Source organism: Streptomyces sp. NPDC086077 (genome assembly GCF_040686175.1).
Lineage (GTDB): Bacteria > Actinomycetota > Actinomycetes > Streptomycetales > Streptomycetaceae > Streptomyces.
The window spans coordinates 1-43,380 of sequence record NZ_JBFBJT010000059.1 but is presented as its reverse complement, the minus strand read 5'-3'; the positions used below and the strand labels follow the sequence as shown (position 1 = coordinate 43,380).

Annotated in this window: 43 protein-coding genes and 1 pseudogene; 14 read left to right on the top strand and 30 right to left on the bottom strand. The window is 72.2% G+C overall.

Annotated features, from left to right (window positions below; all coding sequences use genetic code 11):
- Nucleotides 1–249 precede the first annotated feature (249 nt).
- Nucleotides 250–456 carry a hypothetical protein gene (locus tag AB0O67_RS18930; protein ID WP_189699657.1) on the bottom strand — a complete coding sequence of 69 codons (207 nt, stop codon included), beginning with the start codon at nucleotides 454–456 and terminating at the stop codon, nucleotides 250–252.
- A 196-nt stretch (nucleotides 457–652) separates the two neighbouring features.
- Complete coding sequence (locus tag AB0O67_RS18925) at nucleotides 653–928, bottom strand: hypothetical protein (protein WP_365451419.1); 276 nt, start codon at nucleotides 926–928, stop codon at nucleotides 653–655.
- Nucleotides 929–1,124: 196 nt separating this feature from the next.
- Here AB0O67_RS18925 and AB0O67_RS18920 point away from each other — a divergent pair, with 196 nt between their 5' ends.
- Nucleotides 1,125–2,561 (top strand): protein kinase, encoded by a 1,437-nt coding sequence (locus tag AB0O67_RS18920; RefSeq protein ID WP_365451421.1) that lies wholly within the window; start codon nucleotides 1,125–1,127, stop codon nucleotides 2,559–2,561.
- A 22-nt stretch (nucleotides 2,562–2,583) separates the two neighbouring features.
- Here the strand turns inward: AB0O67_RS18920 and AB0O67_RS18915 are convergent, their stop codons facing one another.
- The 9 genes from AB0O67_RS18915 to AB0O67_RS18875 form a co-directional block, all read right to left on the bottom strand.
- On the bottom strand, nucleotides 2,584–3,402 hold the full coding sequence (locus tag AB0O67_RS18915) for an RNA methyltransferase (protein WP_365451417.1): 819 nt from the start codon (nucleotides 3,400–3,402) through the stop codon (nucleotides 2,584–2,586).
- Between the two features lie 64 nt (nucleotides 3,403–3,466).
- Complete coding sequence (gene cobA, locus AB0O67_RS18910; protein ID WP_365451415.1) at nucleotides 3,467–4,699, bottom strand: uroporphyrinogen-III C-methyltransferase; 1,233 nt, start codon at nucleotides 4,697–4,699, stop codon at nucleotides 3,467–3,469.
- Between the two features lie 146 nt (nucleotides 4,700–4,845).
- A complete protein-coding gene (gene cobT, locus AB0O67_RS18905; protein ID WP_365451413.1) occupies nucleotides 4,846–8,718 on the bottom strand; it encodes a nicotinate-nucleotide--dimethylbenzimidazole phosphoribosyltransferase in 3,873 nt (1,290 codons plus the stop codon).
- A 346-nt stretch (nucleotides 8,719–9,064) separates the two neighbouring features.
- A complete protein-coding gene (cbiE, locus tag AB0O67_RS18900) occupies nucleotides 9,065–10,276 on the bottom strand; it encodes a precorrin-6y C5,15-methyltransferase (decarboxylating) subunit CbiE (protein ID WP_365451411.1) in 1,212 nt (403 codons plus the stop codon).
- Nucleotides 10,277–10,391: 115 nt separating this feature from the next.
- Nucleotides 10,392–11,030: a GNAT family N-acetyltransferase gene (locus tag AB0O67_RS18895; protein ID WP_365451409.1), complete on the bottom strand. Its 639-nt coding sequence runs from the start codon at nucleotides 11,028–11,030 to the stop codon at nucleotides 10,392–10,394.
- 137 nt (nucleotides 11,031–11,167) lie between these two features.
- Nucleotides 11,168–11,995, bottom strand: a complete 828-nt coding sequence (locus AB0O67_RS18890; protein WP_365451407.1) for a MetQ/NlpA family ABC transporter substrate-binding protein — start codon at nucleotides 11,993–11,995, stop codon at nucleotides 11,168–11,170.
- A gap of 61 nt (nucleotides 11,996–12,056) precedes the next feature.
- A complete protein-coding gene (locus tag AB0O67_RS18885; RefSeq protein ID WP_365451405.1) occupies nucleotides 12,057–12,794 on the bottom strand; it encodes a methionine ABC transporter permease in 738 nt (245 codons plus the stop codon).
- The gene (locus AB0O67_RS18880; protein WP_365451403.1) at nucleotides 12,791–13,843 is read right to left on the bottom strand and encodes an ATP-binding cassette domain-containing protein; all 1,053 of its coding nucleotides are present in this window, start codon (nucleotides 13,841–13,843) and stop codon (nucleotides 12,791–12,793) included. The genes AB0O67_RS18885 and AB0O67_RS18880 overlap by 4 nt, the downstream gene beginning before the upstream one ends.
- A 319-nt stretch (nucleotides 13,844–14,162) precedes the next feature.
- Nucleotides 14,163–14,813: an HAD family hydrolase gene (locus tag AB0O67_RS18875; RefSeq protein WP_365451401.1), complete on the bottom strand. Its 651-nt coding sequence runs from the start codon at nucleotides 14,811–14,813 to the stop codon at nucleotides 14,163–14,165.
- Between the two features lie 69 nt (nucleotides 14,814–14,882).
- Between AB0O67_RS18875 and AB0O67_RS18870 the strand changes: the two genes are divergently transcribed.
- Nucleotides 14,883–15,242 carry a hypothetical protein gene (locus tag AB0O67_RS18870; protein WP_365451399.1) on the top strand — a complete coding sequence of 120 codons (360 nt, stop codon included), beginning with the start codon at nucleotides 14,883–14,885 and terminating at the stop codon, nucleotides 15,240–15,242.
- A complete protein-coding gene (locus tag AB0O67_RS18865) occupies nucleotides 15,223–15,651 on the top strand; it encodes a hypothetical protein (RefSeq protein ID WP_365451397.1) in 429 nt (142 codons plus the stop codon). The genes AB0O67_RS18870 and AB0O67_RS18865 overlap by 20 nt, the downstream gene beginning before the upstream one ends.
- Nucleotides 15,652–15,664: 13 nt before the next feature.
- On the opposite strand, the gene AB0O67_RS18860 is transcribed toward AB0O67_RS18865, so the two are convergent.
- From AB0O67_RS18860 to AB0O67_RS18850, 3 genes are all read right to left on the bottom strand, one after another.
- Nucleotides 15,665–16,162 carry a GNAT family N-acetyltransferase gene (locus tag AB0O67_RS18860; RefSeq protein ID WP_365451395.1) on the bottom strand — a complete coding sequence of 166 codons (498 nt, stop codon included), beginning with the start codon at nucleotides 16,160–16,162 and terminating at the stop codon, nucleotides 15,665–15,667.
- Nucleotides 16,163–16,206: 44 nt separating this feature from the next.
- Nucleotides 16,207–16,713: a sigma-70 family RNA polymerase sigma factor gene (locus AB0O67_RS18855; RefSeq protein ID WP_365451393.1), complete on the bottom strand. Its 507-nt coding sequence runs from the start codon at nucleotides 16,711–16,713 to the stop codon at nucleotides 16,207–16,209.
- A gap of 74 nt (nucleotides 16,714–16,787) precedes the next feature.
- Nucleotides 16,788–17,954: a glycerophosphodiester phosphodiesterase gene (locus AB0O67_RS18850; RefSeq protein WP_365451391.1), complete on the bottom strand. Its 1,167-nt coding sequence runs from the start codon at nucleotides 17,952–17,954 to the stop codon at nucleotides 16,788–16,790.
- Between the two features lie 379 nt (nucleotides 17,955–18,333).
- Here AB0O67_RS18850 and AB0O67_RS18845 point away from each other — a divergent pair, with 379 nt between their 5' ends.
- The gene (locus tag AB0O67_RS18845) at nucleotides 18,334–19,008 is read left to right on the top strand and encodes a lysophospholipid acyltransferase family protein (protein ID WP_365451389.1); all 675 of its coding nucleotides are present in this window, start codon (nucleotides 18,334–18,336) and stop codon (nucleotides 19,006–19,008) included.
- Between the two features lie 173 nt (nucleotides 19,009–19,181).
- Here the strand turns inward: AB0O67_RS18845 and AB0O67_RS18840 are convergent, their stop codons facing one another.
- The 5 genes from AB0O67_RS18840 to AB0O67_RS18820 form a co-directional block, all read right to left on the bottom strand.
- On the bottom strand, nucleotides 19,182–20,705 hold the full coding sequence (locus AB0O67_RS18840; RefSeq protein ID WP_365451387.1) for an MFS transporter: 1,524 nt from the start codon (nucleotides 20,703–20,705) through the stop codon (nucleotides 19,182–19,184).
- On the bottom strand, nucleotides 20,702–21,253 hold the full coding sequence (locus AB0O67_RS18835) for a helix-turn-helix domain-containing protein (protein WP_365451385.1): 552 nt from the start codon (nucleotides 21,251–21,253) through the stop codon (nucleotides 20,702–20,704). Before AB0O67_RS18835 ends, AB0O67_RS18840 begins: the two co-directional genes overlap by 4 nt.
- Nucleotides 21,254–21,351: 98 nt before the next feature.
- Nucleotides 21,352–22,323: an aldo/keto reductase gene (locus AB0O67_RS18830; protein WP_365451383.1), complete on the bottom strand. Its 972-nt coding sequence runs from the start codon at nucleotides 22,321–22,323 to the stop codon at nucleotides 21,352–21,354.
- Nucleotides 22,324–22,410: 87 nt separating this feature from the next.
- On the bottom strand, nucleotides 22,411–23,841 hold the full coding sequence (gene argH / locus AB0O67_RS18825; protein WP_365451381.1) for an argininosuccinate lyase: 1,431 nt from the start codon (nucleotides 23,839–23,841) through the stop codon (nucleotides 22,411–22,413).
- Between the two features lie 138 nt (nucleotides 23,842–23,979).
- Nucleotides 23,980–25,173: an argininosuccinate synthase gene (locus tag AB0O67_RS18820; RefSeq protein WP_365451379.1), complete on the bottom strand. Its 1,194-nt coding sequence runs from the start codon at nucleotides 25,171–25,173 to the stop codon at nucleotides 23,980–23,982.
- Between the two features lie 401 nt (nucleotides 25,174–25,574).
- Between AB0O67_RS18820 and AB0O67_RS18815 the strand changes: the two genes are divergently transcribed.
- The 5 genes from AB0O67_RS18815 (at nucleotide 25,575) to AB0O67_RS18795 (ending at nucleotide 30,025) form a co-directional block, all read left to right on the top strand.
- Nucleotides 25,575–26,177 (top strand): pyridoxamine 5'-phosphate oxidase family protein, encoded by a 603-nt coding sequence (locus AB0O67_RS18815; RefSeq protein WP_365451378.1) that lies wholly within the window; start codon nucleotides 25,575–25,577, stop codon nucleotides 26,175–26,177.
- A 98-nt stretch (nucleotides 26,178–26,275) separates the two neighbouring features.
- Nucleotides 26,276–26,977: a L,D-transpeptidase family protein gene (locus AB0O67_RS18810; protein ID WP_365451376.1), complete on the top strand. Its 702-nt coding sequence runs from the start codon at nucleotides 26,276–26,278 to the stop codon at nucleotides 26,975–26,977.
- A 79-nt stretch (nucleotides 26,978–27,056) separates the two neighbouring features.
- Entirely contained in the window at nucleotides 27,057–28,439 is a 1,383-nt protein-coding gene (locus AB0O67_RS18805; protein ID WP_365451374.1) for a ferredoxin reductase family protein, read from the top strand.
- Nucleotides 28,440–28,467: 28 nt separating this feature from the next.
- Nucleotides 28,468–29,232, top strand: a complete 765-nt coding sequence (locus AB0O67_RS18800) for an FMN-binding protein (protein ID WP_365451372.1) — start codon at nucleotides 28,468–28,470, stop codon at nucleotides 29,230–29,232.
- Entirely contained in the window at nucleotides 29,225–30,025 is an 801-nt protein-coding gene (locus tag AB0O67_RS18795) for an FAD:protein FMN transferase (protein ID WP_365451370.1), read from the top strand. Before AB0O67_RS18800 ends, AB0O67_RS18795 begins: the two co-directional genes overlap by 8 nt.
- Before the next feature lie 73 nt (nucleotides 30,026–30,098).
- On the opposite strand, the gene AB0O67_RS18790 is transcribed toward AB0O67_RS18795, so the two are convergent.
- Entirely contained in the window at nucleotides 30,099–30,935 is an 837-nt protein-coding gene (locus tag AB0O67_RS18790; RefSeq protein ID WP_365451368.1) for a class I SAM-dependent methyltransferase, read from the bottom strand.
- 74 nt (nucleotides 30,936–31,009) lie between these two features.
- Here AB0O67_RS18790 and AB0O67_RS18785 point away from each other — a divergent pair, with 74 nt between their 5' ends.
- A complete protein-coding gene (locus AB0O67_RS18785; protein WP_365451366.1) occupies nucleotides 31,010–31,495 on the top strand; it encodes a helix-turn-helix domain-containing protein in 486 nt (161 codons plus the stop codon).
- Here AB0O67_RS18785 and AB0O67_RS18780 read toward each other — a convergent pair.
- The 5 genes from AB0O67_RS18780 to argC all read right to left on the bottom strand — a co-directional run bounded on the left by AB0O67_RS18780 (nucleotide 31,425) and on the right by argC (nucleotide 36,347).
- On the bottom strand, nucleotides 31,425–31,970 hold the full coding sequence (locus AB0O67_RS18780) for an arginine repressor (protein WP_365451364.1): 546 nt from the start codon (nucleotides 31,968–31,970) through the stop codon (nucleotides 31,425–31,427). The two genes, AB0O67_RS18785 and AB0O67_RS18780, sit on opposite strands and share 71 nt — an antisense overlap.
- Nucleotides 31,971–31,977: 7 nt before the next feature.
- Complete coding sequence (locus tag AB0O67_RS18775) at nucleotides 31,978–33,177, bottom strand: acetylornithine transaminase (protein ID WP_365451362.1); 1,200 nt, start codon at nucleotides 33,175–33,177, stop codon at nucleotides 31,978–31,980.
- Nucleotides 33,174–34,082, bottom strand: a complete 909-nt coding sequence (gene argB, locus AB0O67_RS18770) for an acetylglutamate kinase (protein WP_365451361.1) — start codon at nucleotides 34,080–34,082, stop codon at nucleotides 33,174–33,176. The genes AB0O67_RS18775 and argB overlap by 4 nt, the downstream gene beginning before the upstream one ends.
- On the bottom strand, nucleotides 34,079–35,230 hold the full coding sequence (gene argJ, locus AB0O67_RS18765; RefSeq protein WP_365451359.1) for a bifunctional glutamate N-acetyltransferase/amino-acid acetyltransferase ArgJ: 1,152 nt from the start codon (nucleotides 35,228–35,230) through the stop codon (nucleotides 34,079–34,081). Before argJ ends, argB begins: the two co-directional genes overlap by 4 nt.
- Before the next feature lie 88 nt (nucleotides 35,231–35,318).
- Complete coding sequence (gene argC / locus AB0O67_RS18760) at nucleotides 35,319–36,347, bottom strand: N-acetyl-gamma-glutamyl-phosphate reductase (protein ID WP_365451357.1); 1,029 nt, start codon at nucleotides 36,345–36,347, stop codon at nucleotides 35,319–35,321.
- 279 nt (nucleotides 36,348–36,626) lie between these two features.
- Between argC and AB0O67_RS18755 the strand changes: the two genes are divergently transcribed.
- Entirely contained in the window at nucleotides 36,627–37,070 is a 444-nt protein-coding gene (locus tag AB0O67_RS18755; protein WP_365451355.1) for a DUF6314 family protein, read from the top strand.
- Here the strand turns inward: AB0O67_RS18755 and AB0O67_RS18750 are convergent.
- From AB0O67_RS18750 to AB0O67_RS18735, 4 genes and pseudogenes are all read right to left on the bottom strand, one after another.
- The gene (locus AB0O67_RS18750; RefSeq protein ID WP_365451353.1) at nucleotides 37,052–37,645 is read right to left on the bottom strand and encodes a histidine phosphatase family protein; all 594 of its coding nucleotides are present in this window, start codon (nucleotides 37,643–37,645) and stop codon (nucleotides 37,052–37,054) included. The genes AB0O67_RS18755 and AB0O67_RS18750 overlap by 19 nt on opposite strands.
- Before the next feature lie 115 nt (nucleotides 37,646–37,760).
- A pseudogene (locus tag AB0O67_RS18745) lies at nucleotides 37,761–37,874 on the bottom strand (GNAT family N-acetyltransferase); the annotation flags it as partial.
- Nucleotides 37,875–37,938: 64 nt separating this feature from the next.
- Nucleotides 37,939–38,328 carry a DoxX family protein gene (locus tag AB0O67_RS18740; protein ID WP_365451351.1) on the bottom strand — a complete coding sequence of 130 codons (390 nt, stop codon included), beginning with the start codon at nucleotides 38,326–38,328 and terminating at the stop codon, nucleotides 37,939–37,941.
- Nucleotides 38,329–38,359: 31 nt separating this feature from the next.
- On the bottom strand, nucleotides 38,360–39,880 hold the full coding sequence (locus AB0O67_RS18735; protein WP_365451349.1) for a PLP-dependent aminotransferase family protein: 1,521 nt from the start codon (nucleotides 39,878–39,880) through the stop codon (nucleotides 38,360–38,362).
- Here AB0O67_RS18735 and AB0O67_RS18730 point away from each other — a divergent pair.
- A complete protein-coding gene (locus tag AB0O67_RS18730; RefSeq protein WP_365451347.1) occupies nucleotides 39,879–40,793 on the top strand; it encodes a DMT family transporter in 915 nt (304 codons plus the stop codon). The two genes, AB0O67_RS18735 and AB0O67_RS18730, sit on opposite strands and share 2 nt — an antisense overlap.
- Nucleotides 40,794–40,882: 89 nt before the next feature.
- Entirely contained in the window at nucleotides 40,883–41,083 is a 201-nt protein-coding gene (locus AB0O67_RS18725; protein WP_365451345.1) for a DUF1918 domain-containing protein, read from the top strand.
- 1 nt (nucleotide 41,084) lies between these two features.
- Here the strand turns inward: AB0O67_RS18725 and AB0O67_RS18720 are convergent, their stop codons facing one another.
- On the bottom strand, nucleotides 41,085–42,308 hold the full coding sequence (locus AB0O67_RS18720; protein ID WP_365451343.1) for a family 10 glycosylhydrolase: 1,224 nt from the start codon (nucleotides 42,306–42,308) through the stop codon (nucleotides 41,085–41,087).
- Between the two features lie 162 nt (nucleotides 42,309–42,470).
- Between AB0O67_RS18720 and AB0O67_RS18715 the strand changes: the two genes are divergently transcribed.
- On the top strand, nucleotides 42,471–43,331 hold the full coding sequence (locus tag AB0O67_RS18715; RefSeq protein ID WP_365451341.1) for a 3-hydroxybutyryl-CoA dehydrogenase: 861 nt from the start codon (nucleotides 42,471–42,473) through the stop codon (nucleotides 43,329–43,331).
- The last annotated feature ends 49 nt before the right edge of the window (nucleotides 43,332–43,380 follow it).

Genomic DNA, 43,380 nt, shown 5'->3' with positions numbered 1-43,380 from the left:
GGCTGCCGGTGGGCACCGCAGGCTGCCGGTGGGCACCGCAGGCTGCCGGTGGGCACCGCAGGTTTCCGCGGGCTGCCGGTGAGGCGTCGGCGGTCACCGGTGGGGTTGGCATGCCGCCGGAGGAAAAAGCAATGCCGGCGCAGCTCCCCAGCTGCGCCGGCATTTTTGCCGTCCGCCGCACCCCCGTCCCCACGGGGTTATGGGTGGATGTCCCCGCCCGGACCGCTCTTCCGGGCCTGGGGTCGCCGCTCAGCGCCCCAGCATCACGCCCACGGACGACGCCTGTGTGGCCACTGTCTCCCAGCCGTCGAAGACGACGAGGAGCAGGACCGCCAGAGGAAGGGCCATGGCCGTTGCCACCAGGGGGTGGCGGCGGCCCGTGCGGCGCGGGCGGAACGCGGCGTGCGCCCTGCGTCCCTGCTCGCGGATCAGTGTCCGCGGTGCCGTGTAGGCCATGGTCCCTCTCCTGACCGTTCAGTTGTCGGTGACAGCGGCGAGTGCCTGACCTCGGGGGACGAGTGCTGCACCCGCCGCTTGACCTCAAATCTAGGTGCGCGGCGGATGCCGGGCGTCATGCCCTCGTACCGATTGGCGGGCCTCCCGGAGGATGAGCCATGGGACGGGGCGTACTCCCCTGGGTGGAGAAGAGGGCCTAGGTCTCGGGGTCTCCCCGGAGGGGGCGCCCGGTGTGTCCGGTGTTTTCCGAGCTGTCCTCACGGGGCACCGGCTGCTCGACCAGGGCCAGCACCCGGTTCGCCATGAACCGCGCCGTACGGACCACAACGCCGGTTCGCGTGACTTCGCTCACTTCCACGACACCTCGGCGTACGGCCGTCTCCACCCGGCGGCCCGCCCTGCTCGCCACCACCTCGTACGTACGTGTCGTGTCCCCGGCGTCCACGACTATCTCCACCCGGTCACCCTTCATGTACCCAATCCCCCTTCTGCGACAGGTGGTTGGAAGCGCGGACGGCTCAAAGGCGCGTCGACGGCGCGCTCCCTGACCACCCCTCAAGTCTCGCACCCGGCACTGACAATCCATCCGGACCGGAGGGCGCGGCCTCTGCGCGCGGGCGGCCACGGAAACGTAAGCTGTGCCACGTCACACGGACCGGGCAGCGGGGATGAACATGGCGATGATGCGCCTGAGGCGCGAGGACCCGCGCGTCGTCGGCTCGTTCAGGCTGCACCGACGCCTCGGCGCGGGCGGGATGGGCGTGGTCTACCTGGGCTCCGACAAGAAGGGCCAGCGGGTCGCCCTGAAGGTGATCAGGCCCGATCTGGCGGAGGATCAGGAGTTCCGCTCCCGCTTCGCCCGTGAGGTCTCCGCGGCGCGGCGGATCCGCGGCGGATGCACCGCGCGGCTCGTCGCCGCGGACCTGGAGGCGGACCGGCCGTGGTTCGCCACGCAGTACGTGCCGGGTCCCTCCCTGCACGACAAGGTCGCCGACGAAGGGGCGCTCGGCGCCGCCGACGTCGCCGCGGTCGGGGCCGCCCTGTCCGAGGGGCTGGTCGCGGTGCACGAGGCCGGGGTCGTCCACCGGGACCTGAAGCCGTCCAACATCCTGCTCTCCCCCAAGGGCCCTCGGATCATCGACTTCGGCATCGCCTGGGCGACCGGGGCCTCCACGCTCACCCATGTCGGCACGGCCGTCGGCTCGCCCGGCTTCCTCGCGCCCGAGCAGGTGCGCGGCGCCACGGTCACGCCCGCCACGGACGTGTTCTCGCTGGGCGCCACCCTGGCGTACGCCTCCACCGGCGACTCACCTTTCGGGCACGGCAGTTCCGAGGTGATGCTCTACCGCGTCGTCCACGAGGAGCCCCAGCTGCACGGCGTGCCGGACGCACTGGCTCCCCTCGTGCGGGCCTGTCTGGCGAAGGACCCCGAGGAGCGGCCGAGCACGCTCGAGCTGTCGCTGCGGCTGAAGGAGATCGCCGCACGTGAGGCGCAGGGCCTGATCGAGGGGCGGCCGCCCGCGCCGCGCGGTGGCGAGGCGGACCGGCCCACCGGGCGGCTCGCCGACACCTACCCCGACCGCGCGCCGCGCCGGCAGCAGCAGGGCGGGCCGGTGACTCCGGCACCCCGGAGCGCGGGCAGCTCGCGGGGTCCCGCTCCGGCGCGGGGCGCACAGCCGTCCCGGGGCGGCGGTGCTCCTTCCCGGAGCGGCGGTTCCGCCTCCCGGTCCGGGGCGCGGCCCACACCCGCCTCGCGGAACACGCCGGCGCGAGGCACCACCCGCTCCGGCAGCGGCAGCGGCAGCGGCAGTCGTACGGCACCGCGCGGGGGCGGTCGTCCGGCGTCGCGGCCCACCGGGACCGGGCGGCGGCCGGCCAATCCGCGGCTGCTGCGACAGCGGCTGTTCGTGTTCGTGGTCGTCACGCTGCTCGTGGCGCTCGGCATCGGTGTCGTGCAGGGCTGCCAGGCGTCGACGCGTGGTCTCGGCGACGAGCGGGGCGGCACGGGCGAGCGGCAGGAACAGGTACAGCCTGGCCACCGGCCGCCGGCCAAGGGGGCGTTGCTCGCCGAGCACCACGAGTCGACGTTCGAGCAGTCCCCGTAAGCCCGCTGCCCGGAGAGCCACGCTACGGCGAGGGGCGGCCCGTGGCGACCGCGTAGAACGCGACCGCGGCCGCCGCGCCCACGTTGAGGGAGTCGACGCCGTGGGACATGGGGATGCGGACCCACTCGTCGGCCGCGACCAGGGCCTGGGTGGACAGGCCGTCGCCCTCCGCGCCCAGCATGAGGGCGACGCGGTCCATCCGGTGCGGGGCGGCCTCATCGAGCGCCCTGGCCTTCTCGTCGGGAGTCAGCGCGAGCAGCGCGAAGCCGGCCTCGCGGACCGACTCCAGGCCTTTGGGCCAGCTGTCCAGCCGGGCGTACGGCACGGAGAAGACGGCGCCCATGGAGACCTTGACGCTGCGGCGGTAGAGGGGGTCGGCGCAGTCCGGTGACAGCAGGACCGCGTCCATGCCGAGCGCGGCGGCCGAGCGGAAGATGGCGCCGATGTTGGTGTGGTCGTTGACCGACTCCATGACGACGACCCGGCGGGCGGACCGGAGGAGTTCGGCGGCCGTGGGCAGGGGCTTGCGCTGCATGGAGGCGAGGGCGCCGCGGTGCACGTGGTAGCCGGTGACGCGTTCGGCGAGTTCCGGGCTGACCGCGTAGACGGGGGCGGGGAGTTCGTCGATGACGTCGCGCATGACGTCGACCCACTTGGCGGAGAGCAACATCGACCGCATCTCGTAGCCCGCGTCCTTCGCGCGGCGGATGACCTTCTCGCCCTCGGCGATGAAGAGGCCTTCCGCGGGTTCGCGCTTGCGGCGCAGTTCGACGTCGGTCAGGCCCGTGTAGTCGCGCAGGCGCGGGTCGCCGGGGTCCTCGACGGTGATGAGATCGGCCACAGGGTGATACTGCCTTGTCGTACGTACGGTGCCAACGGCTCGGGACGGGTTGTGTTACCCGGGGTTACGCGGGGGTCCGCGGACCGACGCCGACGACCTCGCCGACGACGATCACGGCCGGCGGCCTGACCTCCCGCTCGCGCACGGTCTCGGCGACGGTCGCCAGCGTCGCGTCGACGCGGCGCTGGGCGGCGGTCGTGCCTTCCTGGACGAGGGCGACGGGCGTGTCGGCCGGCTTGCCGTGCGCGACGAGGGTCTCCGCGATCCTGCCGATCTTGTCGACGCCCATGAGGATCACCAGCGTGCCGGTGAGCTTGGCGAGGGACGGCCAGTCGACGAGGGAGCGTGCGTCGTCGGGAGCGACATGACCGCTGACCACGGTGAACTCGTGCGCGACCCCCCGGTGGGTGACAGGGATGCCGGCCGCGCCCGGGACCGAGATGGAGCTGGAGATGCCGGGGACGACCGTGCACGGGATGCCGGCCTGGGCGAGGGCCTGGGCCTCCTCCATGCCACGGCCGAAGACGAAGGGGTCGCCGCCCTTGAGGCGTACGACGGACTTGCCCTGCTTTGCGTGCTCGATCAGGGCGTTGTTGATGGCCTCCTGGGCCATGTAACGGCCGTACGGGATCTTCGCCGCGTCGATCACCTCGACGTGCGGGGACAGTTCGGCGAGGAGGTCGCGGGGGCCGAGGCGGTCGGCGATGACGACGTCGGCCTCGGCGAGCAGGCGGCGGCCGCGCACGGTGATCAGGTCCGGGTCGCCGGGACCGCCGCCGACCAGGGCGACGCCGGCGGTGCGGGTGCGGTGGTGCGGGGCGACCAGGGTGCCGTCGCGCAGGCCCTCGACGACCGCGTCGCGGACGGCGGCGGTGTGGCGGGGGTCGCGGGACTTGGTGTCCGTGGTGAGGATCGCTACGGTGACGCCCTCGCTGTGGCCGGTGGCCGGGGTCCAGGCGGTGGCCGCTTCGGCGTCGTCGGAGCGGACGCACCAGACGCGGTGGTGCTCGGCCTCCGCCGAGGCGCGGGTGTTCGCCTCGTGGTCGCTGGTGGCGATCAGGGCGTACCAGGCGTCGGCGAGGTCCCCCTCGGCGTAGGGCCGCCGCTCCCAGGTGATCTCGCCCGCGTCCGCCATGGCCTCCACCGAGGGCGTGGCCTGAGGGGAGACGAGGAGGACGTCCGCGCCGGCCGCGATCAGGGCGGGCAGGCGGCGCTGTGCGACCTGGCCGCCGCCGAGGACGACCACACGGCGGCCGGTGAGGCGGAGGCCTACGGGGTAGGCGGGGTGTTCGGCCATGAGGGTGCGGCTCCTCGTGCGGGCGTGCGATGGGCGCTACGGCTCCGGAGCAGCCCTGACGTGCGGATTTTAGAGTGCGTTCAGCGTACGGCCGGGGCCGGGTGGGTGCTACGGAGCGCCCACCCGGCTCCCCCGGCCCGAGGTGCCTACTTCTCGGTCACTCCCGCCGAGTCGAACGTCGCCACCTCGTGCATCGCCCTGGCCGTGCTCTGGACCAGCGGCAGCGCCAGCAGCGCGCCCGTGCCCTCGCCGAGCCGGAGGTCGAGGTCGACCAATGGGCGCAGGCCCAGCTTGTTCAGGGCGGCCACGTGACCGGGCTCCGCGCTGCGGTGTCCCGCGATGCAGGCCGCGAGGACCTCGGGGGCGATGGCGCGGGCGACCAGGGCGGCCGCCCCGGCGCTCACGCCGTCCAGGATCACCGGCGTCCGCAGGGACGCCCCGCCGAGGAGGAGCCCGACGATGGCGGCGTGTTCTAGGCCACCGATCGCGGCGAGGACGCCGATGGGGTCGGCCGGGTCGGGCTGGTGGAGCTCGATGGCACGGCGCACGACCTCGGTCTTGCGGGCGAGGGTCTCGTCGTTGATGCCGGTGCCCCGGCCGGTGACCTCCGCCGGGTCCGCACCCGTGAAGACCGAGATCAAGGCGGCGGACGCGGTGGTGTTGGCGATGCCCATCTCACCGGTGAGCAACGCCTTGTTGCCCGCAGCCACCAGGTCGCGGGCCGTCTCGATGCCGACCTCGATGGCCTGCCTGGCCTCCTCGCGGGTCATCGCGGGGCCGGTGGTCAGGTCGCCGGTGCCGGGGCGGATCTTGCGGGGCAGCAGGCCCGGGGTGGACGGAAGCTCCGCGGCGACACCCACGTCGACGATGCAGACCTCGGCGCCGACCTGGCTCGCGAAGGCGTTGCAGACCGCTCCCCCGCCGAGGAAGTTGGCCACCATCTGGGCGGTGACCTCCTGCGGCCAGGGAGTGACGCCCTGGGCGTGCACACCGTGGTCGCCCGCGAAGATCGCGACGGCCGCGGGCTCCGGGATGGGCGGCGGGCACTGCCGGGACAGGCCGGACAGCTGGGCGGAGATGATCTCCAGCATGCCGAGCGCGCCGGCCGGCTTGGTCATCCGCTTCTGCCGCTCCCACGCCTCACCGAGCGCCTTCGCGTCCAGCGGCCGGATCTGGGCGACGGTCTCGGCCAGCAGGTCGTGCGGCTCCTCACCGGGCAGGGCGCGGCGGCCGTACGTCTCCTCGTGGACGACCCAGGACAGCGGGCGGCGCTTTGACCAGCCCGCCTGCATCAGCTCTGGCTCCTCCGGGAACTCGTCGACGTACCCGACGCACAGGTAGGCCACGACCTCCAGATGCTCGGGCAGGCCCAGCGTGCGGACCATCTCGCGCTCGTCGAAGAAGCTGACCCAGCCGACACCGAGGCCCTCCGCGCGGGCCGCGAGCCAGAGGTTCTCGACCGCGAGCGCCGAGGAGTACGGGGCCATCTGCGGCTGGGTGTGCCGGCCGAGGGTGTGCCGGCCGCCGCGGGTCGGGTCGGCGGTGACGACGATGTTCACCGGGGTGTCGAGGATGGCCTCGATCTTCAGTTCCTTGAACTGCTTCGCCCGGCCCTTCGGGAGGGACTTGGCGTAGGCCTCGCGCTGGCGCATGGCCAGTTCGTGCATCGTGCGCCGGGTGTCGGCGGACCGGATGACGACGAAGTCCCAGGGCTGCGAGTGCCCGACCGAGGGCGCGGTGTGGGCGGCCTCGAGGACGCGCAACAGCACCTCGTGCGGGATGGGGTCGCTGCGGAAGCCGTTGCGGATGTCACGCCGTTCGCGCATGACCTTCAGTACGGCCTCGCGCTCGGCGTCGTCGTATGCGGGCGCGGCGGGGCCGGTGGACTGCTGTGCTTCTGCCACGGGGGCCGTGCTCATTTCTTGCGGGTCTTGCGGGTCTTGCGGGGCTTGCTGGTCTTGCGGGGCTTGCTGGTCCTGCGGGGCTTGGGGGCCCTGCGGGTGCTGATGGTCGAGCCGGTTCTGCTGGTTCTGCTGGTTCAGCAGCTCTTGCTGGTTCAGCAGCTCTTGCTGGTTCAGCAGCTCTTGCTGGTTCAGCAGGTCCTGCTGGTCGAGCAGGTCCTGCTGGTCGAGCAGATCGCGCTGGTCCTCCTGGTCGGCGCCCCGGGTGTCCAGGTCATCAGCGTTCTGCACCAGTTGAACGGGTTCGGGGGCCGGCGCGGGGTCGGCCTCGCGGGGGCCGGGGACCATGGCCACGGCTTCCGGCTGCGCCGACAACTCGGGCGCCTGCTCCTGGGCGGGGAGGACGATGGGGTGCGGAGGGGTGGGCGCGAGATGCGGGGTGGTCGGCACGGTGCCCTCCACCGGCACGAACCGGCCGAGCGACTGGTCGGGCTGCGGCGCCGGGACGGCGTCGGGCGCGCTGTCCCGCGGCTGCTCGACGGGCGCGCCCGGGCCCGCCTCGGCCGTCGCGTCCTCGGCGTGCGGGACGGGCTGCAGCGGGAGTTCGTCCGTGACCGGGGCCACGACCGGAGCCGCGACCTGCGCCTCCGCCGCCCCGTCCGCGGCGACGGGCTGCTCGGGCTGCGGCGCGGATTCGGCGGCGGCCGGTGTGAGCGGCTCGGCGACGTCCTGGGGCTCCGGGGCCCGGGCGGGTTCGGGCGCGAGGGGGGCCGCCTCGGGGGCGAGCGCGGGCTCGGCCGCACCCGCGTCCTGGACCTGCGCCATGTCGTGGTCCGGCTGCAACACGGATTCGGGGCCGAGTGCCGGCGCGGCGGCCTGGGCTTCCTCGGCACCGTCGGCAGGCGCCCCCTCCGGGGCTCCGGGAAGCTGCTCCGGCTCTGGGGTGGACCCGGGCTCGGCGCTCGGCGTCGCCTCCTCCGCGACGACCGGGGCGCTCGGAGGCTCACCGGCGTCGGGGACGAACGGCTGCGCGTCCGCGGCGCCCTGCTGTGCGGGAACCGACGCTTCGGTGTCCGCCTCGGGGCCGAACGCCGGATCGGCGGCGGCCTCCGCCTCGGCGGCGTGGGCGTCGCCGTACCCGGGCGTCCCGGAGGCTCCGGCCTCCGCAGCGATCCGCGCCATCGCGGCCTGCGCCGCACCCACCGGCTCCGACACCGCCTGCGCCTCCGCCGGCCCGTGCGCCTCCGCCGGCCCGTGCGCCTCCGCCGGGGCAGGCGGGGGCACCTCGGCCTGCGCGTGGGCCTCACCCTGCGCAGGAACCTGCGCCATCGACTGCGCGTGCGCCTCACCCTGCGCGGGGCCCTGCGCCATCGACTGCGCGTGCGCCTCACCCTGCGCCACGGACTGCGCGTACACCTCGGGCTGGCCCTGAGCCTCGCCCTGAGCCTGCGCGGCCGCCTCGCCCTGGACCTGGGCGTGTGCGTGCTCGTACACCTGCCCCGCCGGGACAGCAACCGGAACAACCGTTTCCGCAGGCGTCACCTCCGCGCCCACCGGCGTCTGCGCCCCGGTCGGCTGCGGCGCGGCGGTCCGGGGGCCGCCCCACGGCGGGGAACCCTGCGGCACCGCACCCTGCTGCGGCATCTCCCGCACCTGCGGGACGTCGAGGTATTCGGGCCCGGTGGTGGGCGGCCCCACTTGCCGTACGGGCGCGCCCGCGGGACCGCGGTCGGCGAGGGAGCGGACCGGGCTCGCGGAGGCGTCGGGAATCGGCGGGCCCAGGTGCAGCGGGCGGCGCGGCGCGGCGGCGGGCGCGGGCGACGGCGAGGCCGGCGTCGGGCCCGGCAGGCGGACTCCGGTCAGGTCGACCGAGCCGCTGTCACGTCCGGACATCTCGTGCGCGCCGGGTTCGTGGAGGGCCTCGACGACCGGCTCGGGCGGCGGCGGGGCCACCTCGTTGCCCCAAGCCCCCTGCGCGCCGGGGAGCAGCAGGTCCTCCTCCTCGGCGGACGCCTCGGAGACGTAGGTGTACGCGCCGGGAACGGAGACGCCCGGCTGTTCCGCCAGGCCTGCGTTCTCCGGCAGCCCCTCGCCCGGGACCTGGCCGGTGTCGGTCATGCGTAACCCCTCGCCCATCGGTTGATGCTCCTACATCCAGCTCACCCGGAACGGCGCACCGACCGCCCCGCCGTGAAGAACGAGCGCGCGTGCCCAGCGGCACGAACGACCCGCCGGAAAAGGCGACAAAGCCATTCAGTGGCATTGTCGCGGCCGTTCCGCCGTCGCGTCAGCTTCATTCGCGACGGCCCGCTGTGGACTGCGCCACGTTGCGCGTCCTCGGGTCTTGCCGTACCCCACCCACCCCAAAACGAGCATGTTTTCCGGACATTGACCGACGAAGCGCCGGGCATCCGAGTGCGGTACAACGATCGGCCAGCCTACCGCGCGCGGTACGACAAGCGGATCACGGGGCGCGATCGGGCAGTACCCCGGTGAGCAGGAACGCGACGCTCCGCTCCTTCTCCGTCCAGGACCGCGTGTCGAGTTCCACGGACTGCAGGAGGGCGCACTCGGCCTCGTAGCCGTGCTCGGAGAGGGCACGGCCGACGAGTTCGGCCGCGTCTCGGGTGGCGGCGTGGGCGACGATGCGCTGCGGGCGCCGGTCGGCGACCGCGGACACCACGGCCGCTCCCCCGCCGCCCACCCGCACGACGTCGGGTTCGGGCAGGTTTTCCAGGACGTGCGGGGCGGTGCCGTGGACGATCTGGAGCTGGACCGCGAAGCGGCGCGCGGCGGCGTCGGTGCGGGCGCAGGCGCCGTGGTCCCGGTCGACGGCGATGACGGCGGCGCCGGCCCGGGCGGCCTCGGTGGCGAAGGCGCCGCTGCCGCAGCCGATGTCCCACACGAGGTCGCCGACGCGGGGTCCGAGCCGGGCGAGTTGGGCCGCGCGCAGCGGTTCGGTCTCGCCCTCGCCCAGGCCACCGCCGTACGCCTCGGGCGGCAGGGTCCAGCCGCGGACACCCGCACCGGTGTCGCGGCCGGCGATCCAGCCGCCGCCCTCCTGCGCCGCGGCGGGACCGCCGATGACGATGACGACGTTCGGGTCGCGCCAGGTGTGGTCGGCGGCCTTGTCGGAGGTGACGACGGTTACCTGCTCGCGGGCGGTGCCCAGTTCCTCACAGATGACGAACGTGCGGTGGATGCCGTCGAGGAGCAGACCGAGTTCCGCGGGGCCGGCGCCGGGTGAGGTGAGGACCGCGACCTTGGTGTGGGCGCGGCATACGTTCACCGCGCGCCGCAGGGTGCGGGGGTGTGCGACGACCACCTGGGCGTCGTCCCAGGGCATGCCCGCGCGCGCGAAGGCGGCGGCCACGGACGAGACGGCGGGGACGACCTCGACCTCCAGGCCGAACTCGGGGGCGCGCAGGGTGCGGACGACTCCGAAGAAGCCGGGGTCGCCGTCGGCGAACACCACGGCGGTGCCGCGATGGGCGGCGATCCGGCGGGCGGCGAGGGCGACGCTGCCGAGCCGGATGCGTTCGGCGCCGGGCGGCACCTCGGGCAGTACCAGGTGGTGTCCGGCACCGGCCACGAGGGTGGCGGCGCCCAGGGCGCCGTGTGCCGCGGCGGTCAGTGGAGAGCCGTCCCAGCCGATCACCGTGACCCGGTCGGCCATCGTCGTCAGTCTCCTGGGGGTTTGCGCAGGTCGTCGGGGGCAGCCCGCGGGCGGGCGGGCTCCGTGAGAGTACCTGGTGCCGTGCGGGCGCGCTCGGGCGCCTTCCCCGCTGCGCTCAGTTCCAGTCCGAGTACGACGTGAATCCGCCGGTGTCCGCCAGCTGCTCGCCCGCGCCCTCCAGGTCCTCGGGCAGCAGGCTCCACACGATGTAGTCGGTGCGCACCTCGGTCCAGGGGCCGTCGTCGGTGCGGGTGCGCGCTATGCAGGCGCCGCGCAGGACGCCCTCGCTGATGCAGCCGATCTTCTGGGCGACCTGCTGGGAGGCGGTGTTGTCGGCCGCGGTGCGCAATTCGATGCGTTCGAACTTCTGGTCGTTCAAGAGCCACTGGGCGGTGGCGAGCGCGGCCTCGGAGGCGTAGCCCTCGCCGCGGGCCCAGGGAGCGACGACGTACGACAGTTCGGTGGAGCGTACGTGCCAGTTGGTGCGCGTCAGCTGGACCACGCCGACCAGGCGCTGGGTGAGGAACTCGGTGACGGCGAGGGCGACGCCGCGTCCCCGGGCGCGCTCGGTGGGTGCCTGTTCGGTGATCCAGGCGTGCGCGCTGTCCTCCGTGAAGGGCAGCCGCACGTCGGTCCAGGCGACGACCTGCTCGTCGTTCATCATCTCGGCGAGGGCGGGCACGTCGTCCTCGTCGAGCGGACGCAGCACCAACCGCTCCGTGCTGATGGAGACGCTGGGGAAGGTGCTCGTCATGACGTCGCTCCGTAACCTTCGAACCGTCAGGGACTGCTGAACTGCCCAGCATGCAGCATGAAAGCACTCAACCACACACCCGGGGTCCACTCCGTGTGAGGGAGTGAACCCCGGGTGCGCACGAAGGGCGGCGTGGCTCAGAAGGAGGCGATGACCGAGCCGGCGTACTCCTTCTCGATGAACTTCTTGACCTCGGGGGAGGTGAGGAGCTTCGCGAGCTTCTTCACGCGCGGGTCGTCCTCGTTGCCCTCCTTGACGACGAGGAGGTTGACGTTCGGGTTGTTGTCGGGGGACTCCAGGACGAGCGCGTCCTGGGCCGGCTCGAGGTCCGCCTCCAGGGCGTAGTTGCCGTTGATCACGGCCGCGTCGACGTCCTTCAGGGCGCGGGGCGTCAGGGCCGCCTCCAGCTCCTTGAACTTGAGGTTCTTCGGGTTCTCGGTGATGTCGGCGGTGGTGGCCGAGGTACCGACGCCGTCCTTGAGGGTGAGCAGTCCGTTGGCGGCGAGCAGCTGGAGGGCGCGCGCCTCGGTGACGGTGTCGTTGGGGACGGCGATGGTCGCGCCGTTCTTCAGGCCGCCGACCTTGTCGGTCTTCTCGGAGTACAGGCCGAGCGGCTCGAGGTGCACGGAGGCGACGGACACCAGGTGGGTGCCGTTCTTCTTGTTGAAGTCCTCGAGATAGGGCTCGGTCTGGAAGTAGTTGGCGCCCACCGAGCCGTCCTCCGTCGCCGTGTTCGGCGTGACGTAGTCGGTGAACTCCTTGACTTCGAGGTCCAGGCCCGCCTTCTCGGCCAGGTTGTCCTTGACGTAGTCGAGGACCTGGGCGTGCGGGACGGGCGTCGCGGCGACGACCAGCGGTCCCGAGGTGTCGGATGCGGCGTCCTGGCCCGAGCCGCAGGCGGTGAGCCCGAAGGTGAGGGCTCCGGCGGCGAGGGCGGCGGCGGTGATCTTGGCGGTGTTACGCACGAAAAGTGCCTTTCCTTAAGGGTGGTGCGACCCCGCGGTGGTGTGCGGGGCGTTCTGGGGGTTACGCGACCTTGTCCACGTCGGCCACGGCCGGTTCCTTCGCCTTCAGCAGGCGGAGCTTGGGGCCGGGGCCGGAGCGGGCGCCGCGGTGGTGCAGGGAGCGGGCCGTGCAGTCGCCGGCGAACTGGATGAGGGAGATGACGACGGCGAGCACGGCCACCGTGATCCACATCAGTCCGGTTTCGAAGCGCTGGTAGCCGTAGCGGACGGCGAGGTCGCCGAGTCCGCCGCCGCCGACGGTGCCGGCCATCGCCGAGTAGCCGATGAGGGCGATGACCGTGGTCGTGGTGGACGCGATCAGGGACGGCAGGGCCTCGGGGACGAGGACCTTGCGGACGATGGTCCAGTTGTTGCCGCCCATCGACTGGACGGCCTCGACCAGTCCGTGGTCCACCTCGCGGACGGCCGTCTCGACGAGGCGGGCGAAGAACGGGATGCCGCCGATGGCGAGCGGCACGATGGCGGCCCCGCTGCCGATGGTGGTGCCGGTGACCCAGCGGGTGAAGCTCATCAGCGCCACCATCAGGATGATGAAGGGCAGCGAGCGGCCGACGTTCACGATCTGCCCGATGACCTTGTTCAGCGCGGTGCTCTGCAGCAGGCCGCCCTTGTCCGTGAGGACGAGCAGGACGCCGATCGGCAGGCCGACGACGACGGCGATCAGGGTGGACCAACCGACCATGACCAGCGTTTCGGTACAGGCCTGCTCCAGCAGGGGCCGCATCTCGGACCAGGTCACTTGGCACCTTCCTTGACCAGCAGGGGCGCGTCGACCGCGGCACCCGGTACATCGATCTGCAGGCCCTGTTCGCGCAGGAAGCCGATCGGCACGACGTTGTCCTCGTAGCGGCCGGGCAGTTCGATGCGCATCCGGCCGACCTGGAGGCCGCCGGCGGTGTCGATCGCGGCGCCCAGGATGGAGATGTCGATGTTGTACGTGCGGGCCAGCTGGGAGATGACCGGCTGCGTGGCGGACTCACCGTGGAAGGTGACGTCGAGGACGGTGCGGTCGTCGGCGGAGGCCTCGCCGCCCACCGGGAAGAGCGCGGCGGCCAGCTCCGAGCCCGGGGTGGCGAGCAGCTCGCTCACCGTGCCGGACTCGACGATGCGGCCGTTCTCCATCAGGGCCGCCGAGTCGCAGACGCTCTTGACGACGTCCATCTCGTGGGTGATGAGCAGGACGGTCAGGCCGAGCTGCTGGTTCAGGTCGCGCAGCAGCTTGAGGATCGAGCGGGTGGTCTCGGGGTCGAGGGCGCTGGTGGCCTCGTCGGAGAGCAGCACCTTGGGGTCGCCGGCCAGGGCGCGGGCGATGCCGACGCGCTGCTTCTGGCCGCCGGAGAGCTGGGCGGGGTAGGCCTTCGCCTTGTCGGCGAGGCCGACCAGGTCGAGCAGTTCGAGCGCCTTGCGGGAACGTTCCTTCCCGGCCTTGCCGAGGATCTCCAGCGGCAGCTCGACGTTGTCCTGGACGGTCCGGGAGGACAGCAGGTTGAAGTGCTGGAAGACCATCCCGATGTGGCTGCGCGCCCGGCGGAGTTCCCGTCCCGCGCGCGGACCGCGCCCGGCGAGGGCGGTGAGGTCCTGGCCGGCGACGGTGACCGTGCCGGAGGTGGGGCGCTCCAGGAGGTTGACGCAGCGGATCAGCGAGGACTTGCCGGCGCCGGACTGGCCGATGACGCCGTAGACCTCGCCTTCGCGGACGTGCAGATCGACGCCGTCCAACGCGGTGACCTCGCGGCCACCGGGGCGGTGCGGCCGGTAGATCTTCGTCAGGCCCGATGTGGTGATCACGTGGGTTTCCGTCACTGTCGAGTACGCGGGCGTGGGTGTGCCCTGGTACGGAAGGGAAGAGGTGCGCGGGGCAAGGGGGTCACGTACGGCGGAGGAGGTACGGACATGCCACGGCGGCTCGCTTCGGGGCGCGAGGCTCAGGGAGTGCGGGGGCCCTCTAGAAGGCGCACATTCGACGACACATACAGCCGGCGCCGGGCGTGAGGGTCGCCTCGGTCGCAGGGATGCGGCTGTTCGTCGTGGTCATGCGATCAGTAAAGCAGACGTACGGAGGCAATCAGGAACCGCTGTCCGCATTGCGGACAGCGGTGGACGGTCCTCAGTTCCGGACGGAGATCTCCACGCCGTCGGCGGTGACCAGCACGGAAAGGGCCGACAGGTCCTCGACCACCAGGTCGGCGCTCAGTTCGTGGGCGGGGTGGGTTGTGGCCAAGGCCACGGTGGTCATCCCGGCGGCGCGCCCGGCCCGCAGTCCGGCGGGGGCGTCCTCGAAGACGACGCAGGCGGCCGGGTCCACGCCCAGCGCGCGGGCGCCGAGCAGGTAGGGCTGCGGGTCGGGCTTGCCCCGGGTGACGTCGTCTGCGGCGACCAGCGTCTTCGGCAGGATGCCGACGGCGTCGAGGCGGGCCTCGGCCAGGCGGCGGGTGGCGGAGGTGACGACGGCCCAGCGGTCGGCGGGCAGGGCGGTGAGGAAGTCGTACGTGCCGGGGAGCAGGCGCACACCGCCGTTGGGCACGTCCTCCACCTCCAGCGCCTCGATCCGCGCGACCGCCTCCGGCACGCTCTCGGACGGCAGCAGATCGGCGGCTATCTCGGCCGCGGTCCGGCCGTGCAGTTCGACCCGCGCGAAGCGCTCGGCCGTGATGCCGTACTCCCCCGCCCAGCGGGTCCAGCAGCGGTGGACGGATTCGAGGGAGGAGACGAGGGTGCCGTCGTTGTCGAACAGGAGGGCCTGTGCGCGGATCTTCATGTCCTCGACCCTACGGGGGACCCCGGGGGCGGCCGCATCAGGCCTTTTGGCCCGTAATAGGGTCGCTCCATGCTTGATGCCCTGACGGTGGCGACCGCGGTCGCCGCGCTGTTGCTCGGCGCGTGGTGCGGCTGGGCCGCGTACCGCGATCAGCCGACGAAGGACTGGCACTTCATCGGGATGGCCGTGGTGTCGGTGCTGGCGTTGGCGCAGTTGGTGATCGGCATCGTGCAGCTGGCGCGCGGCGAGGAGCCGGCCCAGGGGACGACGATCTTCGTGGCGTATCTGCTGGGCGCGTTCGCCTGCGTCCCGGCCGCCGGGTTCATGTCGCTGGCCGAGCGGTCGAAGTGGGGTTCGGTGACGGTCGCCGCGGGTGGCGTGGTGCTCGCCGTGCTGGAGGTGCGGCTCTATGACATCTGGGGAGGCTGAGGTGGCCATGACGGCCAGGACGCGGCTGATCAGCGGGCCCGGGGTGCTGCTGGTGTGGCTGTACGGCGTGATGGTCGTGGGCGCCGTCTCCCGGTCCGCGTACCAGATCGCCACTGAGTTCGACCACGCGCCGCTCGCCTATTCCCTTTCGGCGCTGGCGGGGATCGTGTACGGGTTCATCACGTACACGCTGGTGCGCGGTGGGGAGACGGCCCGCAGGGCGGCGCAGGTCTGCTGCGCCGCCGAGCTGGTGGGTGTGCTGGTCGTCGGCACGTGGACGCTGGTCGAGCCGTCGGCGTTCCCGGACGCGACCGTGTGGTCCGACTTCGGCATGGGCTACTTGTTCATCCCGGTGCTGTTGCCGGTTTCGGCGCTGTGGTGGCTGCGCAAGGCGGCGCGGAGCGCCTGAGGGGCCTCGCGGCTCAGGCCGTCGTCACGTACGCGCCCGCCCGCTTCTCCAGGACGATCATGGGGACGCCGTCCGTGCCCTGCGAGGTGCCCACCGTCTCGTAACCGACCTTGCGGTAGAGGCGGAGGTTGCCCTCGCTGCGGTGGCCGGTGTGGAGGCGGAACTTCTTGGCGCCGCGGTGCTCCGCGAGGGCCGACTCGGCCGCGTTCAGGAGGCGGGCGCCGATGCCGTGGCCCTGGAGGCGGGGGTGGACGCAGAGGCGGCCGATGGCCGCCGCGCCGTCGTCGGTGATCGCACCGCGCACCGAGCCGATCACCTCGTCGCCGAGCCGGGCCACGAAGACGCAGTCCTCGGCGACCTCCTGACGGACCGAATCGAGCGTCTGGACGAGAGGGTCGATGCGGTAGTTGCCGTACAGCGCCGCTTCGCTCTGGAAGCACAGGTACTGCAGCTTGAAGATCTGCTCGACGTCCTGGTCGGTCGCCTCGGAGATGATCACGCTCATGCCCATGTGTGCACGCCTCCCGCTCACCTGTTGCCTGTTGTCCCTCACTCCTATCCCCGTGCTCCGCGAGCCGCAACCTCCGCGGCAAGCAATCGACGCAGACATCCCAGACATCTGGAACGTTCCGGCCCGAGACTCCCCTGTGAGATACCCAACTCCCCCGCGATCTCCCGGTATGTGAGGTCCTTGGGGGACATCAACGCTTCCAGAAGGGCGGGGCAACGGCCGGGCAGCCGGCGCACCGCGGCGCGCAGGGCACGGGTGCGGGAAGCGGTGAGGACGAGCTGTTCGGGGGTGCGGTCGGTCTCGTCGGCGGGCTCGGTGCCGTACGGGCGTTCATGCCGGGTCGTACGGCGGGAGCGGCGGGCCTCGGAGCGGACGGCGCGGCGCAGCCAGCGCTCGGGGTCGCGGGGCGGGCCGCCCGAGTCGAGGAGTTCCAGCAGGCGGAGCCAGACCGCCTGTTCCAGGTCACCGGGTTCGGCGCCGGCGGCGTGCGCCTCGGCCGAGGCCTCGGCGGCGAGCAGGGGGCGCAGTGCGGAGAGCAGATCGTGCGTCATATGCGGCACGACGCGGCCGCCCGGGCGGTGGGTTGCCCGGGCGGCCGGCTGTCACCCCAGCGGGGTGGGGCGGTTCAGTTGTTGACGAAGTCCTCGCGGGCCAGCAGGCCGGTGTCGGGCTGGTCTGTGAAGATGCCGTCGATGCCGGTGGCGAAGTACGCCTTGTAGGCGCCGAAGACGTCTCCGTAGGCGTCCGCGTCGGTGCCCTCGCGGAAGTTCGCGGGCAGAAACGGGTTCTCGTTGCGCATCGTGTAGGGGTGCAGCTTGAGGCCGACCTTGTGGGCGTCGGCGACGAGGGTGGTCGGCCTGGTGAGGTTGCCGGCGGCGTCCCTCGGGATGACCAGGTCGAGCGTGGGGCCGATGCCTTGGGCGTAGGAGGCGATCTCGCGCAGGCCGGCCGGCTTGATCAGGTCGGCGACGGTACGCGGGTCACCGGTCTCCACGAAGTCCCAGGGACGGGTGGTGGCACCGGACAGCAGCACGACGAGCGGGTTGTCGACCAGCTTGTGCAGGCGCTGGACGCTGGTCGGCTCGAAGGACTGGAGGATGACCGGCGAGTTCCAGCGGTCCTTGCGGTATTTGCGCAGCACCTTGGCGACCCGCTCCTCCAGGGAGAGGCCCAGCTTGCGGAAGTAGGTGGGGTGCTTGAGCTCGGGGTAGATCCAGACCTCCTTGCCGCGCTTGCGGGCCTGCTCGTCCTGCCACCGGAGCACCTCCTCGAAGGTGGGGATCTCCCAGCGGCCGTCGTAGAGGGTGTTGTGCGGGCGGTTGGCCGGGATGCGCTCGGTGGCGCGCAGGGTCTTCAGCTCGGCGAGGGTGAAGTCCTCGGTGAACCAGCCGGTGGTGGAGACGCCGTCCAGCATCTTCGTGGTCCTGCGGGCGGCGAACTCGGGGTGGTCGGCGACGTCCGTGGTGCCGCCGATCTCGGGCTCGTGCCGGCAGACGAGGTGACCGTCCTTGGTGGGCACCAGGTCGCCGGCCTCCACGATGTCGGCACCCATGTCGAGGGCCAGCTGGTACGAGCCGAGGGTGTGCTCGGGACGGTAACCGCTGGCACCGCGGTGGCCGACGATCGTCGGCACGGGCAGGCTGTTCATTCCTCGGCCTCCATGACGCGCATCGGCTCTCGCCGTGCCGGACAGACCGAGGACCGCTCCGCCCGCGCCGAGCATCGCAGCTCCGAGCAGCGCGCGCCGCCCGGTGCGCGCCTGCTCCTGCTCGTTGGACTCCTGCGTTGCCATCAGCGGCCTCCTTGCCGAGAAAGTCGGTGGTGCTGGCAGATCGTAGGGGTGTCGACGTGTCGGCCGGGAGGCTTCATTTCGAACGCGTGGATGACGACGGATGTCGTATGAGGACCGTATCTTCGGCCGAGGTGACGAGCCGTCGGCTTCGGCGGCGCGGCGCCGGGTAGCCGGTCGGTACCGGCTCCACGCGATGTCGGTCACATCTTCGCCGCCGGGTTACGCGTAGGCTGCGACACGCCACCGCAGGTGAACGTACGTCAACAGTGCGTAAGACCTCGGTGAACCCGATGTCCCCGATGTGCGCTTGCCCGGGGGCCGCGAGTATCGTCCTCACCTGCACAGACTCATACCGAATCCGTTGACCCCGGAGGGCCCGTTGTCCCGCTTCGCGCTCATCAAGGCAGTGCTCGGTCCGACCATGCGCCTGATGTTCCGCCCTCGGGTGGAGGGTGTGGAGCACATCCCGGGCGACGGTCCGGTGATCCTGGCCGGCAATCACCTCACGTTCATCGACTCGATGATCCTGCCGCTGGTCTGCGACCGTCAGGTCTTCTTCATCGGCAAGGACGAGTACGTCACCGGCAAGGGCCTCAAGGGCCGGCTGATGGCGTGGTTCTTCACCGGCGTCGGCATGATCCCGGTCGACCGCGACGGCGGCAAGGGTGGGGTCGCGGCACTGATGACCGGGCGCCGGATCCTGGAGGAGGGCCGGGTCTTCGGCATCTACCCCGAGGGCACCCGCTCGCCCGACGGCCGTCTGTACCGGGGTCGTACCGGCATCGCCCGGCTCACCCTGATGACCGGGGCTCCGGTCGTCCCGTTCGCCATGATCGGGACGGACCGGATCCAGCCCGGCGGGGCCGGGTTTCCCCGCCCCGCCCGCGTGACGGTGCGTTTCGGTGAGGCGCTTGAGTTCTCGCGGTACGACGGGATGGACCGGGACCGGTACGTACTGCGGGCCGTGACGGACTCCGTGATGACGGAGGTCATGCGGCTGTCGGGACAGGAGTATGTGGACATGTACGCCACGAAGGCCAAGACAGCGGCGTAGCTCCGCGGGGTGGGGCGGGTCGTGGGGCGCGCGGTGGGTTTTCGGCCGCGGGTGGGTCGGGGCTTGCCGCGCAGTTCCCCGCACCCCTCTTCGTCGGCGCCGTCAGCGGGGTTTGCCCGGCGTCCCGCGTCGGCGCGGTCAGCGGGGTTTGCCGGGCGTTGTGCGGCGGTGGGTCACGTCGTGTCTTCCAGCTTCTGGCCTCGGAGCAGGATCCATGCCGCTGCCGCCGCCGCCAGCAGTACCGTCGCGCCCACGCCTGAGGCGAGGGTCAGGCCGTCCACGAAGGACTGACGGGCCGCTTCCAGCAGGGCCTCGGAGGTGTGGGCCGGGAGTCCCGCGGCCACCTCGACGGCTCCGCCCAGTGACTCGTGGGCGGCCTCCGGGGTGCCCGCCGGCGCGGTGAAGCCCTTGTACACGCCGGTCACGACCGAGCCGAGAAGGGCGATACCGAGGGCCGCGCCGAGTTCGTACGCCGTCTCGGAGACGGCCGACGCGGCACCCGCCTGCTCCTTGGGCACGGACGCGAGGATCACGTCGGCGGTCACCGTGAACGAGAACCCGGCGCCGACACCGACGACCAGCAGCGCGGTGCCGAGCAGCGGGTACCCGGTGTGCTGGCCGAGCAGGGTCAGCGCGGCCAGCGCCAGGCCGACGGCGGCGAGTCCGCCCGCGACCACCGCCCGCACCGAGTACCGCCGGGCCGCCCGCCCTGCGACCAGACCGGCCGCCACCGCGCCGATCGCGGCGGGCAGTTCGGCCAGACCCGCCTCGAACGGGCGCCTGCCCTGCACCAGTTGCAGGTACTGCGAGAGGAAGAAGACCAGGCCGGACATGCCGAGGACGGTCAGCAGGTCGGCGAGCACCGCACCACTGAAGCCGCGGTTGCGGAACAGGCGCATGTCCAGCAGCGGGGCCGGCAGGGTGAACTGACGCCGGACGAAGCCGTGGAGCGCGGCGGCGCCCAGCAGGCCCGCGGCGACGCTCTCCCAGCCGAACCCGTGCGTCGCGGCCTCCTTGACCGCGTACACCGCGGCGATCATGCCGACCAGCGACAGCAGGACGCTGAGCAGGTCCCACGGGCCGGGACTGGTGTTCTTGGACTCGGGCAGCAGCTTGACGCCGACAAGGACGAGGACCGCCATCACGGGCAGGTTGATCAGGAAGACGGAGCCCCACCAGAAGTGCTCCAGCAGGAAACCGCCGACGATCGGGCCGACCGCCGTACCGGCCGACGCGGTGGCGCCCCAGATACCGATGGCGAGGCTGCGCTCGCGCGGGTCGTGGAAGAGGTTGCGGATCAGGGCGAGCGTGGCCGGCATCAGGGTCGCGCCCGCGACACCGAGCAGCGCCCGGGCCAGGATCAGCATCTCGGGGGTGGTCGCGTAGGCGTTGAGCACGGACACCGCGCCGAACGCCGTGGCGCCGATCAGCAGGATCCGCTTGCGCCCGACGCGGTCGCCGAGGCTGCCCATGGAGACGAGCAGACCGGCGATGACGAAGGAGTAGACGTCACCGATCCACAGCAGCTGGGTGCCGGACGGGCTCAGGTCCTCGGATATGTAGGGGGTCGCGAGGCCTAGCACGGTGGCGTCGACGGCCACCAGCAGCACGGCGAGCACGAGTACGGACAGCGCGAGCCAGCGGCCGGGGCGCTTCACCGCCTCGTTCGCGTTCGCCGGCCGCAGGGTGCTGGTCATGATTCCTCTCTCCGTGTGGCGCCGCCGAGCAGCAGCTCGACGATCATGTTCTGGAAGTCGTTCGCGGCGACCCTGCCGTCGTGGACGGACCAGGCGCCGGCCGCGATCAGGCCGTAGAGGGCCTCGGTGAGCCAGGCGGGGGTCAGGTCGATGCGGAATTCGCCGGCATCCTGGCCGCGCCGGAACAGCGCCGAGATCCGGGCGTCGAGCCGGTCCCAGCCCTCGTTCTGCTCGTCACCCTCGAACAGCTGGTTCTCGGTGTAGAGGAAGGCGACGAGTCCGGCCGCGGGCTCGATCTCCCGCACCAGCCGCCGTACGGCGTCGCTCGCGCTGCCCTCGTCCAGCCGCGCCGCCGCCAGGGCGGCCTCGCACTCGGCGAGGCCGTGCGCCTCCAGCGCCCGGACCAGCGCGTCACGCCCGGCGAACTGGCGGTGCAGTGTGGCCCGGCTGATTCCGGCGGCCTTCGCGACCTCGTCCATGGTCGCGGTGGATCTCCGGGTCAGCAGGGCTGCGGCGGTGCGCAGTACGTACTCTCGATCGACGGCCATGAGACAACCATAGCCCACGTGAGACATTTTTGTCTCATCCTGGGCGTGTGTGACTCACGGCCCCGCGGTCGATACCACGTGTCGGGAGACGGCCGGTCTCAGTGCCAGGGCAGCTCCCCGCGTCGCTCCCAGTAGACCCGAGGATCCTCGGCGAGGACGGCGAGCCGTGCCAGCTGGTCGTCGTCGAGGTCCACGACGGCGGCGTGCAGGTTCGAGGCGAGCTGGCCGGTGGTCGCGGCGCCGGAGAGGACCACGCCCGCCCACGGCCTGCTCAGGATCAGTGCGAGGGCGACGGCGTCGCAGCCCAGGCCCGTCTCCGCGGCGACGGCCTTCAGGCCGCCCGGCGCGTAGGGCTCCGCGAGCCGGCCGTTGGCCATGCCTTCCTTGACGATCACCGTCAGTCCGGCGTCATGGGCCTCGGCGAGGGCGTGGGCGGCCGAGGTCTCCAGGGCGTTGAACGTGGACTGGACGGTGCGGAAGAGGGGCTCGCCGTCGACCGTGACCTTCAGGGCCGCCCGGATCGCCTCCGCCTGCGCGGGACCGCTGGTGGAGAAGCCGATGGTCAGGCCCTGCGCGGCGGCCTCGGCGAGTGCGGCGTGCAGTTGCCTGTCGGTGAGGGCGGGGCTGTCCGGGGTCACCGAGTGGATCTGGTAGAGGTCGAGCCGGTCGCCGAGCAGTTCGGCGCTCTCGGCGCGCTGCCGCACGTAGGTGGCGAGGCCGTGGTCCTTCACCTCGTGCTGCTCGGCGTCCGTGGACCAGTCGGCGGTGTAGGTGTAGCCCCACTTGCTGCCGACGACGACGTCGTCGGCCTCCGGGTGCGCGTTCAGCCAGTCGGCGAGGAACTCCTCGGAGCGGCCGTACGAGCGGGCGGCGTCGAAGTAGCGCACCCCCTGGGCGTAGGCGGCGTCGAGGAGCTCATGGGTGCGGGCGCGCAACGTCTCGACGCCGCGGTCCTCCCCGAGGTCCCGCTCCCGGGCGAGGTTGATGTAGCCGGGGCGGCCGACGGCGGCGAGACCCAGTCCGATGTGGCAGGTGGGGGTCGTCGCTGTGGCCAGTCGGGCGAAGGGCATCGCGGGCTCCGTTCGGTCGGCTCCGGTACGGCTTGCGACCAACGTAACCCGCGATGACCTTCGCCCCGGGGACTGCGGGGCGTTGCCCTACCGCTTGCCGGCCGTCGCCCACTCGTGCTGGGCCGCCACGTCCCTCTTCACCTCGGCCAGCTGGATCGCGACGGCGCTGGGGGCCGTACCGCCGCGGCCGTCGCGGGAAGCGAGGGCGCCCGGGACGTTGAGGACGGTGCGGACCTCGGGGGTGAGGTGGGCGGAGATCTTCGCGAACTGCTCGTCGGTCAGCTCGTCCAGTTCCTTGCCCTCGGCCTCGGCGGCCTTCACGCACTCACCGGCCACCTCGTGCGCCACCCGGAAGGGCACGCCCTGCTTGACCAGCCACTCCGCGATGTCCGTGGCCAGCGAGAAGCCGGCCGGCGCCAGCTCCGCCATGCGCTCGCGGTGCACGGTGAGGGTGGCCATCATGCCGGTGAACGCGGGGAGCAGGATCTCCAGCTGGTCGATGGAGTCGAAGACCGGCTCCTTGTCCTCCTGGAGGTCGCGGTTGTACGCGAGCGGGAGCGCCTTGAGGGTGGCCATCAGGCCGGTCAGGTTGCCGATCAGCCGGCCGGACTTGCCGCGTGCCAGCTCCGCGATGTCCGGGTTCTTCTTCTGCGGCATGATCGACGAGCCGGTGGAGAAGGCGTCGTGCAGGGTCACGAAGGAGAACTCCTTCGTGTTCCAGATGATGACCTCCTCGGCGATCCGGGAGAGGTTCACTCCGATCATCGCGGTGATGAAGGCGAACTCGGCGACGAAGTCCCGGGATGCCGTGCCGTCGATGGAGTTGGCGGCGCTGCCGTGCTCGAAGCCGAGGTCCCTCGCGACCGCCTCCGGGTCCAGGCCGAGGCTGCTGCCCGCGAGGGCGCCCGAGCCGTACGGCGACACGGCCGTCCGCTCGTCCCACTGGCGCAGGCGCTCGGCGTCCCGGGACAGGGACTGCACATGTGCGAGGACGTGGTGGGCGAAGAGCACCGGCTGGGCGTGCTGGAGGTGGGTGCGGCCGGGCATGGCGACGTCCGGGTGGGCCTCGGCGAGGCCGATCAGGGCGTCCTGGAGGTCGGCGATCAGGCCGCCGACGGTGCGGGCGTGGTCGCGCAGGTACATCCGGAAGAGCGTCGCCACCTGGTCGTTCCTCGAGCGGCCGGCGCGCAGCTTGCCGCCGAGGTCCGGGCCGAGGCGCTCCAGCAGGCCGCGCTCCAGGGCGGTGTGGACGTCCTCGTCGGCGATGGTGCCTACGAAGTCGCCCGCGGCCACGTCCGCTTCGAGCCGGTCGAGCCCGTCGAGCATCCGGCTCAGCTCGTCATCGGTGAGCAGGCCCGCCTTGTGCAGCACGCGGGCGTGGGCGCGCGAGCCGGCGATGTCGTAGGGCGCGAGCCGCCAGTCGAAGTGGACGGACGCGGACAGCTTCGCCAGGGCCTCGGCGGGGCCGTCGGCGAAACGGCCGCCCCAGAGCCGTACGTCACCGCTGTTGCTGCTCACTTGCGTTGCTCCTCGGAGGTTGTCTGTGGGCCTCGGCCGCCCGTGCGGCCGCCGCTGTGCGACCGCCTCCTCACCCTTGCAGGCGAGGAGGCGGCTGTCAGTCCGATGCGCGCGAGGTGACCCGAAGGCCTGAACCGGTCAGGCGAGGTCGCGCTTGGCGGCGATCTTCGACGACAGGCTGTAGATGTCGATGAAGCCCTTGGCCGCGGCCTGGTCGAACGTGTCGCCCGTGTCGTAGGTCGCGAGGTTGAAGTCGTACAGCGAGCTCTCGGAGCGCCGCCCGGTGACCACGGCGCGGCCGCCGTGCAGGGTCATCCGGACGTCGCCGGACACGTGCTGGTTGGCCTCGTTGATGAAGCCGTCCAGAGCGCGCTTGAGCGGGGAGAACCACAGGCCGTCGTAGACCAGCTCGCCCCAGCGCTGCTCGACCTGGCGCTTGTAGCGGGCCAGCTCGCGCTCGACGGTGACGTTCTCCAGTTCCTGGTGGGCGGTGATCAGCGCGATCGCTCCGGGGGCCTCGTACACCTCGCGGGACTTGATGCCGACGAGACGGTCCTCGACCATGTCGATCCGGCCGATGCCCTGGGCGCCGGCGCGCTCGTTGAGCTGCTGGATCGCCTGGAGCACGGTGACGGGCTTGCCGTCGACGGCGACCGGGACGCCCTCCTTGAAGGTGACGACCACCTCGTCGGCGTCACGCTGGGTCGCCGGGTTCTGGGTGTACTCGTAGATGTCCTCGATCGGGGCGTTCCAGATGTCCTCCAGGAAGCCCGTCTCGACGGCACGGCCGAAGACGTTCTGGTCGATCGAGTACGGCGACTTCTTGGTCGTCGCGATCGGGAGGTCCTTCTCCTCGCAGAACGCGATGGCCTTGTCGCGGGTCATCGCGTAGTCACGGACCGGGGCGATGCACTTCAGGTCGGGGGCGAGGGCGACGATGCCGGCCTCGAAGCGGACCTGGTCGTTGCCCTTGCCGGTGCAGCCGTGGGCGACCGTGGTGGCGCCGTGCTTCTTGGCGGCGGCGACGAGGTGCTTGACGATCGTGGGCCGGGAGAGGGCGGAGACCAGCGGGTAGCGGTCCATGTAGAGGGCGTTGGCCTTGATCGCCGGGAGGCAGTACTCCTCGGCGAACTCGTCCTTGGCGTCCGCGACCTCGGCCTCGACGGCACCGCAGGCGAGGGCGCGCTTGCGGATGACATCCAGGTCCTCGCCGCCCTGGCCGACGTCCACGGCAACGGCGATGACCTCGGCGCCGGTCTCCTCGGCGATCCAGCCGATGGCGACGGAGGTGTCCAGACCGCCTGAGTAGGCGAGTACGACGCGCTCGGTCACGGGTTTCTCCTCACACTGCATTCGCTGACATGCATGAGTATGCAGCAGTCTGCATGGTTCGTCAATCCGGTCACCGCCGGTGAGGTGAATCGCCACTCGGCTGAACATCCGAAATCGCTTTCCCGTACCTCTCACCGAGGACCGGCACCCCACCGGTCACCGAAGACCGGCACCCCACCGGCCACACCACCCCTAGCGAGGCTTTTGCATGCCCAGGCCCCTACCGAGGCACCGCTGCCGCCCCATGGCCGTCGGGCCCCAGGGGCTGACCCCCCGAGCCGCCTGCGCGTTCACCCGGTGACGTGACAGGCGCTGTGGCCGCCCCGCTTGAGCGCCGGCCGGGGCGGCCACGGTCCTCATCCTTTAGGCAGACAAACTAATTTCGCGGATAATCACTTGCCATGGGAAAGACGTATGAGCGCATAGACGGCAGGCTCCGTTCGTTCATCGAGGAGCAGCCCCTCTTCTTCACCGCGACCGCCCCGCTCTCCGGCGAGGGCACGGTCAACCTCTCCCCCAAGGGCCTCAAGGGCTCGTTCGTGGTGCTCGACGAACTCACGGTCGCCTACCTCGACTTCGCGGGCTCCAACGCGGAGACGGTCGCGCACCTGCGGGAGAACGGGCGGATCACCCTCATGTGGTGCGCCTTCCAGGGCCCGCCGAACATCGTCCGGGTGCACGGGCGCGGCGAGCCCGTCTTCCGCGACGACCCGCGCTTCGGGGAACTGCTCGCCCACTTCCCGGACATCGACCCGAGCGCGCACGGCCTGCGCGCGATCGTCGTCGTGACGGCCGAACTGGTCCGCGACAGCTGTGGCTTCGCGGTGCCGCTGATGACGTACGACGGCGACCGAGAGCTGCACGGCCGGCGCTTCGCGCGCGAGGACACCGCGTCGCTGAGCGCCTACTTCGCGAGCAAGGACCACATCGCCACGAGCCTCGACGGGCTGCCGGGGGTGCCGCTGCCGCTGACTCCCCTGAGCCACGAGGGCCGTCCGATGTGAACCGCCGCTCGGGCGCCGCACCGGCGCGCGGGGTGACCTTCGGGCCCGAACGGACCATCCGAACTGCCGGTGCGCAAAGCCCCCGTTAGCGTCGGGGCATGCGCCCCGCCGTCGCCGCCGCCGTGTCCGTCCTCGTCTGCGCCTGCCTCCTCGGTGCCGCCCCCGCCGAGGGGGACGTGCTGCCCGACCGCATGGCCGACACCGGCGGCGGCAGTCAGCTGATCACCGCCGTGGCGCCGGAGGCCGGCGCGACGACGGGGACCGTCACCTGGTGGGACCGGCTGGACGGGCGCTGGGTCGCGGCCGGTTCGGCGCCGGCCCGGTTCGGGGCGAACGGGCTGGTCGAGGGGGCGGCCCGCGAGCAGGGCACGAACACCACGCCGACGGGGCTCTTCAGCCTGCCGTACGCCTTCGGCATCAAGGCGGCGCCGGCCGGCATCACGTACAAGTACCGGCCGGTGCTCCCGGGCTCCTGGTGGTGCCAGGACAACGACTCCACCTCCTACAACCGCTGGACCGAGCCCCGGCCCGCCGACTGCCGGGCGCAGGAGGCGGAGCACCTGGTGTCGTACGGGCCGCTGTACGCGCACGCGCTGGTCATCGGCTTCAATTACGACCCGCCGGTGCGCGGGCGTGGGGCCGGCATCTTTCTGCACGTCAGGGGCGAGGGCCCGACGGCGGGTTGTGTGTCGGTGCCCGAGGACGCCATGCGGCGGATCCTGCTGTGGGCGAAGGCCCGGGGCAGGCCGCACATCGCGGTGGGGACGGAGAGCGGTCCCACCGCGATCACCCGGTACTGACTGAACACACGACCGCCACCGCACGTATCTCTGGGCCAAGGGACCACGACGAACCGTTGCCCCCGTCCCCGGAGGAACCGTGACCACCACGCTGTCAGGCGGCCGCGCCGCCCGGCGTCAGACCATGCGCCGCATCCGCCCGCGCCGCTCCCCCGCCGTCCCGCTGCTCCTCGCCGTGTGGGCCGGTGCCGCCGCGGTGCTGTGGCTGTGGTGGCAGAACACCCCGGCCGTCTCCGACACCACCGGGCGGATCCTCAACGCCGGCCGGATCACCGGGCTGCTCGCCGGCTACCTGATGGCCCTGGTGGTGCTCCAGATGGCCCGGGTGCCCGCGCTGGAGCGGCGGGTGGGCTCCGACCGGGTGGCGCGCTGGCACGCGATGACCGGCCGGTACACCCTGAGCCTGGTCATCGCGCACGTGTTCCTCACGATGTGGGGATATGCCCTGCAGGCCGGCAAGACCCTCGGTGACGTCGTCCAGCAGACCGTCGACTCCGTCAACCAGCTGCCGGACATGGGCAAGGCCGCCATCGGCACGGGACTGCTGCTGCTGATCGGCCTCGTCTCGATCGGCCCGGTCCGCCGCCTGATGCCGTACGACACCTGGTACCACGTCCATCTGATGACGTACGCCGCGGTGTACCTGACGTTCTGGCACCAGATCAGCACCGGCAACGACTTCGCCGTCGAACCCGCCGCGAAGACCTTCTGGTACGGGCTGTACGGCGTGGTCACCGCGTTGGTCGTCTGGTTCCGGATCATCACCCCGATCCGGCTGAACCTGCGGCACCGGATGCGCGTCGAGGCCGTCATCGAGGAGACGCCCGGCATCGTGTCCGTGCTGATCAGCGGGCGGAAGCTGCACCGGATGGGCGCGGAGGCGGGGCAGTTCTTCCGGTGGCGGTTCCTGGCGCCGGGCATGCGGTACAGCTCCCATCCGTACTCGCTGTCGGCGGCGCCCCGCCCCGACATGCTGCGGATCACCGTGAAGGCGATCGGCGACCACAGCACCCGGCTGCGCGAGCTGGAGCCCGGCACCCGGGTGTGGGCCGAGGGACCCTACGGCGCGCTGACCGCCCAGCGCCGCAGCCGCGGCAAGGTGCTGCTGGTCGCGGGCGGCGTCGGCATCACGCCGATGCGGGCGCTGTTCGAGACACTGCCGGGCGCGGCCGGTGACATCACGCTGCTGTACCGGGCCAACAGCACCCAGGATCTGGCCCTTTGGGACGAGCTGGCGAAGATCGCCAACGAGCGGGGGGCCCGGCTGATGTACGCGGTCAACAGTCCGGACGGCGAGCGCCCGGACATCTCGGCGGAGTCACTGGAGCGGAAGATCCCGGACATCGACCGCCACGACGTCTTCCTGTGCGGGCCGCCCGGTTTCGCACAGTCCGTGTACGAGGCACTGCGCGGCGCGGGGGTCCCCGCCCGCCGTATCCATCACGAGTCGTTCGAGATGTGAGCGACGGGTCATCAGGAGACCGGCAACCATGAAGAAGAGCCACCCCATCCGGCGTGCCGTGCTCGCCACCGCCGCCACCGTGTCCGGCATCGTGCTGCTGCTGTCGCTGAAGCCGGCGAGCGACCCCGGCTCCGCCGCGGCCGCGGTGCCCCGGCAACCCCCGGGCGCTGCGGCTCCCCAGGGCGGCGCGCAGGCCGCGGGCACCGCCACGGTCACCGGCGCGGTGGCCCAGACGCAGTACGGTCCCGTGCAGGTGCGGCTGACCGTGAACGACGGGAAGGTCACGCAGGCCGAGGCGGTGCAGGCGCCCGGCGGCGGCCAGAGCACCCAGGTCACCGCCGACGCCGTGCCCAAGCTCAACCAGGCCGCCGTGGCCGCTCAGAGCGCGCAGATCGACGCGGTGTCCGGGGCGACGTACACCAGCGCGGGCTACAAGGAGTCCCTCCAGTCGGCGCTGGACAAGGTGCCGGCGGGCGGCGGCTCGGGCGAGGGCGAGCAGGAGTCGGGCCAGGCACAGCCCGCGCGTGCGGTCACCGGGGCCGTGGCCCAGACGCAGTACGGGCCCGTACAGGTCCGGATCACCCTCAGCGGCGGGAAGATCACGCAGGCCGAGGCGGTGCAGGCGCCCAGCGGCGGCCAGAGCACCCAGGTCACCGCCGACGCCGTGCCCAAGCTCAACCAGGCCGCCGTCGCGGCGGGCAGCGCCGACATCGACGCCGTCTCCGGGGCCACGTACACCAGCGGCGGCTACCGGCAGTCGCTGCAGTCGGCGCTGGACCAGGCCGGTGGCTGAGCCGGTGACGGAGCCCGCACAGGCTCCCGCCGCGGTACGCCGGGCGGAGGAGGTGATGGGGACCGTCTTCTCCTTCGACGTCCGCGGCGGGGATCCCCGTACCGTGCGATCGGCCCTCGACGCGGCCGTCGCCGGACTGCACCAGGTCGACGCGGTGTTCAGCACCTACCGCGAGGACAGCCAGCTGACCCGGCTGGGGCGTGGGGAGATGACCGTCGGGGAGTGCGATCGCGAGGTCGCCGAGGTACTGGAGCTGGCCGCCGAGGCGGAGCGGGTCAGCGAGGGGTGGTTCAGCACGACGTACGAGGGCCGGCTCGACCCGACCGGGATCGTGAAGGGCTGGGCCGTGGAACGGGCGGCGCGGCTGCTGGCGGCGGCCGGGGCGAGCGGGGTCAGCGTCAACGGCGGCGGGGACGTGCAGCTGCTCGGCGTCCCCGGCGCGGAGCGGCCCTGGCGGGTCGGCGTGTCGGATCCGCTGCGGCCCGGCGGCCTGGCGGCTGTCATCTCCGCGGCCGGCGCCCGCGAACTGGCCGTCGCCACGTCCGGCACGGCCGAGCGCGGCGCCCACATCGTGGACCCGCGCACGGGGAAGTCGGCGGTGACGGACCTGCTCGCGGTGACGGTCGTCGCCCCCCGCCTGACCTGGGCGGACTGCTGGGCGACGGCCGCCTTCGCGAGGGGCGCCCGCGATGGCCTGACCTGGCTGGAGTCCCTGCCGGACGTGGAGGCGCTGCTGATCACGGCGGGTGACGAGGTGTGGTGCACGGGAGGGCTGGCCGGGTGGCTGGGATGAGAACCGGTGGCCGGAGTGATAACCGGTGGCCGGAGTGGCACCCGCGCGACCACGGGGCTGACCCCGACCGCTCCTACGCCGAGGCGCTGATCAGCCAGCAGGCTGCTGTGAAGCCTGCCTCGCCTCCGTGTACGTACGGGGCGAAGGCCGTGCGGAGCGTTTCGATCACCCGGGACCTGGTCGGCTCGTCCGTCTCCTGGAGGACCCGGCCCACGGGGCCGAGCAGCGTGAAGTAACGCTCCAGTTCCTTCTCCGGCATCGCGCACGTGACGTCGAGCGGCTCGACGGCGACCCCCGTCCAGCCGCTCACGGCGAGGACGCTTCGCACCCGCTCCGCCCGCGCGAAGGCGAACTGGCCCGGCCCGTCCGGGTCACGGGGCGGGAGGTCCGGCAGCAGCGGCGCCGCCGCCCGCTCGGCCGTCGTCATGAAGGGGTTGTCCTCGGGACCCCGCCAGACGATGAGCCGCAGCTGCGCGCCGGGCCGTGCGGCGCGCCGCAGATTCGCGAAGGCGCCGGCGAAGTCCTCGAAGAACATCACGCCGAACCGCGAGACGACCAGGTCGAAGCCGCCCGGCTCGAAGGCGTGGGTCGCGGCGTCGGCGCAGACGAAGCGCACCGGCACGCCCTCCCGCTCGGCGCGCGCCCGGGCGGCCTCGATCATCGGCTCGGCGACGTCGATGCCCACGCAGTCGCCCTCCGGGCCGGCAAGCCGTGCCGCGGCGACGGTCGTGCCGCCCGTGCCGCAGCCGACGTCGAGGACACGTGCACCGGTGCCGACCGGCTCGGCGAGGAGCGGCTCGAACGGCTTGAACAGCCCGTCCAGCAGGTCCTGCGCCGCCACCCAGTTGCGCCCCGCGACCCCGCTCCACAGCGCCTTCAGTGCCTCCGCGTCCCGGCGTTCGGCGGTCATGGCCTCTCCCTTCGCTTGCTGTCGACATGCCCTGCCCGTACGGTGCCAGTCCAAGTCGGCTTGAGGTCAAGGTCATGGCGGATCCGGACATCGCGGAGGTGGCGCGGCGCTCCGGCGTGCCCGCCTCGACCCTGCGCTTCTACGAGGAGAAGGGCCTGATCGCCTCGACCGGCAGACGGGCCGGCAGGCGGGTCTTCGATCCCGGGGTCCTGCGGCGGCTGGCGCTGATCGCGATGGGGCGCGCCGCCGGTTTCTCGCTGGACGAGATCGCGCTGATGTTCGCCCCGGACGGGCGGCCCAGGCTCGACCGGGCGACGCTGACGGCGAAGGCGGACGAGCTGGACGGGACGATCCGCCGGCTCACCGCCATGCGCGACGGACTGCGGCACGCGGCGGACTGCCCCGCGCCGAGCCATATGGAGTGCCCGACCTTCCGCCGCCTGCTGCGGGCGGCGGAGTCCGGTGCGATGAGCGCGCCGGAGGGCCGGCTCAGTGGCCGTTCTGCGCCAGTCGCAGCAGATGGTCGGCGAGCGCCTGCCCCCCGTCCGGCTGACGGCTGATCAGCAGCAGCGTGTCGTCACCGGCGATCGTGCCCAGGATGTCGTGCAGCTCTGCCTGGTCGATCGCCGAGGCGAGGAACTGGGCCGCGCCCGGCGGGGTGCGCAGGACCACGAGGTTGGCGGAGGCCTCCGCGGAGATGAGCAGTTCCTGGGAGAGCCGCCGCATCCGCTCCTCCTTCGCCGACCCTCCCAGCGGCGCGCGGGGCGTGCGGAAGCCGCCCTCGCTGGGCACCGCGTAGATCAGGTCGCCGTCGGTGTTGCGGATCTTCACCGCGTTCAGCTCGTCCAGGTCCCGGGAGAGCGTCGCCTGAGTGACGGTCAGTCCGTCGTCGGCCAGCAGCTTCGCCAGCTGGCTCTGGGAGCGGACCGGTTGCCGGTTGAGGATGTCCACGATCCGGCGATGGCGCGCGGTGCGGGTCTGCGGCACCGCAGGCCCGTTGACTCCCGCGTGCCCGTTGTCCTGCGCCTGGCTCATCGTCGTCTCATTCTCCGGCTCGTCCGTCCCCGTGACTTGCGTCGAGGACACCGGGCAGCGCCCGGAGCAGCGCCTCCACCTCGTCGTCGCCGAGGTTCAGCGGTGGCATGAGCCGTACGACATCGGGGGCGGGCGCGTTCACCAGAAGACCGGCGTCCTGGGCCGCCTGCTGGACCTGCGGCGCGAGCGGCTTGGTGAGCACGATACCCAGGAGGAGCCCCGCACCCCGGACATGGTCGATCAATCCATGGTTCAGGGACTCGATTCCTTCCCGCAACCTCTCGCTCTGCCGCTTGACGTTCTCCAGCAGTGACTCGTTCGCGATGGTGTCGAGCACGGCGAGTCCGGCGGCGCAGGCGACGGGGTTGCCGCCGAAGGTCGTGCCGTGGTGACCCGGCTGGAGGAGCTCGGCGGCCCGCCCGAACGCCACCGTGGCGCCCAGCGGCAGCCCGCCGCCGAGACCCTTCGCGAGCGTGACGACGTCCGGCAGGACGCCCTCGTGGGCCTGGTACTCGAACCAGTGTCCGGTCCGCCCGACGCCGGTCTGCACCTCGTCGAGCACCAGCAGCGAGCCGGTCGCGGCCGTGATCGCGCGGGCCGCCTTCAGATAGCCGGCGGGCGGGACCACGACGCCGTTCTCGCCCTGCACCGGCTCGATGACGACCAGCGCCGTCTCCTCGGTGACCGCGGCGGCAAGCGCCTGCGCGTCACCGTACGGGACGTGCGTGACGTCACCGGGCAGCGGCAGGAACGGCGTCTGCTTGGCGGGCTGGCCGGTGAGCGCGAGGGCGCCCATGGTGCGGCCGTGGAAGCCGCCCTCGGTGGCGACCATGTGGGTCCGGCCGGTCAGCCTGCCGATCTTGAAGGCGCCCTCGTTGGCCTCGGCGCCGGAGTTGCAGAAGTAGACCTTGCCGTCCCGGCCGAACAGCTGGAGGAGCCGCTCGGCGAGCGCGACGGGCGGCTCGGCGACGAAGAGGTTGGAGACGTGCCCGAGGGACGCGATCTGCTTGCCGACCGCCTCGACGACCGCGGGGTGCGCGTGTCCGAGCGCGTTGACCGCGATGCCGCCGACGAAGTCGACGTACTCCTTGCCGTCGGCGTCCCACAGCCGCGCGCCCGCGCCGCGTACCAGGGGCAGTCGCGGGGTGCCGTAGTTGTTCATGAGCGCGTCCCGCCACCGCGCGGTCAGTTCCTGGTTGGCACTCATACGGCATCCCCCTCTTGCGCGTCCGGCACGACCATCGTGCCGATGCCCTCGTCGGTGAAGATCTCCAGCAGGATCGAGTGCTGGACCCGGCCGTCGATGACGCGGGCGGTCGTGACGCCGTTGCGCACGGCGTGCAGGCAGCCCTCCATCTTCGGCACCATGCCGGACGACAGCTCCGGCAGGAGTTTCTCCAGCTGGGAGGCGGTGAGGCGGCTGATCACCTCGTCGCTGTGGGGCCAGTCCTCGTAGAGGCCCTCGACGTCGGTGAGGACCATGAGGGTCTCGGCGCCCAGCGCAGCAGCGAGTGCCGCAGCCGCCGTATCAGCATTGACGTTGTAGACATGTCCGTCGTCCTGGGAGCGGGCGATCGACGACACGACCGGGATCCGGCCGTCGGCGAGCAGTGCCTCGATCGCGCCCGTGTCGATCTCGGTGATCTCGCCGACCCGCCCGATGTCGACGAGCTCGCCGTCGATCCGGGGCTGGTGCTTGGTGGCGGTCATGGTGTGGGCGTCCTCGCCGGTGATGCCGACGGCGAGCGGCCCGTGCTGGTTGAGCAGGCCGACCAGCTCGCGCTGCACCTGGCCGGCCAGCACCATGCGTACGACGTCCATGGCGTCCTCGGTGGTGACCCGCAGGCCCGCCTTGAACTCGCTGACGATGCCGTGCCGGTCGAGGGCGGCGCTGATCTGCGGGCCGCCGCCGTGCACGACGACCGGCTTGAGGCCGGCGTGCCGCAGGAAGACGACGTCCTGGGCGAAGGCGGCCTTCAGGTCCTCGTTCACCATGGCGTTGCCGCCGAACTTGATGACGACCGTCCTGCCGTGGTGCCGGGTCAGCCAGGGCAGTGCCTCGATGAGGATCTGCGCCTTGGGCAGCGCGGTGTGCTTACGCGTCGTGGTCATGAGGAGTAGGCGCTGTTCTCGTGGACGTAGTCGGCGGTGAGGTCGTTGGTCCAGATCGTGGCCGTCTCGGATCCGGCGGCGAGGTCGGCGACGATGTGCACCTCGCGGTAGCGCATGTCCACCTTCTCGCGGTCCTCGCCGACACCGCCGTTCTTGCAGACCCAGACACCGTTGATGGCGACGTTCAGCCGGTCGGGCTCGAACGCGGCGGACGTGGTGCCGATCGCGGACAGGACGCGGCCCCAGTTGGGGTCCTCGCCGTGGATCGCGCATTTGAGGAGGTTGTTGCGGGCGATCGAGCGGCCCACCTCGACGGCGTCGTCCTCGGTGGCCGCGTTGATCACCTCGACCCTGATGTCCTTGCTGGCGCCCTCGGCGTCGCGGATCAGCTGCTGCCCGAGGCCGTCGCAGACCTGCCGTACGGCTTCGGCGAACTCCTCGTGGTCCGGGGTGACCCCGGACGCGCCCGAGGCGAGCAGCAGGACGGTGTCGTTGGTCGACATGCAGCCGTCGGAGTCGACGCGGTCGAAGGTGACCCGGGTGGCCGCGCGCAGCGCCTTGTCGAGGGTCGCGCTGTCCAGGTCGGCGTCCGTCGTGAGGACGACGAGCATGGTGGCGAGGCCCGGGGCGAGCATGCCCGCGCCCTTGGCCATGCCGCCGACGGTCCAGCGGTCCTTGGTGACGACGGAGGTCTTGTGGACCGTGTCGGTGGTCTTGATGGCGATGGCGGCCTTCTCGCCACCGTGCTCGGAGAGCTGGGCGGCGGCCGTCTCGACGCCGGGGAGCAGCTTGTCCATCGGAAGAAGAACACCGATGAGGCCGGTGGAGCAGACGGCCACCTCGATCGCGCCCCTGCCGAGCACCTCGGCGGCCTTCTCGGCGGTGGCGTGCGTGTCCTGGAAGCCCTTCGGACCGGTACAGGCGTTGGCGCCACCGGAGTTGAGGACGACGGCGGACACCTGGCCGCTCTTGAGGACCTGCTCGGACCAGAGCACGGGCGCGGCCTTGACGCGGTTGGAGGTGAAGACTCCCGCGGCGGCGCGGCGGGGCCCGTCGTTGACCACGAGGGCCAGGTCCGGGTTGCCGTTCTCCTTGATCCCGGCGGCGACACCGGCCGCCGTGAATCCCTTGGCTGCCGTGACACTCACTGCGTCTCCTCGTTCGCTACTCCGCCCGTGCGGCGCACCGGTGCGGCCATGGTCGTCGTCTGCAGCCCCGCGGCTGCGCGTGCGTCGCTCACGGTGCGACTCCGATCGTGGAAAGGCCCAGCGCCTCGGGGAGTCCGAGGGCGAGGTTCATGCTCTGGACGGCACCGCCCGCGGTGCCCTTGGTGAGGTTGTCGATGGCGCTGATCGCGATGATCCGGCCGGCGGCCGCGTCGTAGGCGACCTGCACCTGAACGGCGTTGGAAGCATGGACGGACGCCGTGGCGGGCCACTGGCCCTCGGGCAGCAGACGGACGAAGGGCTCGTCGGCGAAGGCCTTCTCGTAGGCGGCGCGGACCGCCTCGGCGGTCACGCCCGCCTTCGCGGCGGCGGTGCACGTGGCGAGGATCCCGCGCGGCATCGGGGCCAGGGTCGGCGTGAAGGAGACGGAGACCCGCTCGCCGGCTGCCGCGCTGAGGTTCTGGATCATCTCGGGGGTGTGCCGGTGGCCGCCCCCGACACCGTACGGGGACATGGAGCCCATGACCTCGGAGCCGAGCAGATGCGGCTTGGGCGCCTTGCCCGCGCCGGAGGTGCCGGACGCGGCGACGATCACGGCCTCGGGCTCGGCGAGACCCGCGCCGTACGCCGGGAACAGCGCGAGGGAGACGGCCGTGGGGTAGCAACCGGGTACCGCGATGCGCTTGGACCCCTCCAGCGCGGCGCGGGCACCCGGCAGTTCGGGGAGGCCGTAGGGCCAGGTGCCGGCGTGCGGGGAGCCGTAGAACCTCTCCCAGTCACCGGCGTTCTCGAGCCGGAAGTCGGCGCCCATGTCGACGACGAGCACCTCCGGGCCGAGTTGCTCGGCGACAGCGGCGGACTGCCCGTGCGGCAGCGCGAGGAACACCACGTCGTGGCCCGCGAGCGCCTCGGCCGACGTCTCGCTCAGCACCCGGTCGGCCAGCGGCGGCAGATGCGGCTGGAGCGCGCCCAGCCGCTGGCCGGCGTTCGTGTTGCCGGTCAGGGCGCCGATCTCGATCTCGGGGTGCGCCAGGAGCAGACGCAACAGCTCTCCGCCCGCGTATCCGCTCGCTCCGGCCACTGCCGCACGTACCGTCATGGACCCTCCTCCTCAATGGCATGACTATACGTTTCGCTGCACGTTTATGCAATCCCAGTCCCGCGCCACGCCATCGGACCGCACGATCCGGCCACCTCCCCGGCTACCGGTGACGGCCAGAGGGCGCCCCGTCGAACCTTTGGAAAAGCGCGGGATCCCCCGCCACCCGCCCCCTCCCTCCCCCGCCGCGCCCCGCACTCCCTTCGAACGGCAGGATGGGAGGGTGCGCAGGCGCTTCGAAGGCCCGCGCGAGGGCGGACAGGACGGAAGAGGGGCGGGATGGGCGAGTTCTGGCCGGTGCCGGATGTGCTGGCGTACCTGGCCGGGCACTGGGAGGTCCGACGGTCGGTGCGGGATCTCGCGAGCGGGGACGAGGGGCACTTCGACGGCACGACGGCCTTCAGGCCCTTGGACGGCGGCGGTCTGCTGCACGAGGAGGCCGGCACCTTCGTCTGGCGGGGCGTGGCCCGGCCGGCCGGGCGGACCCTGCGCTACCTGCCCGGAGCGACGCACGGGACGGCGGACGTCCGCTTCGCCGACGGCCGTCCCTTCCACGACCTCGACCTGGCCACCGGCTCGTACGTCGCCGACCACCCGTGCTCGGCGGATCTGTACCGGGGCGAGTTCACCGTCCGGGACGGGGACCGCTGGCGGTCGGTGTGGCGGGTGCGTGGCCCGGCGAAGGACCTGGTGCTGACGACGGACTACGCGCGCGTGGGCTGAGCCGGGTCGCTCTCCAGGCGCAGGTTCCAGCGCCCCGCGCGGCCCGTGACCGTGGTCGTGGACAGGGAGCAGACGTCGATGCTCCAGTACGTCGAGGGCGGCACCTTCAACGCGTACACCAGGGCCGCGCGGATCACCGAGGGCTCGGCCACGGCGACTATCCGGCCGCCGTCCTCCAAGGGCCGGGTGTCCAGCCAGTGGCCGACGCGCCCGATGAAGGTCAGCAGTGCCTCACCGCCGTGCGGTGTGGAGCGGGGGTCGGCGAGCCAGGCGTCCACCGCCTCCGGCTCCCGGGCCATCGCCTCCCCCAGCGTGAGCCCGCGCCACCGTCCCATGTCGCAGTCGCGCAGGGCGAGCTGCGCCAGCGGGGCGTAGCCGAGGGCGTCACCGGTGGACCGGCTGCGGGGCGTGGGCGAGCAGTAGCGCAGCTCGGCCGCCGCGAGCGGCATCAGATCGCGGGCGACGCGCTGCACCTCGTCCCAGCCCGCCTGGTCCAGCGGCCGGTCGTCCTCGAAACGTTCCGCGAGCAGCGGGGCGCTGCGCGCTGCGGCGACGAACGTGACCCGAAGTGCCATGCGGGGATCGTGCGCCCGGAGAGTGGGCAGGTCAAGAGGCGTTACCCGGGGGTTATGGAGGCGCCGCGAAACAGCTCCGCCCGCGGCGCCGGAAGCGCGGGATCAGTCGGACAACTCAATCGAAATACAGCGCCATCCACTCCTGCGGCCGCTCCAATGGCGCGAAACCGACCCTCTCGTACACGCCGTGCGCGTCCTGCGTCGCCAGCAGCACGCGGCGCACCTCGTACATTCATGCCGGGAGGCTCGCAGGTGACGGGAGCGGAGGTCGAGGGGTTCTCGGCGGCCGTCCCTCAGGAGCCGGAAGTGCCGGAGCGCCCGTCGCGGGCGACGCTCCGCGCCCACAGCACGAGCGGGACCTGGAGCGGCAGTCGCGCGTAGGCCGCGTTCCGCAGCGGCGCGGGCCGGTGGCGCCAGTCCACCGCCATCTGGACGTTCGCGGGGAAGACTCCGACGAAGAACGCCGTCGCGGCCCGCGCGGTGGCCCGCCGGGTCCGGGGCAGGGCCAGCCCGGCCGCCAGGGCGAGTTCCACGGCGCCGCTCGCGTACGTCCACGCCCGCGGCGAGCCCGGGACCACCCGGGGAACGATCGCGTCGAACTGCCGAGGGGCGACGAAATGCGCCACTCCGGCGGTCGCCAGCACACCGGCGAGCAACAGGGGCGAACGCTTCGACCGGGCCACGGTGCCTCCTGGGGATGACGTTGCGGTGATGTTACTGGACGGTAGGGTTTGCGTGTCCACCCTCCCCCATGTCCCGGGGGAGACCCGGGAGGTGCCTGGCGGATCCCTCCGGGCTGAGCTGGAGAATCTCGTCGCAGGCCGCCCGCAACCGCCGCACCCCTTCCGTGACCTCCCCCACCCCCGCCACCGCCGCGAAGCTGAGGCGGACGTGGCTCGCCGGGGGTTCGGCGCTGAAGTAGGGGCGGCCGGGGGCGAGGGCCACCCCGGCACGGAGGGCGGCCGCCGTGAACGCGGACTCGTCGGTGCCGTCGGGAAGGCGGAGCCAGAGCTGGTAGCCGCCCGAGGGGATGTGCGGGAGCACCAGCTCGGGCACGTGCAGCGCGAGCGCCGCCGTCATCGCGTCCCGGCGGGCCTTCAGTTCCGTCGAGACCGCGCGCAGATGACGGGGCCAGGCGGGTGAGCCGACGAGCTCCAGAGCCGCCTCCTGCAGGGGCCTGGGCACGAAGAACGTGTCGACCACCTGGATGGCCCGCAGCCGCTCCAGCACGGGCCCGCGCGCCACCAGGGCACCCACCCGGAAGCTCGGCGAGGTCACCTTCGTGAGCGAGTAGACGTGCACGACCACACCGTCGGGGTCGTCGGCGGCCAGCGGACGCGGCAGCGGCCCGGCGTCCGCGTGCACCAGCCGCCGCACGAAGTCGTCCTCGACCACGAACGCCCCGGCGTCCCGCGCGATGCGCAGCACCTCGCCGCGCCGTCGCGGGGCGAGCACCGCGCCGGTGGGGTTCTGGAAGAGCGGCTGGCAGATGAAGACCCGCGCCCCGGTGGCCCGGAACGCGTCGGCGAGCAGCGCCGGCTTCACGCCGTCCGCGTCCACCGGCACGGGCACGGGGCGCAGGCCCGCCGCCCGGGCGATCGCCAGCATGCCCGGGTACGTCGGAGACTCCACGAGGACCGGGGCGCCGGGCGGGGCCAGGGCGCGCAGGGCCGTCGTGAGCGCCGACTGACCGCCCGACGTGATCAGCACCTCGGCGGCGGTGACCGTGTCGCCGATGCTCCGGGCGAACCACTCGCGCAGCTCCGGCAGCCCGTCCAGCGGCGGCCGCCCCCACACGCCCGGCCGCCGGCCCGCACGGGACAGCGCCGCCGCCATGGCCTTCTCCGGCTGGAGCGAGGGATGCAGATAGCCGCCGTTGAACTCGATCACCCCCGGCGGCGGCACGGCGAGCGAGACGGTGACCCCGGAGGCGTCCACGGTGCGCGGTACGAGTTCCGCGGCGGCGTCCGCGCTGAGCGCGACCTCCTGCCACGAGGTGTCGCCCAGGGGAGCGTCCCCGGAGCGTGGCCGGGCCCGGAAGGCACCGGCGCCCGGCCGGGTGACGACCAGCCCCTCGGCGGCGAGCTGGGCGAGGGCCCGGGAGACGGTCACCGGGCTCACCCGGAACCGCTCCACGAGTGCCCGGCTGGACGGGAGCTTTCCACCGGGAGAGTAGTGGTTGAGTTCCCGTCGCAGCTGGCTGGCCAGGTCACCGACGCTGCTACTCTGTTGCATGAAGACACAGAGTAGCGCTATCGCCCCGAGCCGGATAGCGGTAAGCGGTCGGCCGAAGGCCTCTCTCGGCACCCTCCAGGCCGCCCTCGGCGTGACCGCCTTCTCTCTCACCTTCCCGGCCACCGCGTGGGGCCTGGAAGGCTTCGGCCCCTGGTCGCTGGTCGCCGTGCGGAGCGTGCTCGCGGCGCTGATCGCGGGCGTGTGCCTGCTGAGCCTGCGTGTTCCGCTGCCCGCCCGGCGGCACTGGGCGGGCCTCGTGGTCGTCGCCGGCGGGGTCGTCGCCGGCTTCCCGCTGCTCACCACGCTCGCCCTGCAGACGTCGACCACCGCGCACGCCGCCGTCGTCGTGGGCCTGCTGCCGCTGACGACCGCGCTGATGTCCGCCCTGCGCGTGGGCACCCGCCCGTCCCGCACCTTCTGGGTCGCGGCGCTGGCGGGCGCGGCCGCGGTGCTCGCGTTCACGGTCCAGCAGAGCGGCGGCGCCCTGTCGACCGCCGACCTCTATCTCTTCGCGGCCCTGCTGGTGTGCGCGGCCGGCTACACCGAGGGCGGACGGCTGGCGCGGGTCATGCCGGGCTGGCAGGTGATCGGCTGGGCGCTGCCACTGTGCCTGCCGCTCACCGTGCCGGCCGCCGTGGTGGCCCTGTCCTTCGAGCCCGTGCAGCTCACCTTCCACAGCGTGGCCGGCGTGCTGTGGGTGGCGGCGGGCTCGCAGTTCCTGGGTCTGGTCGTCTGGTACCGGGGCATGGCGGCCATCGGCATCCCCAAGGCCAGCCAGTTGCAGTTGGCCCAGCCGCTGCTCACACTGGTGTGGTCGGTGCTGCTGCTGGGCGAGCAGCTGACCGTGGCCGCCCCGTTGACGGCCGCGGCCGTGCTCGTCTGCATCGCCGTCACGCAACGGGCGCGAGGCTGAGCGGCGTTCGCACCGGTACCGGCCGGGGCTGTCCGCCATAGACTCAACGTCGAGGACCGCTGCTCCCGCACATCGTGAGGAGGCCCCAGATGCGCGCAATCGTGGGCGACCAGCTTGTCCAGCACGGCAGGGTGGTCGGACAGCACGACAAGGTCGGCGAGATCGTCGAAGTGCTGGGCCAGAAGGGCGAACCCCCGTACCGCGTCCGCTTCCAGGACGGGCACGAGGGGCTGTGCTCACCGGGACCCGACACCGAGATCCGGCACAGGGAGACCACCACCGGGCGGTGATTCAGCGCGGGGGCGCCGCCGGCTGCCGGTAGTGGTCGGCGACCACCCGCGCCATGGCCCCGTGGGCGTCCTGTGCCACCTCCCGGGCGGCGAAGTAGACGTGCCCGCGCACCTCCGGATGGTCGCGGGCGTACGTCAGGTGCCGGGACAGCTCCGCCGGGTCCTGCCAGCCCGCCGCCTGGGCCGGGTCACCCGCCTTGTACAGCGCCTCCCCCACGTACAGCTGCGTCTTGGTGCCCCGCGCCACCTGCGCCCACCAGGGGACGAGCTTGGCGTAGTCGGCGGCGGCGTTGCCCATGTGCCAGTACAGCTGCGGGCAGATGTAGTCGATCCAGTTCTCCCGGACCCACTTGCGGGTGTCCGCGTACACGTCGTCGTACGACTGCAGCGCCCGCGTGTCCGAGCCGCGCGGATCGGTGGAGGCGTTGCGCCACACCCCGAACGGGCTGATCCCGAACCGGGTGCCGGGGCGGATCTGCTCGATGCGGGTGGCGGTGTCGCGCACCAGCCGGTCGATGTTGTCGCGCCGCCAGGCGGCGCGGCTCGGGAAGGCACCGCCGTGGGCGTCGTAGGCGTCGTCGTCGTCGAAGGTCTGGCCGGCGACCGGGTACGGGTAGAAGTAGTCGTCGAAGTGGACCGCGTCGACCGGGTAGCGCGCCACCGCGTCCAGCATCGCGTCCCGCACGAACGTCCGCACCTGCGGCAGTCCCGGGTTGTAGTAGAGCTTCCCCCCGTAGCGCACCACCCAGTCGGGGTGCCGCCGGGCGGGGTGGGAGGCCACGAGGCGGCTGGGGTCGGTGTGCGTCGCGATCCGCAGCGGGTTGAACCAAGCGTGCAGCTCCAGCCCCCGGGCGTGCGCCTCGGCGACGGCGGTGCCGAGCGGGTCCCAGCCGGGGTCGCGGCCCTGGGTACCGGTGAGGTACTGCGACCACGGCTCGTGCGGCGACGGCCACAGCGCGTCGGCCGTCGGCCGCACCTGGAGGATCACGGTGTTCAGCCGCCGCCGCGCCGCCGCGTCCAGGTGGGCGAGCAGCTCGGCGCGCTGCACGGCGGCGGACAGGCCGGTGCGCGAGGGCCAGTCGCGGTTGCCCACGGTGGCCAGCCACACGCCCCGCATCTCGGTGGTGGCGCGGGGCCGCCGCGCGGGGGCCGCACCCGCGTCGCCCGCCGTGGCCAGCGTCGACAGTGCGGCCAGCGCGAACGCCCGGCGTGACAGCCGTCCCATGGAAAACACCCCTGTACTCTGCGCATGAACTCGGTCACGGATCGTCTCCGCGGCACAGCATGCCCCCACCCATGCGATCGATCATCGATACTTACGGGTAACGTGCACGAACGGAGCAGGCACCGAACCGGGCGGACCTGCCGAGTCAGCGAAGGGGACGATGTGACCGACATCGAGCGCGTCGGAGTCGTGGGCTGCGGCCAGATGGGAGCGGGCATCGCCGAGGTGTGCGCCCGCGCCGGACTGGACGTGAAGGTCGCCGAGACCACCGGCGAGGCCCTGGAGATCGGCCGTACCCGGCTGTTCAACTCCCTGTCCAAGGCGGCCGAGCGCGGCAAGATCAGCGAGGAGGAGCGGGACGCCACACAGGCGCGCCTGAGCTTCACCACCGACCTCGGCGAGTTCGCCGACCGCGACCTGGTGATCGAGGCCGTCGTCGAGAACGAGCAGGTCAAGACCGAGATCTTCCAGGTGCTCGACCAGGTGGTGACCCGTCCGGACGCCATCCTCGCCTCCAACACCTCCTCCATCCCGCTGGTGAAGCTGGCGGTCGCCACCTCGCGCCCCGACCAGGTCATCGGCATCCACTTCTTCAACCCGGCCCCGGTGCAGCAGTTGGTCGAGCTGATCCCGGCGCTGACCACCTCCGAGGGCACGCTCGGCCGGGCCCAGCTGTTCACCGAGAAGACGCTCGGCAAGCACAGCATCCGCGCCCAGGACCGATCCGGCTTCGTGGTCAACGCGCTGCTGATCCCCTACCTGCTCTCCGCGATCCGGATGTTCGAGTCGGGCATCGCCAGCCGCGAGGACATCGACAACGGCATGGAGATGGGCTGCGCCCACCCGATGGGCCCGCTGAAGCTGTCCGACCTCATCGGCCTGGACACGGTGGCCTCGGTGGCGCAGAGCATGTACGAGGAGTACAAGGAACCGCTGTACGCCGCTCCCCCGCTGCTCCAGCGGATGGTCGACGCGGGCCGGCTGGGCCGCAAGAGCGGCTCCGGCTTCTACACGTACGGCTGATTACGGTCAGTAGGTTTTCGGCCAGGCGCGGGCCCGGCACCGGTCTTCC

Excerpts from the sequence above, each read along its gene's own strand:
- AB0O67_RS18930 (WP_189699657.1), bottom strand. The coding sequence starts at position 456 with ATGGCCTACACGGCACCGCGGACACTGATCCGCGAGCAGGGACGCAGG.
- AB0O67_RS18925 (WP_365451419.1), bottom strand. The coding sequence starts at position 928 with ATGAAGGGTGACCGGGTGGAGATAGTCGTGGACGCCGGGGACACGACA.
- AB0O67_RS18920 (WP_365451421.1), top strand. The coding sequence starts at position 1,125 with ATGAACATGGCGATGATGCGCCTGAGGCGCGAGGACCCGCGCGTCGTC.
- cobA (WP_365451415.1), bottom strand. The coding sequence starts at position 4,699 with ATGGCCGAACACCCCGCCTACCCCGTAGGCCTCCGCCTCACCGGCCGC.
- cobT (WP_365451413.1), bottom strand. The coding sequence starts at position 8,718 with ATGACCGACACCGGCCAGGTCCCGGGCGAGGGGCTGCCGGAGAACGCA.
- cbiE (WP_365451411.1), bottom strand. The coding sequence starts at position 10,276 with ATGGCCGACCGGGTCACGGTGATCGGCTGGGACGGCTCTCCACTGACC.
- AB0O67_RS18895 (WP_365451409.1), bottom strand. The coding sequence starts at position 11,030 with ATGACGAGCACCTTCCCCAGCGTCTCCATCAGCACGGAGCGGTTGGTG.
- AB0O67_RS18875 (WP_365451401.1), bottom strand. The coding sequence starts at position 14,813 with ATGAAGATCCGCGCACAGGCCCTCCTGTTCGACAACGACGGCACCCTC.
- AB0O67_RS18870 (WP_365451399.1), top strand. The coding sequence starts at position 14,883 with ATGCTTGATGCCCTGACGGTGGCGACCGCGGTCGCCGCGCTGTTGCTC.
- AB0O67_RS18865 (WP_365451397.1), top strand. The coding sequence starts at position 15,223 with ATGACATCTGGGGAGGCTGAGGTGGCCATGACGGCCAGGACGCGGCTG.
- AB0O67_RS18860 (WP_365451395.1), bottom strand. The coding sequence starts at position 16,162 with ATGGGCATGAGCGTGATCATCTCCGAGGCGACCGACCAGGACGTCGAG.
- AB0O67_RS18855 (WP_365451393.1), bottom strand. The coding sequence starts at position 16,713 with ATGACGCACGATCTGCTCTCCGCACTGCGCCCCCTGCTCGCCGCCGAG.
- AB0O67_RS18850 (WP_365451391.1), bottom strand. The coding sequence starts at position 17,954 with ATGGCAACGCAGGAGTCCAACGAGCAGGAGCAGGCGCGCACCGGGCGG.
- AB0O67_RS18840 (WP_365451387.1), bottom strand. The coding sequence starts at position 20,705 with ATGACCAGCACCCTGCGGCCGGCGAACGCGAACGAGGCGGTGAAGCGC.
- AB0O67_RS18835 (WP_365451385.1), bottom strand. The coding sequence starts at position 21,253 with ATGGCCGTCGATCGAGAGTACGTACTGCGCACCGCCGCAGCCCTGCTG.
- AB0O67_RS18830 (WP_365451383.1), bottom strand. The coding sequence starts at position 22,323 with ATGCCCTTCGCCCGACTGGCCACAGCGACGACCCCCACCTGCCACATC.
- AB0O67_RS18815 (WP_365451378.1), top strand. The coding sequence starts at position 25,575 with ATGGGAAAGACGTATGAGCGCATAGACGGCAGGCTCCGTTCGTTCATC.
- AB0O67_RS18810 (WP_365451376.1), top strand. The coding sequence starts at position 26,276 with ATGCGCCCCGCCGTCGCCGCCGCCGTGTCCGTCCTCGTCTGCGCCTGC.
- AB0O67_RS18800 (WP_365451372.1), top strand. The coding sequence starts at position 28,468 with ATGAAGAAGAGCCACCCCATCCGGCGTGCCGTGCTCGCCACCGCCGCC.
- AB0O67_RS18790 (WP_365451368.1), bottom strand. The coding sequence starts at position 30,935 with ATGACCGCCGAACGCCGGGACGCGGAGGCACTGAAGGCGCTGTGGAGC.
- AB0O67_RS18785 (WP_365451366.1), top strand. The coding sequence starts at position 31,010 with ATGGCGGATCCGGACATCGCGGAGGTGGCGCGGCGCTCCGGCGTGCCC.
- AB0O67_RS18780 (WP_365451364.1), bottom strand. The coding sequence starts at position 31,970 with ATGAGCCAGGCGCAGGACAACGGGCACGCGGGAGTCAACGGGCCTGCG.
- AB0O67_RS18775 (WP_365451362.1), bottom strand. The coding sequence starts at position 33,177 with ATGAGTGCCAACCAGGAACTGACCGCGCGGTGGCGGGACGCGCTCATG.
- argB (WP_365451361.1), bottom strand. The coding sequence starts at position 34,082 with ATGACCACGACGCGTAAGCACACCGCGCTGCCCAAGGCGCAGATCCTC.
- argC (WP_365451357.1), bottom strand. The coding sequence starts at position 36,347 with ATGACGGTACGTGCGGCAGTGGCCGGAGCGAGCGGATACGCGGGCGGA.
- AB0O67_RS18755 (WP_365451355.1), top strand. The coding sequence starts at position 36,627 with ATGGGCGAGTTCTGGCCGGTGCCGGATGTGCTGGCGTACCTGGCCGGG.
- AB0O67_RS18750 (WP_365451353.1), bottom strand. The coding sequence starts at position 37,645 with ATGGCACTTCGGGTCACGTTCGTCGCCGCAGCGCGCAGCGCCCCGCTG.
- AB0O67_RS18730 (WP_365451347.1), top strand. The coding sequence starts at position 39,879 with ATGAAGACACAGAGTAGCGCTATCGCCCCGAGCCGGATAGCGGTAAGC.
- AB0O67_RS18735 (WP_365451349.1), bottom strand. The coding sequence starts at position 39,880 with ATGCAACAGAGTAGCAGCGTCGGTGACCTGGCCAGCCAGCTGCGACGG.
- AB0O67_RS18725 (WP_365451345.1), top strand. The coding sequence starts at position 40,883 with ATGCGCGCAATCGTGGGCGACCAGCTTGTCCAGCACGGCAGGGTGGTC.
- AB0O67_RS18720 (WP_365451343.1), bottom strand. The coding sequence starts at position 42,308 with ATGGGACGGCTGTCACGCCGGGCGTTCGCGCTGGCCGCACTGTCGACG.